A 56,193-nucleotide genomic window follows, 5' to 3' on the forward strand; every position below is an offset into this window, starting at 1 on the left:
CCTGCGCCTGCAGCTCCGCGCTGTAGCGCCGTCTCGATCTGGGTCCTGAAGCGAGTTTGTCGCTTGTCATCATGTCCACCTATCTTTAAGTGGACACGATCCTTCACGTCGCGACGCTCGGATTCAAGATGGGATTACCGGACGCATACCAAACTGTCGCCTCCGTGCGCAGCCGTGATGTGGTCACGCAAGAGGCGCTTGGCGCCGCGCGCGCACCGATTTTTGGGGAGGCCGCTTACTCAGGCAACCAATCGGTACGGCCCTCTCTGCGAAGCCGCCGGGATGTGCAACGCGATGCCATCGCAACCGCATCAGGCGATCCCTACTCGGAAGCAGCCTCATCGGGCGTTCTTGCGACTCCCGAAGGAGCCGCAAGTCGTGCAGACATGCGCTCAGAGGCGCGGCATGAACGGACTCGGCTGGAGTAAAAGTCGAAAGGACTTGCGAGCGCCGTGATGCAACACGGGGGCCAGCTTGTCACATCGCCTGTCCCCTCTTATCGCAGCTCGGTCGGGATTGCAGGTTCTGGCCCGCGAGCGAGCCGACGCTTCGTTGTCTCAGAGCAGCCGCGGCTAGTGAGGCGCCATCAGGAGTGTCAGACACAAGGTTTCGGCAATCGCGCGCGCGGCCTCTGCAGGCGCGAGAGCGGATGTATCAATGACTAGCTCCCCTCTCGGCATCGCCCGCTCGGACGCCTCAAATTGCGTGCGCAATTCACGCAGAAGGTCCACCGACTGAAGCTTTCCAAAAAGCGCCCGGCTCGGCGCTGTCAGACGTTCTTCTTGTACCGCCACAGGAACGGTCAGCTGAACAAAATGGGTGCTGCCGCCAGCGGCCCTCACGCTTTCAACGACTCGCCTGTCGAAGCCTTGGATGACTGTCGGCTCTGGTGCAAAGGTGAAGATGAGAGAACGCTTAGCCATTGCTGCCTCGCGTATCACGTCGAGCCACATACTCTCGCGCAGCCTCACGAACTGCTCAGTGCCGAAAGGGAATACCGCTGCCACAGCATCGACCACTAAGTGGTTGTGGAAGACGGCGTAGCCAGTCATGCGCCCGAGTTCGTTCGCGATGGTCAGCTTTCCAGAGGCCACCGGGCCATGAACAAAAACAAGTTTCATGCTGCGGATTATGGTTATGTTACCGAAAGCGCTCAGTTGAAGCTCGGTTCTCGCCCGACCGACGGCCGTGCTGGTGGATGGAGCCGGCAGTGTGTGTAGCACAACACTGGCAAGTGTCCGTGCATCAGCGCGATCGCGCGGGAAGTTGACGCAGCAGGCAATCGAGAGCCAAGTGATAACGGTCTTGAAGCGCTTCAGTATGGGTCAGCTCACCTCTGGCTGAACAAAGGGCGAGGCCGCTGCCATGTGCATGGTCGATCAGAATATCGCGCCACATGACTGGGTCGGGCGTGACTGCGGTGAGCAGGCTCGTTAAGCGGTTGGTGATTCGGCGGGTCGTTCCTGTAAGGGCTTCGGGCGTGGCAAAGAGCGCGAGCGTCAACTGGGGGTGGCGGCCTACGACTCCGTAGTAGCGACTAAGTAGGTCCCGGATCTCCGAAGTGGGATCTTCCGACTTGCTCACTCCTGCCAGAGCTTCCGCATAGACTCGATCCGACACTGCCCGAAGCAAGCCTGCGTAGTCCCCAACGTGGTGGTAGAGACTCATCGGGGTCACTCCCAGTCGAGTAGCCAACGCGCGCAGGGTCAGGGCCTGGCCAGCGCCTTCCTCGAGCAACGCCAAAGCGGCAGCCAGGATGGCCTCTTGAGTGACTCCTTGTCCCGAGGAGGGCCGCCCGCGCGGGCGAGTCATGCCGCCAGCCGATAGGTGGATTGGACCAAACCAGAAGGGAAATTGCGACAGGACACCAATTTCAGATTGATGTCTTGCGAGAGTGCGCCAAACAGAGGCCTGCCGGAACCGATCAAGACGGGAACAGTTGTGATCACCATGTCGGCAATCAGCCCATCGCGAAGGAAGGACTGCACCACTTGGCCTCCATCAACGTACACCCGGCGCACGTTTTGTTCGGAAAGGGCCTCCATTTCGTCCCTGGGCGCACGGTCGGAGAACCGAACTTTGCCTGTCAATGAGTGCGGAACGGGCTTGCCCGCCAGCTGCTTGGAAAGAACGACCACGGGTAGCACGTAGGGCCACGGGTCGGACGCGATTGCTTTTTCATAGCTTCCTCGACCCATAACGATGACGTCCTTGTCGGCGATGAACGCTGGATAGCCGTGGTCCTCCCGCGGGTCGTCGCGCTGCAACAGCCATGCAATGTCACCATCTGCTCTCGCGATGAAGCCGTCGAGACTGGTGGCGATGAAAACGTGTGCGGTGATGAGCGTCATGGATTCAAATATACATCGTATATATATGACGCTCAAGGCGTTCGGAAGCCATCTCACTGCCAGCCTGCCATGCGCCTGAGGCGCACCTCAACTGGCCCGGCAGCCGCTTCAGGTCGCGGGTGTGGCTTCGAGGGCCGTACGAACGGCCGCACCAAGGGGCCAGCGCATGAATTCGTGGATCATGCCGTCGGAACGTCTCCCCCGGCACTTTCACGCCGGCTTGGCCCAAGCGCACGCCATAGGCATCCCCTTCATCGCACAGCGCGCGGCGAGTTTGGCTTGGTCATCGGGGTTGGCCGACTTCAGCCTTCCGATACTAGTGGTCTCGCAGAAGAGCCATGGCTGTTGCGTCGTAATACACCCCGTCCACCATAAAGGCCCGGCGAAGCAATCCCTCGGCTAGGAAGCCATGCCGCCCGTAAAGAGCCTTAGCGCGTGGGTTGTCCTCACGTACAGCTAGCTCGATGCGTGTCAGACCGAACGCCCAGGCCACGTCTATCGCCGCGCATAAAAGAGCTGAGCCAACACCTTGGCCCCGTGCCCCTGCGACGACGCCTATCCCCAAGCTTCCAACGTGTGCGCGAGCCTGACCACGACCGCGCAAGATGTCGCACCAACCCACGACGACGCCGTCCAACATCGCGATTCGCATGCATTCTTGATTCGAGAGGACGGATGCGTAGAACGCGTACGCCTCTTCAAGACGTGGCGCCTCTGTGAACGCAAGAAACCTTTTCTCGCGTGCGACCGAATCCAGCGCTTCGCGAAGAGCTGAAAAATGGCACGCGTGCAAGGGTTCAATGGAAAGATTCATGGTCTAGCGAACACTGGTTGCGGGAAGCCAAGGCGATGGCGCCTTAGGTACACCATCAAGTTCGCCGCGCACAACTGGGCGGCGTGCTCGATGGTCCGCTTCTGGCGTGTGCTGAAGTCTGCCGGGAATCCATCACTCATGCGGCGCCGTGGAAGACCTTCCAAGCCTCTTCTTCAAGCTGGCCGCCGGTGGAGAGGACGTGCCGTCCTCGTCGTGAATTCTGAAGGTCTGCTGGTCTCGACCGATGCTTGCAGCGCCGTCCAACCCGAGTAGTAGGGTGTACATCGTGTCCCGCAGAGCTCCGTCGAGGACGACGCGAAGCTGGGTCATCTGTGCAGCGGTCAGGCCCATGGCCTCGACCCTCTTGGCCACTTCTGCATGTCCGTGGTCACCCATGAACGCCCCAAGCAGCTCTGCTCTGAGGTCACTCCAGTTCTTGACGAAGTTTGCTGCGTCCATGTTCGTACGGTCGTTCTGGTTTGAATTCTGACCCGGCCTTGTACGTCCGGTCTTGGCCAGCGAGCACCAATTCGCGGCCGTGCCTAAAAGCTGAGCTTCGGCGCGATCGCCCTTGGCCAACGACCGCTTCAGGCGAGTTTGGCGAACAGGCAGTCCCGGCCAAAAGCCGACCTCCGCGACATCCCCCAACCGCCCGGCAGCCGTTGAGCACAATGCAGGCATGGAAGCTATCAAGACTCTTGGACTGTTTCCCTGGCACCCAAGGTGATCGCAGCGGCGACTGCGATCAGCGCTGCGATGATCGCGCAGCTCGCTCCCCAGCCGACCCATCCGACCGCCGCGGCACCGAACATTGTCCCAAGAGTTCCGCCTATAAAATAAGCCATCATGTAAGCGCTGTTGAATCGAGCGGGTGCTGAAGGGTTGAGTGCAAGCACAGTGCTCTGATTCGCGACCTGAGCAGCGAATAGCCCTGCGTCGAAGATTGCAAGGCACACCAAAGTGGCGACCGTGTTATGCAGTACAAGCCCGCCAATCAGCACAGAGCAGCCTGCAAGTGCCAGACCGAAAAGAATGACTTTTCGAGCGCCGACCCGGTCGGTCCACACTCCAGCAACGCGCGTCGCGGCGATGCCAGACAGGCCAGCCAAGGCATACATTCCGATCCGCTCCGCGGAGTAGGAAAACGGCGGTTGGGAAAGTGCAACTGCCAGGCCAGCCCAGACTGCGCAGAAGCCGAAGAACCATAAGGCGCCACGCAATGCTGCCAACCGGAGAATGGCATGTTTCGCGAACAGACTCGGGATGGATAACAACCCAGCTAAATACCCGTGCGTAACGCGTCCTCGTACGGCTGGAAGTACTAAGCGGCAACAGACTGCAAAGACCCCGCAGGCTGCGGCGAAGACGAAAAGCATTTCTCGCCAGCCCATCTGATCGGCAAGCCAGCCACCAGCGATTCGACCCGACAAAATTCCGGCTGAGATTCCTGCGGTGACGATACCAAGATTGGTTGCGCGACGGTGCGGGAGAGTCAATCTGCTTGTCAGGGAACTCATTCCCGCGCCTACAACTGAACACGCACCGGTGACCCCCATTAACAAGGTCAGGATGGCCGCACTCGTGACGGTTGCGCTCAGCGCGAGGGCGAGCCCAAGCAACGCAAACTGGATTCCAAGAACCTTGCGAGGTGAAAAGCGGTCGACTAGAGGGACAAGCGCCAACAATCCCACCAAATAGCCGATCGGCCCACCGGCGAGTGCAACTCCTATAACTGCAACTTCTGTGTGCATCGAGCCTGCTACATCTGCGATTGACGGCTGCAGCACGTAAATGCTTGATGTTCCAAGCGCAGCAGCTAACGCCATGAACATCACCTCGAGCCCTCCGAGATTGCCCGCACGTTCTTGCTTACTCATCGGAGAACACTCCGATTCTCGGAGTTAACAAAAGTCTGCACACGCACCGCTGAGCGAATTTTTTCTACGCCCTCATGTCTGTCTAGGGCCTTGGAAATGATGTTCATGGTTGTTTTTTGAGGTTCGGTTAGTGAACCTCATGAAGCTTATCACGAACAGGTCTGCTTTTTGAACTTCAGTAGACTTGGGGTATGGCAACTACTTATGACGCACAGAACTGCACTCTGGCGCGTGCGCTGGAACTAATCGGCGAGCGCTGGACGCTTCTGATCCTCCGCGATGCGTTTTACGGAGTCCGGCGGTTCAACCATTTCCGCGACCACCTTGACATCCCCCGTGCAGTGCTTGTCGAGCGCTTAGAAACCTTAGTCGACAATCGCATCCTCTCGCGCAACCCGGATCCCGAACACGCCGCGCGACATCTATACGAGTTAACTTCATTAGGCCGCGATCTTTGGCCTGCTCTTTATGCCTTGCTGTCCTGGGGCGCTCGCCTTGCCGGGCCGAATCAGCTGCGTTTCGTTCATGTCGTCTGTGGCAATGAGATCGACGACCACGGCGACTGCCAAGCGTGTCATGTCAAGCCACCACCGGCCGCTGTCGCAACCGAACCTCGCCAAAGCAAGCCTGGAGGACGGACCGACGCAGTTGCCATTGCATTGCGAAAGCGCCATGTGCTCCTTGAACCACTGGTTACCGAGAACTGACATGGACGATGCGAGCGGCTTAGCGGCTGAACCTGACGGTCTGAACGACTGCTTTCAGAACTTGGCTACTTCCGCTTCGGTTAAGGGTTGTCCGACACCTGCCTTGCGGCGCGCACATGGTGCGACCCTACAGCCTGCGGGCAGGTGTTGGACTGGCCTCCAGGGAGGAAACCGCGGAACTCAACGAAGGCGCTCGCGAAGGCGTGGAGCTATGGCGATTTGGGCTTCGGTCCACGCGATGAACCTGGAGAGTGAGCTCAAGGACGGGCCGGTCGTGCTTGCAAGCGCGAACTGATTGCACCCAACGGCCCCGTTGTGCACAGGGCGCAGTGGCTGCCCCAAAGAACTTTTCAGGTCACAGGCAAGACTGCGCCCCATCGGCACTGGCAGATGAAACCCGAGAGCAGCGTGGACAGCTCGACTCAGTCCTGTCGTCATGGCGGTCGAGCCTGTAGCGGGATGGGATGGCCCCGCACGAAGATCGCCAGGACCACCATGGGATGGCCGCAGTGCGGGCAGGAGAAGGCCGCCGAGGCAGCGCTTGAGTCGCCTTCGACATCGGGAACCACCTCAGCCTCTTGATGCAGCAAGGCGCGAGCCAGCGCCAGACTGGCGGTACGTGCTCCATTGGCCAGCAGCCCATAGTGGCGGAGGCGATGGAATCCGCTGGGCAACACGTGCAGCAGGAAGCGGCGCATGAACTCGTCGGCCCCAAGCGTCACCGTCTTCAAGCGTGTAAGGCCCTTGGCCCGGTAGTCCTTCCAGCGGAACGTGACACCGCGCTCATCCAGGCAGATCAACCGGCTGTTGGAGATAGCCACCCTATGGGTGTAGCGCGACAGATAGGCCAGCACGGCCTCGGGGCCCGCGAACGGGCGCTTGGCGTAGACCACCCATTCGCATTGACGCAGCGGTGCAAGCCAGTCGGCGAACGCCCGCGTATCGGCGAGCGCGGCATAGTCGCCGAAGAACTCCAAGCGACCGGCCCGATGCACAGCCTAGAGCTCTTCAAGGAAGCGCCGCCGGAATAGGCGCGACAGCACGCGCACGGGCAGGAAGAAGCCTGGCCTGCAGGCAATCCAGCGCCCGCCATCGGGCGATATGCCGCCGCCCGCAACGATGCCGTGGACGTGCGGGTGATGCGTCAAGGCGGATCCCCACGTGTGCAGCACCAGCGTGGCCCCGATGTGGGCGCCAAGATGCTTCGGATCGGCTGCGATGGTCATCAGGGTCTCTGCGGCGATGTCGAATAGCAGCGCGTAGATCGCGGCCTTGTTGCAGTACGCGATGGCGCTGATTGGCGCCGGTAAGGTGAAGACGACGTGGTAGTAGTCCACCGGAAGCAGATCGGCCCTACGCGCCTCGAGCCAGCGTTGTGCAGCGCTGGCCTGGCACTTCGGACAGTGCCGACTGCGACAAGAGTTATAGGCAATCTGATCTTGCCCGCAACCTTCGCAACGCAACACGTGGCCTCCCAGCGCCGCGCTGCGGCACTGTTCAATGGCCGACATGACCTTGAGCTGGCCGAGGCTCAGGTGGCCGCGCTGCGCCTTGCGCCAGTCGGGACCGTGGGTGCGGAAGATGTCGGCGACTTCCAGGGCGCTGTGCGCCATGGACGCACGCTCAGGCGCAATGCGCCTCCAGCGGGCTGACCACCTCGCGCAGCATCCGGGTGCCTACGTGGGTATAGACGGATGTGGTGTCCAACTTCTTGTGACCCAGCATGACCTGGATCACACGGATGTCCACCTTCTGCTCCAGCAGGTGGGTGGCGAAGCTGTGGCGCAACGTGTGCATCGACACACGCTTGTTGATGCCGGCGGCGACTGTGGCGGCGGCAATGGCACGGTTGAGCTGACGCGCAGTCAGCGGATTCAGCGGATTCATGCCTGGGAACAACCAGCCGTGAGGCAACATCTTCCCCTGTGAGTGGGCCAGGCGCCACCAGGCGCGCAGCAGCTCCAGCAGGACGGGCGAGAGCATCGCATAGCGGTCCTTCTGGCCCTTGCCCTGCTCGACGCGCAGCGTCATGCGCTGGCTGTCGATGTCATCGACCTTCAATGCGACGATCTCGCCGACGCGCAGTCCGGTGCCATAGGCGATGGAAAGCGCAGTCTGGTACTTGAGGTTGGATGCGGCCGCGATGAGGCGCACCGCTTCGTCGTGGCTGAGTACCACCGGCAGCTTCTGCGGAACGCGCACATAGCTCATCTTGGCCATTGCGTCATCGCGCCCGAGCGTGACGTCGAAGAAGAACCGCAGGGCCGTGATGGTCGCGTTGATCGTGATGGCCGAGACGCCGCGATCAACCATGTGCAGCTGGAATCGCCGCAGGTCCTCGGCAGTTGCGGTGTCCGGTGAACGCTGAAGAAAGGCGGCCAGGTACCGCACGGCACGAATGTACCCAGTCTGGGTCTTGGGTCGGAGCTTGCGCAGACGCATGTCATCGAGCATGCGTTGGCGCAAGGGCGAGATGGCTTGGGTGGATGCGGTCATGATCGTGCTCCTGTCAGAGGACGAGGCGGAATTGCCTCGCTCTGCACATTGACAGGGACGCGACGACTGATTGACTCCGCGGTCTTGCGGGCGGGCTACCGCGGCAGCGGTTTAGTCCTTGGGCCCGGTACGGCCTGTCAACATCGTTTGCCGTCCGGCCGGTCCGCAGCGTAAGCCGTCTTTCGACCCCGAGTTGCCAGCGGCAGCTTTCTTCTAGGGACCGGCCCACTCGCGCGAATGACCGGGAAGCAGCTTTGCTGCTTTTGGCGTGCATACGCTCCTAAACATGTTGGGGGGCAAGATGCGCTCAAGTTCGGAGAGAATGCCTCTCGCAACAAGTAGATCAGCTCGTGATTGAACCCCAGCCTTTGGCCATAGCCGCCTTCAGCTTTGCGATGGCGTGGGCGTCAGATGGATTTCATTGCATCAAAAATGGAGGGGCGGTCTGTGCAACAGGAAAACATTTTTTATGAAGATCGGTTTCTTGAAAGCTGGGCTGGTTCCATCATCACCAACCCCAGCACGGCCATTGTTGAGCTCGTTGCCAACTGCTGGGACGCTTATGCGACGAAGGTCGACATAAGCTGGCCCGATCCGAAGCGGAACAAGCAGTTTTCCATTTCGGACAACGGCAAGGGCATGACCAAGGCCGAGTTCGACTACATCTGGCGTGCCATGTCCTATGACCGAATCGCCAAGACCGGACCCACGGCTGCACCGCCACCAGGAGTGGAGGGTCTTCCACGCTTCGTCTTCGGGAAGAACGGCAAGGGCCGTTTTGCCAGCTTCTGCCTCACCAAGAACTACGTCGTCACCTCGGTCAAAGACGGCCAGAAGATCGTCTACAAGGTCAGCCGCACGGCCAACAAGCCCCTCATAACTGAACTCGTGGAGATCGTTGAGAAAGGTGTTGAAGGGCATGGCACGACGATCACAGGCGAAGGCGAAATCCGTCAGACCAACCTCACGGTTGAACAGGCTAGAGAGCTCCTTGGTGGTCGGTTCCTTGCCAACCCCTCCTTCAAGGTCAGCCTGAACGGCACTCCCATTTCGTTTGCCGACATCAGCAAGTCGTCCCTCTCAATCGTGGACGTTGAAGTGCCCGGCTACGGAACGGCCAAGATCTATCACATTGACACCGGCAAGGCCGACAAAACTACCAAGCAGCACGGCATAGCTTGGTGGGTCACGAACCGTGCGGTGGGTGAGTGCAAGTGGCGAGGTGCCGACGTTGAGCGCATTCTTGACGGCAGAACCGAGAAGGCCAAGCGCTTCACCTTCATCGTCCAGGCTGACTTTCTAAACAAGGAAAACGCCGTCAAGGAAGACTGGTCGGGCTTCATCGAGAAGAACGTCGCATGGGACACCACCAGGCCAATCGTTCAGGACAAGATTCGAGAGATCATTGACAACACCAGTGCCGCAGAGCGTGAGGACAAGCGAAGTGCGGTCCTTCAGAAGGTGGGGCAGTCGGTCAACTCGTTGCCTCTGCTGAGCAAGGATCGAGTCACGGGCTTCGTCAATGAGGTCGTGGATACCTGCCCGAACTTCGGTGAGCAGGAGATCGTGCAACTGACCTCCATCTTGGCAAAGCTTGAGAGGAGCAAGTCCCAGTACGGCTTGCTCGAAATCCTACACAACCAAGAATCGCATGACTTGGACGCCCTGCATGAAGTGCTGAGCCAGTGGACCATTGGCATGGCGAAGGTCGTACTGGACGAGATTCAGGGCCGCTTGAAGGTCATCAACGAACTGCGAATCAAGGTTCAAATCGCGTGCATTGACGAGGTGAAGGAACTCCAGCCGCTTTTTGCCAAGGGCCTCTGGATGTTCGGCGATAAGTTTGAGTCCATTCACTTCACGTCCAACAAGGGCATGACGACGGTCATCCGCGAACTCTTTGACGGGAAGGCCGAGAAGGCTTCGCTCAACCGCCCTGACTTCGTCATTCGCGGCGACGGCAGCACCGGCTTCTACTCCTTGCCTTCGTACAACGAGGATCACCAAGAAGCTGGCGTGCAGCACCTCGTCATAGTTGATCTGAAGACCACCAAGCTTTCCCTCGGCTCCAAGGAGAAGGAACAGATTTGGAAATACGTGAAGGAGTTGAAGAAGCGGGGCCACATTCAGCCTGACACCCGCATTGACGGCTTCGTCCTTGGCGACCAGATTGAAAGCGGTGAAGGTGGCACTCGGACCGAAGACAACGACAAGGTCAAGATTCAGCCGCTGCTCTACGGCACGATTTTGAACAGGGCGGAACAGCGGCTTCTGAAGCTCTACGACAAGGTCAAAGACGCCCCGTTCCTGCTCACCCAGCAAGAAGAGTTGGCGAAGTTCATTGAGCCGATCCCTGTTGCTCAAGGCTCGCTTGAGAGCGTTGCGTAGTGTCGCCGGTCAACTGGATCGCCGCCTACAACTATCTGTTCGCGGCCCTGAACAGTGAGAACAAGGCGCTCTATGTAAGTGGGTCGACGTTCTGCCGCATGGTTCAGCAGGTAGATCCGGGCTCGCCCAGCTACCAGCAACTTCTGCCTTTGCGCACGAGCCAAGGCAAGTCCAACTCCCGGAAGGACTTCTACTGGGATCTCATACAAGCTCAGCCAGAGCCGCAGCGCTTTGCCTTGTACCGGGTGTTCGTGGATCACATTGAGCCCCATGACAGGGCCCAAGCGGACACGATCAGGGACATCGTTTTCGGCGGTGGCCGTGCCGTGCCCACCACGGTTGTGCCGGTCGACCTGTGGAACTCGGAAAAGCTCAACCACAGCTTGACCGACATCGACAATGCGACTGACGCCCACCACTACAACCGGGCGACGACCCTGAGCTACACGTGTCTTGAAGGGCTCTACAAGACCTACGTGCGCAAGCATGTGCCTGACCAGGTGGGCCTGACTGACCTCATGCCGCTGTGCAAGGTGGTCAAGGACGATATTAGTCGCAAGCTCCAGGCCCAAGGGCCGTTCCCGGTGGAGATCGTCAATGCCATGCCCACCTTGACCAACGCGATTGCGAACTCAAGGAACGGGTTCTCGGAGTCGCACTTCGGAGACGATTCGCAGCGTTGGCTCGCCCTCTTTGCTCGTGACCTGACCAACTCGGTGGGTCGGCTCATGCTCAACTTCATGTGAGGCGACATGAGCAAGAAACTGCTTCTCGTTGACCTTGAGAACAAGCACAAGGTAGATCTCTCTGTGCTGGACGAGAGCTACCGGGCCATCATCTTCGTCGGTGCCAACCAGAACCCGCCCAAGGCTTCCAAGAAGCCAGCCACGGCCCATAGGTTCAGTCGGGTGGACTTCCTGAAGATTTCAGGCACTGGCAAGAACGCCTTGGACTTCCACATTGCCTTTGAGCTTGGCAGGACGTTTGAGACGACCCCCGACACCCAGTGCTTCGTTTTGAGCGGCGACAAGGGCTTTGATCCCTTGCTGACCCACCTCCAGAACAACGGCATGCACTGCCGCAGAATAGAGAGCATTGCTCAGCTCGTGCCCGTCGCTGTGGTGCCTGCTTTGCAGGTTGATCTTGTTGCATGTCGGCACTGCAAGAAGGCCAGCACGATTGAACACCATGGCGGCCTGTGGTGTTCCAACTGCGGCCGGTTCGCCAGCCCACCAGATCTGAAGCTCCTGCCTTCAAATCAGCCGGGCTTCGTGGAGGCCGAACCTGCTTGGGAAGACGATGGCGGGATCGTTGCCGAGTGTGGTTGGTGCCACCAGAAGACGGACATGACGGGTGGAATCTATGACGACGGCGAGTGGATGTGTGGGAACTGCATAGCTCGCTACGCAACATGATTCACCTTGCCCAAACCACCGGCTGCCGCCAGCCCCAAGGGGCTTCATGTATTGAGAGCGGTCGTGGCCGTTCAGCTCCGCACCATGACAAGCAAGACGGCTAGTCGGCTAGTCGGCAGATTGCTGAAGCGTTCCTGGCTGGTGCGAAGGCAAGAAGTCTTGAGAACAGAAAGTCGTTCGGTCTGCTGTACGAACAGGGTTGCCACGGCGTGTGCATTGGCCTCATGCGTCAAGAGCTTGATATCTTGCTTCGCCTGTCCTTCCTCTGGCGTCCTGAGACAGCAGCGGACGTTGCGGTGTCCCTCATGGAGAAGACCGTCACGAAGGGGGCAAGGTGGTCATATCAGTAAAACGGCAAGAAGGTCATGCTGAGCGATAGGAGCATGGTGGCCTTCGCCCACTTCTTGGGTGGCTGGGAGCGGGTTGCCTACGAATTCGGTTGCAAGGCCATTCACTTGTCCGATCTTCATGCCTACCAGGCGGGCGACCCCATGAAAAACCTGAGCGAGCATGAGAGGCAGGAGATTTCTCAGTATCTGAGCAGCTACCACGGTTACGACGGCAAAGATCTGACCATGGACGACATGGTTTCTTACCTGCCCAACGTCATGGAAAAGATCAGCAGCAACGTGGAGTTTTATCTGGAGGAACTGGAAGAGCGCTATGTGCATGCCGGCTGAGTTTGTCGGCACATGGCCTCTTCGGTTCGAATCAACACTAGGGAGCGGGCTTCGTGAGAATCAGAAAAATATCGATCAGGAACTTTCGCGGAGTCAACGACCTTGACTGGAGCCTTCCGACAGCGGACATCTTTTGTCTCATTGGGAAGGGCGACTCGTCCAAATCCACGATCCTTGAGGCAATCAGGTATGCGTTCCATCCTCAGTGGAACCTGACCCTCAGCGACTCGGATTTCTACACGGGCAAGGTAGAAAACGCCATTGTCATTGAGGTGTCCATAGGCGATCTCGTTGAAGACTTCCTCTCCCTCAACATGTACGGCCAGTACCTGCGAGGTTGGGACGCCAAGACCGGCAAGCTCGTTGACGAGGCCGACGACGCTCTTGAATCCGTCCTGACAATCCGCCTCACTGTCGGCAAGGACTTGGAGCCCAAGTGGCTGGTGGTCTGTGATCGCAATCCTGACGGTGTGCCCTTCAAGCAAGCTGATCGCAACAAGGTCAGCGTGGGCCTGATCGGAGCCTACAGCGAGAGACAACTTTCATGGGCGACAGGCACGGCCTTAGCAAAGCTCACTGAAGCGCAGAGCCTGAACGAGTTGCTTGCCAATGCTTCAAGAACGGCCCGCACCTCGCTTGACGCCGACAGGCCCAACAGCCTGAAGAACTTTGACGCTGCCGCCGTGAAGTCTCAGGAGGTGGCCAAGATTTTAGGTGTGCCTGTCGTGGAAGCCTACAAGGCCCACTTGGACTTGAGTTCGGTGAACCTGAAGGTCGGCGGACTCGCTCTGCATGACGGCGACATTCCGCTTCGCCAGTTGGGATTGGGGTCACGGCGAATGCTGTTGTGCGGCATTCAAAAAATGGGTCTTGAAGAAGGCCATGTGACCCTCTTTGACGAGGTTGAGTTCGGGCTCGAGCCTCACCGCATTTCTCGGCTCTTGAAGCATGTGCGGGAGGACAAGCGGGGTCAGTATTTCTTGACCACCCATTCACCTGCCGTGCTTCGTGAGCTCACCGTCAATGAGCTCTACATTGTCCACAGCAAGGCAGGCACTGTGCGGGTCATCCCCGCCTTCTGCGAAGGCTTGGTGGCCCATGAGGCACAGGGGAAGATTCGATCCAGCGCTGAAGCCTTTCTGTCGAAGAAGGTCGTAGTCTGCGAAGGGGCCACTGAGGTGGGCTTCTTGAGAGGCTTTGACGACTACCAGGTCGGAAAAGGCAATGATCCGTTCTCATACCACGGGGTGTCCTTGTTGAACGCTGGTGGTGCGAGCAAGATTAAAGCATTGGCCGAGGCATTCAAGCTGCTTGGCTATGAGGTCTGCGTCCTTGCTGACGGAGACGCCGAGAAGCAGTTCTCGCCTGCCCATGAAGCGGAGTTGAGAGACAAGGGCATTCCGGTTCATGTGTGGACCGACAGGCTCTCATTGGAGGAACGGGCCTTTCAGGACTTGCCGTGGGCAAGCGTGATCGCCAGTGTGAAGCTTGCCCAAACCGTTCCCAGCTTGACCGTCTATGCCAACGTGCGTTCCAAGTATCAAAAGGAACTCAGTGAAGACGTTGGCACGTGGGCGGAAAGTGCCGATCTGAGACTTGCCATCGGGAAGGCGGCGAAGGGTTGCGACTGGTTCAAGGACATCACCCGAGGCGACTTGTGGGTTCAGGCTATCAGTCCTTCTTTCGGCGATCCCGATTTTTCAAAGAAGGACATTCCTGTGAAGCTCTCCAAGCTCTGGGAATGGGCTGAGCATGTCTGAGGAACTGGCAATCAAGCTCGGTGAATGCACAGGCAAGGGGTATGTCATCGCTCCTGCTGGCTACGGCAAGACGCACTTGATTGCCATGGCGGTGAAGGCGGGAACCCACCGGCAGTTGATCTTGACGCACACGTTCGCCGGGGTCAATTCCATCAAGACGAAGATGAGCACCCTCGGTGTTCCTGCGTCCCGGTACCAGATTGACACCATTGCCAGTTGGTCCCTTCGTCTTTGCCTTGCATACCCGAAGAACTCTGGGTGGAAGATTGAAAACCCAACGAGCAAGCAGTGGGCGACGCTCTATGAGGCATGTTCAACCCTGCTGAAAAAGGACTTCGTTCGCCGTATCGTCAAGGCCACTTACGCCGGCGTTTACGTGGACGAGTACCAAGACTGCTCGGATCTGCAGCATGGTCTTGTGTGTGCCTTGGCCGAAGTGCTGCCTAGCCGCATTCTGGGCGATCCCATGCAGGCCATTTTTGACTTTGACGACGGCAAGCCCGTGGATTGGGACGCTAGCATCTATCCGCATTTCGCCTGCTTGGGTCAGTTGGAGAAGCCATGGCGTTGGGACAATGCGGGACAGCCGTTGTTGGGTGCATGGCTCAAGGCCGCGAGAAAGAGCTTGGAGCAGGGTCAGAAGATCGACCTTATCAACGGCCTGCCTGCATGCGTAAAACGGGCCTACACCGATCCCCAGTACCTGCCCAACAAGCAGTACGCTCTTCTCTGTGAGCACTTAGGCAACACCGCCTCCGTCATTGCCTTGCATGGCGGGGATCAGGAGTCCAAGAACAAGACCCACCGCCTGGCTCGGACCATGGGAGGCCGTTTCTCTTCCATTGAGGAAGTGGAAGGCAAGGCGCTCTTCTCGTTCGTCAAGAAGCTCGATTCCGCCAAGAACACGAAGGCTAGGTTCCTGCACGTCTTGGATTTCGCCAAGGACTGCTTCACTGCCGTCGACAAGACGCTGACCGCTGGCACCAAGCTTGGAAACATTGCCAAGGAGACGAAGGCCACAAAATATCCCAACTTGCTGGCGGCCGCGAACCTGTACCTCACAACGCCGACAAGCAAGAACCTCAAAGCCTTTATCTTGCTGCTGAAGGATAACCCTGAGACTGCGGCCTACCGGCGTGATTTGCTCTACCGCTTCATGAGCGTCCTGAAGTTGCACATTGACGGGGCAGGGGCGACGTTCCTTGAAGCGGCGAACCTGTACCAAGAAGAAATGCGGCACACGGGCAGGCCGATCAGACATCAGAAGCTCATTGGGACGACATTGCTGGTCAAGGGGCTTGAGTACGACCATGCGGTGATTTTGGACGCCGACTCGCTCGGTACCAAAGACCTCTATGTTGCAATAACGAGGGGTGCAAAGTCGTTAACGATCATTTGCAGCGGCGGAACTTTGCCGAGCGTCTAGGGTTGCCGTTGCCAGGATGCCGCGGTTGCGCGGCACGAAACTATCCGGGTGCACCGGCTCCACTTCGCCGCAAGCGGTTGACGACGGCAATGCTAGCGTCGCAGATGCCCGGTCTCAGGACTACCGGTCGTTCGAACATCGGACGTCAAAGACTGTTCTCAGTCTGGAGCCGAACTAGCGGGACTTCGTCTGTGTCTGTAGTCGGGTGTGAAGCGGTCTTTGAGTTGACACAGATCGATCGGCTGCAATCAGTCTTACTCGGACATCCATTCAGGGGCGACTCGCAGTTCCTCAGGGCCAAATGCGCGGCATGAGCAACATCGGTTCCGTCTTGAAGTCTGAGATCTCTCGCGTTGCGCGCAAGCAGAAATGGACAGCCTCAACAAACAAGCTCGCAGTATCCCAGCGAGATCGCCGACTTGACGCGCCAAGTAGCCGGGCGGCACAAGCAGCTCAACCAGTTAGCCCTCAGGCGAAGACCGCTTCGATGATCACCGCCGTCGACGATGCCGAGACGCCTCGTCGCTTCAGCGCCACTCGTTTTGCTGCCCAAAGGGCCGAGCTTGGCTTGTCTGGGGCTTTCTACGGAACGCTTGTGGGCATGAGCGGCGCTACCATTTATCTTTGGGAAAGCCGCGCGCCAACGAACAGCAGCTTCAGCGCTTGGTCGCAGTTCGCGCTCGGCAAGCGCACAGCTCTCGAGAAAGTGAATAAGTAGTCAGTCGACGCTGGACGACATGGAGTTGGCGTGCGGCGTGAGCAGCTACATGCTTCCTACGACAGCGGCTGATTTTCACAATTGGAGCGGCCTGCGCTTGACCGCTCTGTTGAACGCGCCGCCACGTCCAAACTTCACAAGCTTCCGCAAGTTCTGCTCCGACTCTCAACCAATTCGGCAGGGAGAGCGCTTGCTTGACCGCTCTCCCAATCGCACCAGCGACATGATGGTGATCGTCGCCCCTTCTTGACCGCACTGACCGACCATGCTGCTGTCCGCACCCCGGGGATTTGAGGTTTCGGCAGTTGTAACCGACCAGCGATTGGATGGAATTTTCCGACGGATGTTGATTAACCGCGACAGACCTCAATACTCCCCAACAAAGGGGACATGCCGCGCTAGCCTCTCCGCCGCGGCCACGCTCTTCGCCAAATCGCGCGGCATGTCCACGTTCCATACACCGGACCTCCTCTGGCCCGAAAGGCGCCTGTTCGTCGAAGCCCAGGGCCTCCAGGGCTGAGTGGCTAGCTAGGTATTTCCCCTAGCAGGCACCGCAAGAGTCCCCTACCGCGGGAGGCCATGTGCGCACGTGTTCAGAACTGAGAGAGAAAAGTTCAGGACTGATTGAGAATCGACATCTGCTCTTCAACGCGCGCGCTCTTGAAACCGGGCAAAACACCCTTATGATTAGCACTCGTCGAAGTTGAGTGCTAACAGCACCGCACTTCGCGATGCGGAGCCGGCACCATGCCGGCTTCGGACCAAACCCCCGTTTCTTATCAGGAGATGCAATGAAACTTCGTCCTTTGCACGATCGCGTGATCGTCAAGCGCATTGAAAGCGAAACCAAGACCGCCTCGGGCATCGTGATCCCCGACAACGCCGCGGAAAAGCCCGATCAGGGTGAAGTCCTGGCGGTCGGTCCTGGCAAGAAGAACGACAAGGGCGACCTCGGGGCGATGAGCGTCAAGGTTGGCGACCGCGTCCTCTTCGGCAAGTACAGCGGCCAGACCGTCAAGGTCGATGGCGACGAACTGCTGGTCATGAAGGAAGACGACCTGTTCGCAGTCGTCGAGAAGTAATTTCTCACCCTTCATCCCTCTCATCCAACTGAATCTCGGAGAAAACTCATGGCAGCAAAAGACGTAGTCTTCGGCGGCGAAGCCCGCGCGCGCATGGTCGAAGGTGTGAACATCCTCGCCAACGCAGTCAAGGTCACCCTGGGTCCCAAGGGCCGCAACGTGGTCCTCGAGCGCTCCTTCGGCGCCCCCACCGTGACCAAGGACGGCGTGTCCGTCGCCAAGGAAATCGAACTCAAGGACAAGCTCCAGAACATGGGCGCCCAGCTCGTGAAGGAAGTGGCCTCCAAGACTTCGGACAACGCCGGTGACGGCACCACCACCGCGACCGTGCTGGCACAAGCCATCGTTCGCGAAGGTTTCAAGCTGGTGGCTGCCGGCATGAACCCGATGGACCTGAAGCGCGGCATCGACAAGGCAGTGACCGCCCTGGTCGCCGAGCTGAAGAAGGCTTCCAAGGCCACCACGACCTCGAAGGAAATCGCGCAAGTCGGCTCGATCTCGGCCAACAGCGACGAAACCATCGGCAAGCTCATCGCTGACGCAATGGACAAGGTTGGCAAGGAAGGCGTGATCACCGTTGAAGACGGCAAGTCGCTCGACAGCGAACTCGACGTCGTCGAAGGCATGCAGTTCGACCGCGGTTACCTGTCGCCCTACTTCATCAACAACCCCGAAAAGCAAAGCGCGATTCTGGAAAACCCGTTCGTGCTGCTGTTCGACAAGAAGATCAGCAACATCCGCGACCTGCTGCCCACGTTGGAGCAAGTGGCAAAGGCCGGCCGTCCGCTGCTGATCATTGCCGAAGAAGTCGAAGGCGAAGCCCTGGCGACGCTGGTCGTGAACACGATCCGCGGCATCCTGAAGGTCGTGGCCGTCAAGGCACCTGGCTTCGGCGACCGCCGCAAGGCCATGCTCGAAGACATCGCCATCCTGACGGGCGGCAAGGTCATCGCTGAAGAAGTCGGCCTGACCCTCGAGAAGGTGACGCTGGCTGACCTCGGCCAAGCCAAGCGCATCGAAGTGGGCAAGGAAAACACCATCATCATCGACGGTTCGGGCGCCGCTGCCGACATCGAAGCCCGCGTGAAGCAAGTCCGCGTGCAGATCGAAGAAGCGACCAGCGACTACGACCGCGAAAAGCTGCAAGAGCGCGTGGCCAAGCTGGCCGGCGGCGTGGCAGTGATCAAGGTTGGCGCTGCCACCGAAGTCGAAATGAAGGAAAAGAAGGCTCGCGTCGAAGACGCCCTGCACGCCACCCGCGCTGCAGTGGAAGAAGGCGTGGTTGCCGGTGGTGGCGTGGCCCTGCTGCGCGCCAAGCAAGCCGTGGGCGACAAGCTCAAGGGCGACAACGCTGATCAGGACGCCGGTATCAAGCTGGTGCTCAAGGCCATCGAAGCGCCTCTGCGCGAGATCGTCAACAACGCCGGCGGCGAAGCCAGCGTGGTCGTGAACGCTGTGTTGGCCGGCAAGGGCAACTACGGCTTCAACGCCGCCAACGACACCTACGGCGACATGCTCCAACTGGGCATCCTGGACCCGACCAAGGTGACCCGCACCGCACTGCAAAACGCCGCTTCGGTTTCCTCGCTGCTGCTGACGACCGAAGCCATGGTCGCCGACGCACCGAAGGAAGAAGCCGGCGCTGGCGGCGGCATGCCAGACATGGGCGGCATGGGTGGCATGGGCGGCATGGGGATGTAATCCCGGCCCGGCTTCCAGCCAGTCCAAAAAGCCCCGAGGCGTGAGCCCCGGGGCTTTTTTTCGTCTGAAATGCGGCTCTCAGGTGCTCAGCAGAAAAGAAAACACGGCCCCTTTGTCGACACGCGGCAGCAAGCGGATGTCACTGCCATGCAGCTGGAGGATGCGCTTCACGATCACCAGCCCCAGCCCACCGCTTCGGCCTCCCGCCGACGAGAACATCGGCCGCGTGAAGATGGCGGTGCGAAGCTCGCTCGGAATACCCGGCCCGGTGTCGCTGATCTCGACCTGCACGCCGGCCTTGTCCTGGCGCAACTGCACCATGATCTCGCCGCCAGCGGGTGTGTGGCGGATGGCGTTGTCCAGCAGGTTGGTCAGCACGCGTTCGATCATGCCGAGGTCTGCCGACACGCCGGGCAGGTCCGGTGCAATGTCGGCCACCAGCCGTTGATGCCGCGCCTCGGCGGCCAGCTCGAACTTCTGGAACACGTCCTGCACAAGGTCAGCGAGCGCGAATTGCTCCTTCTCGAGTTTGACCACGCCATATTCCAGTCGCGCCAGTTCGAAGAGCTCCTGCGAAAGCCGGGTGACCTTGCGACTCTGTGCCAGCGCGATTTCGAGGTAACGGCGCCTTTCCGCCGTGTCGAGCGTGTCGGCCTTGATCAACAGCGTCTCGAGGTAGCCGTGCAGTGACGTCAGCGGCGTGCGCAGGTCGTGCGAGATGTTGGCGAACAGCTCGCGCCGCTGCTGGTCCTGCTGCGTGAGTTCGCGCCATTGCTCGGCGATTCGCCGCGTCATCTGCGCGAAGGCCTGGGCAAGCGTGGCGATCTCGTCTCCTCCGCGGCCGACGCGCTCGAACGCCGGTTCCACATCCTGGAGCGCCGCCACGCCATCGTTCTCGAACTTGCGCACCGCACCGGTCAACTCGCGCAAGGGCCGGGTGATGAGCCGAAAAGCCACCAATCCTGCAATCAGGCCCAGCAGGGCGACCAGCGCCACGGACCACAGTGTCGTGCGCAATACATTGCTCGCCACAGCGTCCGCCAGCAGCGCGTCACGCTCTTCGCCCGACAGGACCACGTAGACATAGCCGACCTCCTGCCCGCCCACCCGCAACGGCGCGGCGCTGAATACCTTGCGCGTGCCATTGCCGCGCGGATCGTCACCCAGGACCGGCAATGGCGCGCCGTCGAGCAACCGCCGTATCGGCGCCATATCGACGCGGTCGCGCTTCAGATGTCCGGGCGGGGCCGCCTGCCCTTGGATGCGGCCATCGAGCCCCAGCAGGTAAAGCTCGACGCTGGGATTCACGGCCATCAGCTTGTCGAAAAGGTCGCTCACCGCCGCAGGGTTGGGCCCGTCGCGCTCCATCAACGTCGAGTTCTCGGCAATGTGCGCAGCCAGGCCGAGCGAAAGCCGCTGCGTCACCTCCTGCTCGTAGCGGCTGCTCGCATGCATCTGCAGCCAGATCGAGGCACTGCAGCACGCCAGCAGCAGCACGGCAAAGACCACCGAGATGCGGCGCGACAAGCTTGCATGCAGGCTCATGGTCCGGCCTCCTGCGGCGCCAGCTTGTAGCCGCGCCCCCAGACGGTGAGGATGCAGCGCGGCTGCGACGGGTCAGCCTCGATCTTCATGCGCAGGCGATTGATGTGCGTGTTGACTGTGTGCTCATACCCGTCGTGCTGGTAACCCCAGACATGGTTGAGCAGGTCGAGCCGCGAGAACACCTTGCCCGGATGGCGCGCAAAGAAGTGCAGCAGATCGAACTCCCGCGGCGTGAGTTCGACAGGCTTGCCATCGACCTGCACTTCCCGGGCGACCGGATCGATGCCGAGGTTGCCGATGTCCAGCCGTCCTGCCTCCATTCGCGCATTGCGCGCCAGGGCGTCGGTGCGCCGCAGCAAGGCCCTGACCCGCGCCACCAGTTCCAGCACCGAGAACGGCTTGGCCAGGTAGTCGTCAGCGCCGAGTTCGAGGCCCAGGATGCGATGCACCTCGCTGGACCGCGCACTCGTGATGATGATCGGGGTATAGCGCGTCATGGCCCGCGCCCTGCGGCAGATTTCCAGCCCGTCCACGCCCGGCAGCATCAGATCGAGGATCAACGCGTCCCAGCTTCCGCGCTCCAGTTCGCGCAAGCCGGCATCGCCATCGGCGGCATGCGTGATGGCGTAGCCCTCGTCCTGAAGATGCATGCCCATCAGTTCGGCGATGTGCGCATCGTCCTCGACGATCAGAACGCGTTTGGCTGAGTCCATGAAAACGGATTGTGCGGCGATATCGGCGGCGCATTTATCACGATTAATTGAACTCTCCGTGATGAATCGGCCATGGGGTCCGCCCAAGAATCTGCCCCATGCAAAGCGAGTCCACTCCATCCGCTTCATCTGGCAAGGCACCCATCCACCCGCTGTGGATGCGCATCACGCACTGGCTCAATGCCCTGGCCGTGCTGGTGCTGGTCACGAGCGGCTGGCGCATCTACGACGCATCACCACTTTTCGGATTCGAGTTTCCTCCTTCGATCACCCTGGGCGGTTGGCTCGGCGGCGCGCTGCAGTGGCACTTTGCCGCGATGTGGCTGCTGGCGATCAACGGCCTGACCTATCTGGTGCTCAACGTGGCGAGCGGCCGGCTCTGGCGCAAGTTCTTCCCGCTGTCGCCGGCCGGCGTCTGGCGAGATGCGCTTGCGGCCTTGCGCGGCAAGCTGTCGCACGCGGACCCGCGGCGCTACAACAACGTGCAGCGCCTGGCGTATCTGTTCGTGATGGTCGACATTGCCGTGCTGGTGGTTTCCGGCTTGGTGCTATGGAAGTCAGTGCAGTTTGCGGGTCTGCGTGAACTGCTCGGCGGCTACGAGTTCGCCCGCCGCATTCACTTCTGCGCGATGGCCGCGCTGGTTGCCTTCGTCGCCGTCCATCTCGTGATGGTCGCGCTGGTCCCGCGAACGCTGCTCACGATGCTGGGCAGCCACAGCAAGGAGGCCGCATGAACTTCTTCAAGCGCACCCCCCAGGCCACTCTGGCCGACATCGACACCGATGCGGCTCTGGCCGAGGCGCGCAAGCTCATCGGCCGGCGGATCGAGCAGCCTGCGCGTCGCGCATTCCTGCAGCGTTCGTTGACACTCGGCGGACTCTCGCTGCTGAGCGGCTGCAGCATCAGCGACAACTCGACGGTCGAGGCTGCGCTCACCCGCATTTCACGTTTCAACGACGCGGCGCAAGGTTGGCTGTTCGATCCGAACCGGCTGGCGCCGACGTATCCCGAATCGATGATCACGCGGCCGTTTCCCTTCAACGCCTACTACGGCGAAGACGAGGTGCGCGAAGTGGCGGAGGACGGCTATAGGCTCGAAGTCACCGGCCTTGTGGCTGACAAGCGAAGCTGGACCTTGCCCGAACTGCGCGAAATGCCCCAGCAGGACCAAGTCACGCGCCACATCTGCGTTGAAGGCTGGAGCGCGATCGGCAAATGGGGCGGCGTCCGTTTCGCGGATTTCCTGCATCGCATCGGTGCGGACACCAGCGCCCGATATGTCGGCTTCAAGTGCGCCGACGACTACTACACCAGCATCGACATGCCGACCGCATTGCATCCGCAGACCCTGCTGACGCTCACCTACGACGGCCAGCCGCTTCCACCGAAGTACGGTTTTCCGATGAAGCTGCGCATGCCCACCAAGCTTGGCTACAAGAACCCGAAGCACATCCGGGCGATTTTTGTGACCAACACCTATCCCGGAGGCTACTGGGAAGACCAGGGCTACAACTGGTTCGGCGGCAGCTGAGTCGGCTTCGACTCGGCGCTGCTGAAAGCGTGCAGCGCTGTTCTCCGGAACCGCGCGCACTGAGACTTTGAAAAACTTAACAAGCTCGAAATTCACTCATACAAGGACACTGAAATGAACAAGCTCACCGCAACGCTCCTCGCCGGCTTCCTGGCCATCGGCTCGGCTTCCGCATTCGCGGCCGACGACATGAACAAGGACGCCATGTCCAAGGATGGAATGAAGAAAGATTCAATGGCCAAGGACGGTATGAAGAAAGAATCCATGGCGAAGGACAGCATGTCAAAGGACGGCATGTCAAAGGACGGCATGAAGAAGGATTCGATGTCGAAGGACGGCATGGCCAAAGACGAAATGAAGAAGTAGCCTCGGTCTTCCGCCACCGAGGTTTCACCCAAGGAGCAGCACTGTCATGAAATCACCTTTTTCCATGGGCGCGGGATCGCGCATCTCGCTGACTCGGCGGCCCTTGTTGGCTGCACTGGCCCTCATCGCGGGGGCCGGGCTGTGGCATGTGGCACCCTCGCTCGCTGCGGAGGCCGCGGTCGTGATCCCGGCGCCGGCCGAAGACGCGTCCACCCCGCCAGGCACGACATCGGAAACCGCCGTGATCGCGGGCGGCTGCTTCTGGGGTGTGCAGGGCGTGTTCCAACACGTCAAAGGGGTGACGAGCGCCGTCTCCGGCTACGCGGGCGGCCAGCCATCGACGGCCAAATACGACGAGGTCGGCTCAGGCCGCACCGGCCATGCCGAATCGGTCCGGATCACCTTTGATCCTCGACAGATCAGCTACGGACGGCTGCTGCAGATTTACTTTTCCGTGGCGCACAACCCGACCGAGCTGAACCGCCAAGGCCCCGACACCGGCACCCAGTACCGCTCGACCATCTTTGCCGCCAATGCCGAGCAGGCGCGCGTCGCCAAGGCATACATCGCGCAGCTCGACAAGGCAAAGATCTACGGCAAGCCAATCGCCACGACTGTCGAAACGCTCAAGGGCTTCTATCCGGCCGAGGCGTACCACCAGGACTTCATGACGCGCAACCCCGACCATCCGTACATCGCCTTCAACGATCTGCCGAAGGTCGAGAACCTGAAACGGGTCTTTCCGGACAGCTATCGCGCCAAACCCATGCTGGTGGGTTCGGGCGCCTGAAAAGCGTTTGTCAGATGCTGGCCGGCAGGGGCTCGGGCGGTGGACCGTAGAGGTTGGATTCGGGCTGGCTCGGCTGAACCATGAAGTACAACAGCACGAGCGAGCCCACCACCGGAATCAGCCCGAGCAGCAAAAACCAGGCGGACCTGCCCACGTCATGCAGGCGACGCGCACCGGCCGCCAGCATCGGCAGGATGAAGGCAAGGACCACCAGCAAGTTGACGTATTCGTGGATGAAGCCGGTGACAAAGGCCAGGATGAAGTAGGCCAGGAAGAACCACCAATACTCGGGACGCGATGCGCGGCCGGAAAAATCGACGTACTTGCGAAAGCAGGTCTGTACGGCCTGTTGAAAGTTCATGAACGACTCCTCTTGTTGATTCCCACGGGAAAACCCCGCGGTCATCATATCGAGCAGTCCGCGTCAATGGCTCTGCCGCAGCCTTCCGAGCAGGCCGGCTGTGGACGCATCCAGCCCATCGACATTGCCTGATGCCAGGCGCGGCTCGATGTCCTTGGCCAGGACCTTGCCGAGCTCGACGCCCCATTGGTCGAAGCTGTTGATGCCCCAGACAGAACCGCTGGTGAACACGCGATGCTCGTAGAGCGCCAGGAAAGCACCGAGCGACTCGGGCGTCAGCTTGTCCAGCACGAAGAAGGTGCTGGGCCGATTGCCCGGGAAGTTCTTGTGCCCGCCCGCATCGCTCTGGCCGACCATGAGTGCCTGCGCCTGGGCCAGCGCATTGGCGAGCAGCTTCGGGTGATGTCCTTCGAGGTCATGCGCCGGGTCGCGCACTGCGAGAAAGTCCAGCGGGATCACGTCCGTGCCCTGGTGCAGCATCTGGAAATAAGCATGCTGCCCGTTGGTGCCCGGCTCGCCCCAGAGCACGGGCGACGTACCGAACGTTACGGGCTTGCCTTCCATGTCCACCTGCTTGCCGTTGCTCTCCATTTCGAGTTGCTGCAGATAGGCCGGGAGGCGCTTGAGCGAACTGTGATACGGCGCAATGCAACGGCTGGTGAAGCGATGAAAGTCGCGATACCAGACGTCGAGCAGGCCAAGCCGCGCCGGCAGGTTCTGGTCCAGCGGCGCGGTGCGGAAGTGCTCGTCCATCGCGTGTGCGCCAGCCAGCAGGCTGCGAAAGCCTTCGGCGCCGATGGCCAGTGCGATTGGAAGCCCGATCGATGACCAGAGCGAATAGCGTCCGCCGACCCAGTCCCAAAATCCGAAGGTCGTCTCGATGCCGAATTCGCGCGCCGCGGCGACATTGGTGGTCAGCGCGGCGAAATGGCGCGCGATGTCAACTCCGCCGGATTGCTCGAACCACCGCTTCGCCGACTTGGCGTTGGTCATGGTCTCGGCGGTGGTGAACGTTTTCGAGGCAATCAGGAACAGCGTGTGCTCGGGCGCAAGCCCCCGAAGCACGCCGGCGAGTTCATGGCCGTCGACATTCGAGACGAAATGAAAACGCTTGCCCGGCGCAACATCGGCCTCCAGCGCAAGAACGGCCATCTGCGGGCCCAGGTCCGAGCCGCCGATGCCGATGTTCACCACGTCAGTGATGGTGTTGTCGGCGCGGATCGATTCCGCGAAATCGAGCATGGCCGTCAACGTGGTCTGCACCTCATTGAAGGCGCCAGCCAGCTTGGCGGGAGGCGGCGATGACGCGGGCCTGCGCAGCAGCGTATGAAGCACCGCGCGGTCTTCGGTCGCGTTGATGTGGTCCCCCGCGAACATCGCGTCCCGATGCGCCTCCAGACCGGTTTGGCGCGCCAGGGCCATCAACAGTTGCTCGGCGCGTGCGTCGATCAGGTTCTTCGACAGATCGGCAAAGACGCCGGGCGCCGACTGGCTCAAGCTCTCGAAGCGCTTGGGATCAGCAGCAAACGCCCGACGCAGGTCGAAGCCCTTGCCGCTTGCTTCGTAGTGCGCATGGAGCTCAGTCCAGGCGGCCGTCCGATCGCCGCGGGTGCGCGTCATGTGGTCTCCATGAGTTTTTCGAGTTTGATCGCGTCCGCTGCAAAGGCGCGAATGCCTTCGGCGAGCTTTTCGGTAGCCATCGCGTCTTCGTTCAGTGCAAAGCGGAACGAGGGCTCGTCGAAGGTGACTTTTTCAGTGTCGCTGCGCTGTGCGGCTTCGGCGTCCAGAGCGTGCTTGAGCGGGGCCTCGCTGGCCGCCAACTCCCCCAGCAGTTCGGGGCTGATGGTGAGCAGGTCACAGCCCGCGAGAGCGGCGATCTGCCCCACGTTGCGGAAGCTGGCGCCCATCACTTCCGTCGCGATGCCCTGCTTCTTGTAGTAGTCGAAGATCTGCCGCACGGACTTCACCCCCGGGTCATTGGCACCCGCGTTGGCCGCCTCGTCCCATTTGGCGCCGGCCGATTTCTTGTACCAGTCGTAGATGCGGCCGACGAAAGGCGAGATCAATTGAACCTTGGCTGCCCCGCAAGCCACCGCCTGCGGGAATGAAAACAGAAGCGTCAGGTTGCAGCGGATGCCCTTCTGTTCGAGTTGGCGCGCGGCCTCGATGCCTTCCCATGTCGAGGCAACCTTGATGAGCACGCGCTTCTCCACGTCGACACCTTCGGCGCGATAGAGCGCGACGATGCGCTCGGCCCGCGCCATGGTGGCTTTCGTATCGAAGCTCAGCCGCGCATCGACTTCGGTCGAGACGCGGCCAGGAATGATCGAGAGGATCTCGGTTCCGAAGCGCACCAGCAGCCGATCGATGACTTCGTCGATGGGCTTGCCCCCGCGCTTCTTCACCACCTCGTCCAGCAGCGGACGATAGTCGGCCTTCTGCACCGCCTTGAGGATCAGCGACGGGTTGGTCGTCGCGTCTCGCGGCTTGAACTGGGCCAGTTGACGGAAATCACCGGTGTCGGCGACCACGGTGGTCCATTGACGGAGGGCATCGAGTTGGTTCATCGGATCATTATCCCGCTGCAAAACTACAGGCCGTGTCGTCCATGACTGACGTAGGGTGGTTCGATCGGTAACTATTCTTCGGCCTTGTCGACTCGCCCAAGGGAGAAAAGCCATGGCTATTCGCAACCGCCGCGCCCCACCGCCAGCCGCCTTCGACGACCGCGCCCACAGCGCCTCGATCGGCACGCTGGCAGCCGCTTTCTGCGTTGGCGGCGCGCTGACGCTGCTGGCGATGACGAACCCTCGCAGCGCGCGCGGCGAAGCCGTCGCCGGACCGCCGGATGGCGCACCGCTCATGCGTGCGCCGCTCCAGGTGGTGGCACCGGTCGACCTCAAGCGCTATGCGGGCCTCTGGCATGAACAGGCCCGCCTTCCGAACCGGTTCGAGAAGCAATGCACGGGGGCGGTCACCGCCGAATACAACCTGCGCGACGACGGCACCATGGAGGTGCGCAACCGCTGCATGCTGGCGGACGGCAAGTTCGAAGAATCGGTCGGTTTGGCCCGTGTGGTGCCGGTCGCCGGCCAACCGGGCGCGGGCCGGCTCGAAGTACGCTTCGCACCCGACTGGCTTGCCTGGCTGCCGATGGTTTGGGGCGACTACTGGATCCTGAAGCTCGATCGCGACTATCAGGTGGCTCTGGTCGGCACGCCCGACCGCAAGTACCTCTGGGTACTGTCGCGCGCGCCCACGCTGGATGAAGCGTCGCTTCGCGCCGAACTCGACTACGCCCGCACGCTCGGTTTCGACGTGGACAAGGTCGTCTTCACCGGCAAATAGGCTTCGACCTGCGCCGGCAGTTCGGTCGGCCGCTGGCAGTGGATCGCCTTCCAGCCGAGTTCGCGCGCGGCAAGGACATTCGGAAGCGAATCGTCGATGAAGAGGGTGTCTGCCGCCACCAGCCCGTAGCGCTCCGTGAGCAAGTCGTAGATCTCGCGCTGCGGCTTGATGAGCTTGACGTCGCCCGAAAAGATGCCGCCGTCGAACCAGCGGAAAAACGCGTGGCGGTATTCGAGCACGCGCGCATAAGGCTCGGGCATGTTCGACAGGTAGTAAAGGCGCAAGTCCTCGCCGGCATCGCGACGATCGCGCAGGCTCGCAAGAAGATTGACCGTGACCGCGACCGGCTCCAGCCTTTCGCCGATGGGCGCAAGGACGTTGCTGAGCCGGTCGGCAGGCAGCGACAGCCGCAACGCCATGCGGCCGATCGCATCGTCGAGCGTGTGCGTGCCGCGATCGAAACCCAGCCAGTCCTCGTGATGAAACATCTGGACCGCCAGGGCGTGCGCTGCATCGGCAGTGGGTGCATGAGGCGCGAGTTGCGTCTGCACCAGGGCGACGGGCTCCCAAGTCAAGAGAACCGCGCCAAGATCAAAAACGACATGGGTGGTCATAGGGCGGCAGGCACGATGGAAACTCCGTGGTTCGTCAGGGAAAGGGTCGTCTCCGCGCCGGCGGCCAGAGGGTGCGCCAGATCGGTGGAAATGACGAACACTGAGCCGAGCGCGGTATCGAAAGCATATTCGTAGAAATTGCCCAGGAACGCGGCCTTGCGAAGGGTCGCCGCAAGCCCGACCGCCGCGCCGATATACCAAGCCTCCGGCCGCACCGCGACTTTCACGATCCCGGGCGCGATGGCGGGGCGCGGGGTCAAGGTCAGCGGACCCATCTGCACGCGCCCGTCGGGTTGCGCGAGCGCCGGGAACACCATGGCCTCACCCATGAAGCCGGCAACGAATTCGCTCTCCGGCTGGCCATAGAGCTGCTCGGGCGTACCGCGCTGTGCGATGACGCCGTGGTCCATCACGATCACCTGGTCGCTGACGGCGAGCGCTTCGCTCTGGTCGTGCGTGACATAGGCGACGGTGAGCTTCAATCGCTGCTGCAGATTGCGGATCTCCTCGCGCATCTCGCGGCGCAGACGGGCGTCGAGATTGCTCAGGGGCTCGTCGAAGAGCAGCACGGCAGGCTCCAGCACCAGTGCTCGCGCGAGCGCCACGCGTTGTTGTTGACCGCCGGACAGCTCGCTGGGCAAGCGCTGGTCGAAACCCACCAGCCCCACGCCCTTGAGCATTTCGCGCGCGCGGCCGGCGGCCTCGTCCTTGCGCACGCCGCTCGTCCTCAATCCGTAGCTCACGTTCTCGATCACGTTCATGTGAGGAAAGAGCGCGTAGCTCTGGAACATCATGCTCACGTTCCGATCGGCCGGGCCGAGCGCGGTGACGTCGCGGCCGCCCATGAAGATCGAGCCGGAAGTCGGCGATTCGAGCCCCGCAATCATCCGCAGGATGGTCGTCTTGCCGCAGCCGGAGGGGCCGAGAATCGTCGTCAGCGTTCCCGCGGGCACATCGAAACTGATGCCTTTCACAGCGAGCGGCGCGCGCGAGTCGCCTCCGTAGCGCTTGGTGATGTCGCGAAGTTCGATGCCGTTGCTCATGAATGCTTTCTCAGGGTACTGCCGGGACGATGACCGGAGCGCCCACCCGCCTGCGCCCCAGCTTGCGCTCACCGACGATCCATTGCACCAGCGCGACGGCGATCGCCATCAGGATCATCAGTACCGTGCAGTAGGCAAGCGCGACACCGTAGTCGCCATTGCCGACGCGGCCAATGATGTAGGTCGTCGCCAGTTCGTTCTCGGCCGTGACGAGAAAGATCACCGCGCTGACGGTGGTCATCGCGCGCACGAAACTGTAGACCAGCGCGGCAACCAGCGCCGGCTTCAGCAAAGGCAGCACGACCTTGAAAAGCGTCTGCGACGTCGAGGCGCGCAGCATCAACGAAGCCTCGTCGAGCGAACGGTCGATCTGCCTGAACGCCGCCGTTCCGGCGCGCACGCCGACCGGCAGATTCCGGAACATGAAGCACAGCACGATGATGAGCCCGGTGCCCGTCAGCTCGAGCGGCGGCACGTTGAAGGCCAGGATATAGCTCACGCCCAGCACCGTGCCAGGGATGGCAAAGGCAAGCAGCGCTGCGAATTCGAAAGCGCCTTGCCCCTTGAACTCATTGCGCGCCAGCAGCCACGCGATCAGCAGGCCCAAGCCTGCCGTCAATGGCGCGGAGATGCCGGCCAGCTTGAGCGTCGTGATCAGCGAATTCCATGCGGTGCCTGCCCAGACGATGCCGAACTGTCCCCATTCGAGCGCGAAGGCAGTCCTGAAATGATTCAGCGTCAGCGTGTAGTCGCGCCCCCAGGTCTGCACGAAGCCGCCCGCGAAGGCGAAGAGATAGACCACGACCGTGAAAGCAATCCAAGGCAGCGCAACGCAATAGATGGTGCGCCTGACGCCGTCAGGCAAGGCCATGGCGATCCCGGAGTCGCCCTTTCCGCTCACCGTCGTGTAGTTGCGCTTGCCCAGCACGCCGCGTTGAACGGCAAAGACGGCCAGCGCGAACAACGTCAGCACCCAGGCGAGCGATGCGGCGCGGCCCTGGTCGTATTGCGCGCCCACGATGGCGAAGAAGATGTCGGTCGAGAGCACCGAGAACTGGCCGCCCACCACGATCGGGTTGCCGAAGTCGGCAATGCTTTCAATGAAGCCCACCAGAAACGCATTCGCGAGTCCCGGCTTGAGCAAAGGCAGCGTGACGGTGAAGAAGGCCCGGCGGCGGTCCGCCCGAAGCATCAGCGCCGCCTCTTCGAGGTTCGGCGAGACACCCTGGACAACGCCGCGCATGATCATGAAAGCGATCGGCGTGAAGGCGAAGAGCTGCGCCACGAGCACGCCCGGCATGCCGTAGAACCAGCGCGTCGGCTCGACGCCAAAGGTGCTTTCGAGCAACTGGTTCACGACGCCCGCGCGACCGAACAACAGGATCAGCCCCAGCCCGACGACGAAGGGCGGCGTGACGATGGGCAGCAGCGCCAGCAGCCGCAACGGTGCCTGCCAGCGCCGGCTGCCGCGCTCGGACATCAGCGCCATCAAGGTGCCGAGGAATGTCGTGCCCGCGGCCGTGAGCAGGGCCAGCGCGAGCGTGTTCCAGGCGACTCCGCAGCGAACGCCGCCGGCGAGGCAACCCAACCCCCAGACTCGTTCGGTGCCGATCCGCGCAGCGAACGCCGCGATCGACCAGCGGCCGTCTTCATCGAGAAAGGCCCCGGCCAGCGCCTTGGCCACCGGATAGGCAATGAACAGCGCCATCAGCACGCCGCAGGCGACCACCGCGCCGGAAACGAAAAGATCGCCCTTGAAGAACCCCAGCCGCGCGAGTCCGAACGCCGTCAGCAGGACGAGCGCGGATATCGCCACGAAACCGCCGGCGCCGATTCCGAACTGATGGACCGGCAGTTCACCGAACTGCGCCTCCAGGATCGGAAGCGTCCAGCCCTTGGCACCGATGAGGAAGCCGCTGAGCGCAAGCCCGATGGCGCCGACTGCGCCGCCCACCAGCAGCATGCGGCCCTGCGCCCGGCCGGCGCGCAGCAGCCCGCCCAAGGCGCACAACGCCAGGCCAATGAGCCCGATGTAGAGCCAGGTGCGGCCCTGCAAGGCCGCCTGCACCACGCCATCAGCGGCTTCGCCTTCATTCAGGACCTGCGGGATCACCTCGTACCAGGCGGTGTCCTGAATCGCATACCAGGGCAGCGCAACATAGCCGATCAAACCGGCCGCAATGCATGCCCAGATGGATCGGTTGGGGCTGCGGCGCACGTTGGAGGTCGCGTACACGCTAGCGCGGCAGCGAGTTGACGTCCTTTTCCCAACGCGCGATCAAGCGCCGGCGCTCGGCGCTGGCGCCGTACTTCGCATAGTCGTAGTTGATCATCTTGATCTTCTTGAAGTCCGGCACGTTCGGGTCCACCGGCGTTGCCTTGTTCGAGGGCAGTTGATACTGCTTGGCTGTCGCCCCGAAGGTCTGGGCCTGCGGCGTGAGCGCCCATTCGTAGAACCTCTTGGCCTGGTCAAGATTGCGGGCGCCTTTCACGATGCTCATCGAGCCGATCTCGGCGCCCGTGCCCTCCGACGGCGTTGTCGTCTCGACCGGGAAGCCCTGCATCTTTTCCTGCGGAGCGTCATGCACGAAGCTGATCGACACCGCCGTCTCGCCACGAGCGACCGCCTTGATCGGGCCGGTTCCCGAACGCGTGTATTGGCCGACGTTGCGATGCAGTCCCTTGAGATATTCGAAAGCCTTGTCCTCGCCCATCAACTGCACGAGCGTGGCGATCATCGTGTAGGCGGTGCCGCTCGATGCCGGATTGGCCACCTGGATGTCGCCCTTGTATTCGGGCTTCAGCAGATCGGCCCAACTGCGTGGCACGCCCAGCTTCTTTTTCTGGACGAGCTCGGTGTTGTAGCCAAAGCCCAGCGGGCCCGAATAGATGCCCACCGTTCGGTAGCCCGACTGCTGGGCCTGCTGCTGTGCCCATGGATAAAGTTGCGGGAGCGTGGGCGACTTGTATTCGAGCGTGAGGCCCAGTTCGGCCGCCTGCAGGTGCGGGTCGCCGGTGCCACCGAACCAGACGTCGGTCTTGGGGTTCTCCTTCTCGGCGATCAGCTGGGCAAGCGCTTCGCCGGAGCCCTTCAGCGACATGTTGAGCTTGACGCCCGTGGTGCGCGCATACACCGTGGCGATCATGTTGCACCACTCGGCCTGTACAGAACAAATCACATTGACCGTCTGGGCAGACGCAGCGCCCGACGCAGCGATCAAGACGGTCGCAATGGCCGCGCTCACGAGTTTCTTCTTCATCCGGACCTCGTTTAAAAATAGAAAAAGGCCCCAAGGGGCCGCCTGCAGCTTAGCGCGGGGTCAGCTGCGAGCGGATCGGTACAAGTACCATTCGCTGGGCAAGCTGCATGCTCGCGCTTTACTACCCATAGGGATGTATCCATGAGTTTCGATCTCGTTCTTTTTGGCGGCACCGGCGACCTCGCATGGCGAAAGCTGATGCCTGCCTTGTTCCAGGCTTTTCGGCACGGCAGCCTGCCCGAGGGCGGACGCATCATCGGCGTTGCGCGCGACGACCTGAGCGACGACGGCTACCGCGAACTGATCCAGTCGCGCTTCCAGGCCGTCGAAGGCGCCAAGCGGCCGACGCCGGAGGAGTTCAAGAAGTTCGCCTCGCTGCTGTATTTCCAGCGCATGGACCTTTCGAAGCCTGCCGACTACGACATGCTCGCCACGCTTCTGAAGACTCGCAATGCGGACACGGTGGTGATGTATCTCGCGACGGCGCCGGCGCTCTTCACGCAGGTGGTCGAGCAGATCGCCGCGGCCGGGCTGAACGGGCCGCACACGCGCCTCGTGCTCGAAAAACCGCTCGGGCATGACCTCGCATCCAATCGCGCAATCAACCAGGCGGTGCGCAACGTCCTGCAGGAACAGCAGGTGTTTCGCATCGACCACTACCTTGGCAAGCCGGCGGTGCAGAACCTCTTCGCGATGCGTTTCGGCAATGCGCTGTTCGAGCCCATCTGGCGGCGCGAGCACATCGCCAACATCCAGATCACGATCGCGGAAGACCTGGGCGTCGAAAAGCGCGGCGCCTTCTACGACCAGACCGGCGCACTGCGAGACATGGTTCAGAACCACGCGCTGCAACTGGTCTGCGCGATCGGCATGGAGCCGCCCATCAACGCACACGCCGACGCGATCCGTGACGAAAAGCTCAAGGTGCTGCGCTCGCTCAAGCCGTGGACTTCCGAAGACATCGGCCTGCATGCGATTCGCGGCCAGTACGTCGCGGGCACCGCGTATGGAGAGCGCGTGAAGGGCTACCGCGACGAGCCAGGCGTCGACCCCGAAAGCCGCACCGAGACCTTCGTGGCGCTGCGCACCGAAATCGAGAACTGGCGCTGGGCCGGCGTGCCGCTCTACATCCGGACCGGCAAGCGGCTGGCATCACGCGACGCGCGCATCGAAGTCAACTTCCGCCAGACGCCGCATGCGATCTTCCGTGCACCCGCCAATTCGGTGAACAAGCTCGTGATCAACCTGCAGCCCAAGGACGGCCTTGAACTGCACATGCTCGCGCAGGCACAGGACAGCCGCCAGCGCAACGGAAGCCGCCACGCCGCGCCCCAGCTCGCCCCGGTACAGCTCGATCTCGATTTCGACAAGCGATTCGGCTCCGAGCGCGTGGGTGCCTACGAACGCCTGCTGCTCGACGTGATCGCCGGCCGGCTGAACCTGTTCGTGCGCAGTGACGAGCAGGAAGAAGCCTGGCGCTGGGTCGAGCCGCTGATCGACAGCTGGTCGTCCGACGGAGTGCCCCGCCCCTACGCGGCGGGCACCTGGGGCCCCAGCGCGTCGAGCGCCATGATCGCCCGCGACGGCTACTCCTGGGGCGAGGAGCAATAGGCCGGTGCGGCATGAGCCAGGCCCGTTCGTGGAACACCGCGGAACCGGCTTCGCCGGGCCGCTGGGTTGCCCCCGGCAGGGGGTAGGCGGCTACACGAAGTGAGCAAGCCTGGGGGTGAGCCTATGTCCTGCCTTCTTCTACGGCGTGGCAGGCCACCTGCACGCCTCGAAGCGTCTGAAGCTTCGGCCGTTCGATCCTGCAGCGCTCGTTGGCCAGCGGGCAACGCGGATTGAAGGTGCAACCCGAGGGCGGATTGAGCGGGTTCGGCACCTCGCCCTGCACCGGCGTGCGTGAACGGCCCACGTGCTTCATCTGCGGGATGGCATCGAGCAGCATGCGCGTGTAAGGGTGCTGCGGTGAGGCAAAGAGCTTGTGCTTGTCGGCAACTTCGACCAGCCGCCCGAGGTACATCACGCCCACCTGGTCGGCCACGTGACGCACGACCGCCAGATTGTGCGAGATGAAGAGATAGGTCAGGCCCCGCTCGCGCTGCAAGTCCTTCATGATGTTGAGCACCTGCGCCTGCACGCTCACGTCGAGCGCCGAGGTCGGCTCGTCGCACACCAGAAACTCGGGCTGGGTCGCCAGCGCGCGCGCAATCGAGATGCGCTGGCGCTGCCCTCCGGAAAACTGGTGCGGGTACTTCACCATGTCCAGCGGGCTCAGGCCGACTGACTTGAGCAGTTCGCCCACGCGCGCCTTCAGTTCCGGCCCTTCCTTCAGGATGCCGTGCTCGCGCAGCGGTTCGCCGACGATGTCCTCCACGATCCAGCGCGGGTTGAGGCTCGCGTACGGATCCTGAAAGATCATCTGGATGCGCCGCCGAAGCGCCTGGCTTCCGCTGCTGCGGTAGACCGCGTGTACGTCCTGCCCGTCGAAACGCATGCCGCCCTGCGAAGGCTCGTAGAGGCCCACCAGGAGCCGCGCCACAGTGCTCTTGCCGCATCCGGATTCACCGACGAGCGCCAGCGTCTTGCCGCGTTCGATCGAGAAACTCACCCCATCGACCGCCCGCAGCAGCACGCGCGGCTTGCGCTCCATCACACGGTTGAGCCATGGCGGAGAGACATCGAAGCTCTTGGCGAGGTCGTTCGCCTGTACCAACGCACTCATGCGGTCTCTCCGTAGGCTGGCTGTGCGGTGTGCGCCGCGTGCAGCCAGCAGGCGGCGCGCGTGGCGCCCGCGTTCATCAGATCCGGCCTTTCGGCCAGGCAGCGGTCGAAAACGCGCGGACAGCGCGGGTTATAGGCGCAGCCCTTGGGAATCGCATTGAGCCGAGGCATGGCGCCGTCGATCTGGTTCAGGCGCTCGCGGTCCATCGTCATGTCGGGGATGGAGGCCATGAGGCCGCTCGTATAGGGATGCGCCGGCTGATGAATGACTTCCTGCACCGGGCCGACTTCGGCGATCCGGCCTGCGTACATCACGGCCACCCGATCGCAGGTCTCGGCGATCACGCCCATGTCGTGCGTGATCAGCATCACGGCCGCGCCGCGCTCCTTGCAGATGCCCTTGAGCAACTGGATGATCTGCGCCTGGATCGACACATCCAGTGCCGTGGTCGGTTCGTCTGCGACGATCAGCTTCGGCTCGGCCGCCAGCGCGAGCGCAATCACCACGCGCTGGCGCATGCCGCCGGAGAACTGATGGGGATAGTGATCGATGCGCTGCGCGGCGCCCGGGATGCCGGTGTCTTCCAACAGGCCGATCGCGCGGCGTCGCGCTTCGTGCTCGGTCACCGGCAGATGGGTGCGGATGGTCTCCGTCAGCTGCCGTCCGATGGTGTAGAGCGGATTCAGCGACGTCAGCGGATCCTGGAAGATCGCGCCGATCTTGCGGCCGCGAATGTGCCGCATCGCGTCGTGCCCGAGGTTGTCGATGCGCTGTCCTTCGAGCCGGATCTCGCCGCCGGCAATGCGACCCGGCGGTTCGAGCAAGCCGATGATCGCCGCGCCCGTGAGCGACTTGCCCGCGCCGGATTCGCCGACCACGCCGAGAATCTCGCCGGGCGCAATGTCGAATGAAATGTCGTCGATCGCCCGCAAGGTGCCGCGGCGATGCGGAAACTCGACGACCAGGTTGCTGACTTGCAGGAGAGTCATCGGAAGTACCGCGTCAACGGAGTTTGGGATTGAGTGCGTCGCGAAGCCAGTCCCCGAGCAGGTTCACGCTCAGCGCGATCAGCACCAGCATCAGCCCCGGAAAGACCGTGATCCACCATTCGCCGGAGAAGAGATAGTCGTTGCCGGTGCGAATCAGCGTGCCCAGCGACGGCGAGGTCGGCGGCACGCCCACGCCCAGAAACGACAGCGTTGCCTCGGTGATGATCGCCGTCGCAACCTGGATCGTCGCGAGCACCATCACCGGCCCTGTCACATTGGGCAGCACGTGCCGCAGCATGATGCGCAGCCGCGAGACACCCGTGACGCGCGCGGCCTGCACGTATTCCTTGTGGCGCTCGACCAACGTGGAGCCCCGCACCGTCCGCGCATATTGCACCCAGCCGGTCAGCGATATCGCGAGGATGAGCACGCCAAACGCGACGGGACCATGCGCTTCAGGAAAAAGCGCGCGACCAACGCCGGCGATCAGAAGCGCAACCAGGATCGCCGGAAACGACAGCATCACGTCGCAAAGCCGCATCAGGATGGCATCGAGCCAGCCGCCGAAGAAGCCGGCAATCAGCCCCAGCAAGACACCGACAACCATCGACAGCATCACGGAGACCAGGCCGACCACGAGCGAAATGCGCGCGCCGTACATCACCGCGGAGAGGATGTCGCGCCCTTGATCGTCGGTGCCGAGCAAATACTTTCGCGTGCCCTCCGCAGTCCATGCCGGCGGCAGGCGCGCGTCGCCGAGTTCGAGCACCGCGAGGTTGAAGGGATCGTGCGGGGACACCCAGTTGGCGAAGACCGCGCAGAAGAGGCATGCGAATGCGATCAGGGCCGCGAACATCGCAACGGGCGAGTTGCGAAAGCTATGGCCGACATCGCTGTCGAGCCAACTGGCGATTCTCTTGTTCATCGTGGAGAGTGAAAGCGTGAAAGCGGGGTCCGCCGCGGCGGACCCCAGGCGCTCGAATCGAGCCGGGCGTCAGGGTTGCTGCTGCGCCTTGATGCTCATCCACTTGAAGAACATGAAGTTGTCGGCGAGCTGCGTGAGCTCCACCTTCTTGCTCACACCCCACGCAAGCGATTGTTGATGCAGCGGCAGGTGCCCGACATCGTCCGCATGGATCTTGAACGCTGCCTTGATCAGCTCGTTGCGCTTGGTCTTGTCGGTCTCCGACTGGATCTGCTTGGTGATCTCGTCCAGCTTCGGATTGCAATAGGCACCGAGGTTGAACTGGCCCGCGCCCTTGTCATCCGGGCAGGCCATCAGCGAGCTGAGTGCGTTGTGCGAGTCATAGGTCGTCGGCGTCCAGCCCAGCATGTAGAAGCTGGTATCGCGGCGCAGCACCTTCGGGAAATAGCTGCCCTTGGTTTCGGCGATGAGGTTGATCTTGACGCCGATGCGGGCGAGCCCCGCGGCGACGCTCTGGCAGATCTGCGCGTCGTTCACGTAGCGGTCGTTCGGGCAGTTCATCGACACTTCGAAGCCATTGGGATAGCCCGCGTCCGCCAGCAGCTTCTTGGCGGCATCGACGTCGTAAGGCAGGCGCTTGTCCTGCTCGGCGGTCCAGCCGTTGACGCCCGGGCCAACCAGCAGCGCCGTCGGCCGCGATGCGCCGCGCATCACGGTGCGCTGAATGCCTGCGATGTCGATGGCCTGGTAGAAGGCCTGGCGCACGCGCTTGTCCTTGAACGGGTTCTTGCCCTTGACGCTCGAATAGAGGAGTTCGTCGCGCTTCTGGTCCATGCCGAGGAAGATGGTTCGCATCTCCGGGCCGGTGATGACACGCGCACTGGGGCTTGCGTTGATGCGGGCGATATCCTGCACCGGCACGGGCTCCATCACGTCGACTTCGCCGGAAATCAGCGCAGCGACGCGCGTGGCCGGATTGGCGATGGGCGTGAAGACGATCTCCTGCGCGTTGCCTTCGATCTTGCCCCAATAGGTGGGATTGCGGACGAACACGGTTCGCACGTCAGGCTGGCGCTCTCGCACGCGGTACGGGCCCGTGCCATTGGCCTTGAAGGAAGCGGTGTTCTCGATGCCCTTGCGCTTGTCGACCGGCTTCGCGGCGCCGTTCTCCTCGCACCACTTCTTGCTCATGATCATGGTGAGCGTGATCACGTCCGGCAGGATCGGCAGCGGCCCGTTCGTCTCCATCTCCACGGCGTAGTCGCCGACCTTGCGCACTTCCTTGATGTCGCTCAGCGTGGCCTTCATGTCCGAGCCCTCGCCCTTCGCGCGTGCAAAGGTGAACACGACATCGTCGGCAGTGAACGGCGTGCCGTCATGAAACTGCACGCCCTTGCGCAGTTCGAAGCGCCAGACGTTCGGCGCGGTCTGCTTCCAGCTCGTTGCGAGCAACGGTGCCAGGCTCAAGTCCTTGTTGCGGCCGACGAGCGGCTCGTAGGCATTGGCGGTGACGCTCAGTTGCAGCGATTCATTGAGCGAATGCGGGTCGAGCGAAAGTGCATCCCCCTGGTTTGCGACGCGGATGGTTTGAGCACCGGCCACAAGGCTCGTCGCCGTCAGCACGGACAGGATCGCTGCCGCGACCACGCTTTTCTTCAGACTCATGAGAAGCTCCTCGGGGTTGGAAAGGATCAAGAGGCCGTCTGGGCCAACTTGTTTCTGGATTTGCCGGCCGTCGCGGCCAGCGGCATGCCCTGCTCGATCAGTCCCGCATGCAATGCGGCGCCGAGCGGCAGGATCTCGTCATTGAAGTCATACCGGCTGTTGTGCAGGAAGGCGCCGCCCCTGGCGTCCTGCCCGATGCGCAGATAGGCACCCGCCTTTTTCTGCAGCATGAAGGAGAAATCCTCGGCGCCCATGCTCGGCTCCATGTTGCGCTCGACGTTGTGCGCGCCGACCAGCGATTGCGCGACGTCGCCGGCAAACTGAGCTTCCGGCGCGGTGTTGATGGTTGCGGGGTAGATGCGCTCGAACTTCACTTGCGCGGTCGCGCCGAAGCCAGCCGCGACGGCACTGCACAGTTCGGCAAGCCGCTGCTCCACCTGCTCCTGCACGCGCGAACTGAAGGTCCGCACCGTCCCCACGAGCGTTGCCTTTCCGGGCACCACGCTCATGGCACCGAGATCGCCGGCGCTCACCGCGCAGATGCTGATCACGGCGGCATCGATGGGCCGCACGTTGCGCGACACGATGCTCTGCACCGCCGTGATGATGTGCGCGGACACCACCACCGGATCGACGGTGAGATAGGCGTGCGCACCATGCCCGCCCTTGCCTGTGACCTCGATCGTGATGCGGTCCGCCGCGGCCATCATGGCGCCGCGATTGATGCCGACAGTGCCTGCGGGCATGCCGGGCCAGTTGTGCATTGCATACACCGACTGCACCGGAAAGCGATCGAAGAGGCCGTCCTCGATCATCACGCGCGCACCGGCAAAGCCTTCTTCGCCCGGTTGGAAGATCAGCACGGCGGTGCCGTCGAAATTGCGTGTTTCCGCGAGATAGCGTGCCGCACCTACGAGCATCGTCGTGTGCCCGTCATGGCCGCAGCCATGCATGAGCCCCTTCTTGGCCGAGCGCCATGCGAAATCGTTGTCTTCGCACATCGGCAATGCGTCCATGTCGGCGCGCAGTCCGATCATGCGGCCGCTGGCCGTCGAGTTGCCGCGGACCACACCCACCACGCCCGTCTTGCCGATGCCGGTATGGATCTCGTCGACGCCACAGGCGCGCAGGGCTTCGGCGACGCGGCCCGAGGTGTAGACCTCCTCGAAACCGAGTTCGGGATGCGCGTGCAGATCGCGGCGGAACGCGGTGATCTCGGGATAGAAGCGGGCAATGTGCGCGAACGCTCTTCCGGCCGCTCGCAGACGTGGCTCAGTCATCAATGTGCTCCAGCATTACCGACACGCAATCGCGGATCGACCACAAAGTAGAGCAGATCGACCACAAGATTGATGACGACAAAGATAAGCGCGATCAGGCAAAGATACGCGGCCATCACCGGGATGTCGGCAAAGGTGACCGCCTGAATGAAGAGCAGGCCCATGCCGGGCCACTGGAACACCGACTCGGTGATGATCGAAAAGGCGATGAGCCCGCCCAGCTGAAGTCCAGTGATCGTCATCACGGGCACCAGCGTGTTCTTGAGCGCGTGCCCGAAGTGGATCGACCGATCGGAAAGGCCCCGTGCGCGTGCGAACTTGATGTAGTCGGTGCGCAGTACCTCGAGCATCTCGGCGCGCACGAGACGCATGATCAGCGTGAGCTGGAAGATGGCGAGTGTTGCAGCGGGCAACACGATGTGAATCCAGCCGTCCCTGCTGAGAAGGCCGGTGCTCCACCAGCCGAGCCGCACAGTCTCGCCGCGCCCGAAGCTGGGGAACCATCCGAGCAGCACCGCAAAGACGAGGATCAGCAGGATGCCGATGAGAAAGGTCGGCAGCGAGACGCCCAAAAGAGAGAGCGTCATGAACATCTGGCTCATGAAGCTGCCGCGCCGCAGCGCGGCGTAGACACCCATCGGAATGCCGATGACGAGAGCGAGGACCGCAGCGACCATGGACAGCTCGAGCGTGGCCGGAAAGCGCTCTGCGATGAGCCGCGAGACCTTCGCGCCTTGGCGGAGACTCAGTCCGAATTCACCCTGTGCGGCGTTGACGAGGAAGTGCCAGAACTGCACAAAAAACGGTTGGTCGAGCCCCAGGGCGGCGCGCAGTTCGCGAATCTGCTGGGGCTTTGCGTCCTGCCCGAGCAAGAACACGACCGGGTCGCCCACGTACTGGAAAAGAAGGAAGGCGATGAAGGCAACCGCGACCATGACGATCACGGCCTGGATCAACCGGCGCAATATGAAAGCGATCATTCAACAGACGAAATGTTCATCCATGCTAGCAGAGCAAAGTGCATGCCCAAGCAGGAGTTCCCCGAGGTCCGCACCATGAAAAAAGCCACCCGACTTTCGTCGGGTGGCTTTCAAGACTTCCCATTGATGCTGGCTTACGCCAGCGTCAGATCAGAAAGCGTGACGGATACCGAAGTCGTAGCCGACCGAGTGTTGTGCAACGGGCGTGAACGCCACACCGCCAACAGCAACCGGGGTCGTGTAGAAGGCCGGGCCGCCAACGATCAGGGCAGCGCCGTCCTTGTTGTTCACGTAGCCCACCGTTGCGTACAGAGCCGTACGCTTCGACAGGTTGTGCACGTAGCCCAGGGCCCACTTGTCAGCCTTCGGATCTGCGAACAGGCCGGTCAGCTGGTTGATGTTGCTGGTGTTGTTGTACTTGACGGTCGAGTACGAAGCGCGGATCAGGCCAGGGCCGACCGGCACGGTCACACCGATCAGGCCGCCGTTGGCGCCCGGCTCGCGGAATGCGAACGGGTTGGTCAGGCCGGAGACAACGCCAGACGTGCTGTCGGTCTTGAGCTTGTTGTTCGAGTATTCGCCGAACAGCTTCACAACACCGAAGTCCCACGAAGCGCCGAGGTTCCAGATGTCGAGGTTGTTCGTCGTACCGGCGAAGTAGTTCGAAGCAATGGTGCTTTGACCGTAAGCCAGAGCGACATCCAACGGGCCGTTGGCGTAGCCGACGCGACCACCGATGTAACGGCCAGCGCGGCCATTGGTACCAGGAGCGGTCGGGTTAGCGATGAAGGCGGTGGCGCCAGGAGGCGTCAGGCTGCCCGGATCGTAGCTAACGTTCTCGTTCATGGCGTACATCACCTGACCGTAGAAACCACCCAGGTTCGGCGGCAGGAAGTAGCCGACCGAGTTGTTTGCACGCACGTAGTTCGTGTTGGCGATGAAGCCGCTGGGTGCGCCAGGACCGTAGCCGCTAGCCGTCGAGATCAGGTTGGTGCCAACGCCGTTGGTGCCGAACGGATCGAACACGGTGTCGTTCCAGAAGGTCGGCACGTAGTCGCGACCGAGGCGGACTTCACCGAAAGCACCCGACAGGCTCACCGTCGAACGACGGTTGAAGAACTGGCTGCTAGCGGTCGTGATGTTGCCAACACCAGCGGTGCCGTTGTCGTTGCCCAGAGCAGCTTCGAGCCAGAAGCTGGCTGCAAGACCGCCACCCAGATCTTCCGTACCGCGGAAGCCCAGACGGCTGGAGTTGTAGCCCGAATTGCTCAGGGCGGTTTGGCTCGTCTTGATGCTGGTACCGAAAGCCGTTTCCGACGTATTCGAGTAGCTGCTGACAGCAGCGTCAACCACGCCGAACAGCGTCACGGACGACTGGGCCGAGGCAACACCGGCGACAGCCAGAGCAGCCAAGGCAACTAGGGATTTTTTCATTGCAAGTTTCTCCAAGGTTAAACATAGGGCTCCGGTGCGAAGGGCTCACCGTGACTGGCACTTTTGTGCTCCCACCGGACCCCGGGCCAACCTCCTTTTGGGAAGTTGTCGCTATTGCACCAGAGCCGATCGGTCAGGGCAAAACAATTCGCCCGAAAAACCAGCCGTGTCTGGCGTTTCGTTGCACTGTTGCAACAAAGCCAGCGCGCCAACCATGCCTTCACGATGTGAAACTTAAGTCGCACGATTTGTTACGGGCCGCAGTGGGGTCGCAGTTGGGTTCCAATCGCCTCATGAACCGATCGCTCGACTCCTTGCTCGGGGTAGCAGACGCGGCGCTGCGTACCCTCTTTGCCAAACCGCACGCCACCCGGCCGACCCCGCCGCCCGACTCCCCTTCGGGTGCCCTGAACGACGCGGAACGCCGCGAAGCGGGCGCCCTGATGCGGGTCAATCACGTGGGGGAAGTCTGTGCACAGGCCCTTTACACAGCGCAGGCGGCCGTGACCCGCAATGCCGAATTGCGCGTGCACTTCAGCAACGCGGCGCGCGAAGAGACCGACCACCTCGCCTGGACGCAGCAACGGCTCGACGACCTGGGCGCACGGCCTTCGATGTTGAATCCGCTGTGGTACGCCGGCGCTTTCGGACTGGGCCTTGTTGCAGGACGTCTTGGCGACGCGCTGAGCTTGGGGTTCGTGGCGGAAACCGAGCGCCAAGTCGAAGCGCACCTCGACGGCCACCTGGACAGGCTACCGGCAGGCGACACCGAATCGAGGGCGGTCATCAACCAGATGAAGCTGGATGAAGCGCGACATGCATCGCAAGCCTGGAGTGCAGGCGCCAAAGAATTGCCGCCGTCGGCCAAGGCATTGATGCGAGCGACGGCGCGCGTGATGACGACCGTCGCGCACCGCATCTGAGCGGGCCGCTTGCCCCTAGAGTTCGATCAGCTCGAAGCTGGTCGTGATTTCGGCCGTTTTGCCGAGCATGACGCTCGCTGAGCAATAGGTCTCATGACTCAGCGCGATTGCCCTTTCGACGGCTGTGGCGGGGACGCCTTTGCCGGCCACCGTAAAGTGCATGTGAATTTTCGTGAATACTTTTGGATCTTTTTCGGCGCGCTCGCTCGTCAGCTTGACGCTGCAGCGCTCGACCTGGTGCCGGCCCCGCTTCAGGATCAACACCACGTCGTAGGCCGTGCAACCGCCGGTGCCGGCGAGCAGAGTCTCCATCGGTCGCGCGGCAAGGTTCTGCCCGCCGTTTTCAGGCTTTGCCGCATCGGGGGCGCCGTCCATCATGAGGACGTGGCCGGTTCCCGTTTCGGCGACGAAGCCCATCGCAGATCTCGCGCCGGTATTGCCGGTCCAACTCACTGTGCATTCCATCTTGCTGACTCCAGGTTCTGCCGGTTCAAGAGGTTCCACCATCGGCAGACAAAAGCTCTCGCCAGCGTGAATTTGTGTTCGAAAAGCGCCACGCCCTTGTTGCAATGCAACAAACAGTCGATATACTTTATTTCATCGCACACGACACCGTGTGCACCGGTTGTCTCCTCCACCCTCCCAATTGGTGGATTTAGCCCCGAGCCGCAAGGCCCGGGGCTTTTTTCTTGAGCCTATGATCGCGGCCCTATGTCCACGACCAAGCCCCCTGGCGTCAACCTCACCCCGGCCGACTACCTCAAGCGAATCCTGACTGCGCGTGTCTATGACGTCGCGGTCGAATCGGCCCTCGAACCGGCACGCGCGCTCAGCGCCCGGCTGGGCAACACCATTCTGCTCAAGCGCGAAGACCAGCAGCCCGTCTTCAGCTTCAAGCTGCGAGGCGCCTACAACAAGATGGCGCATCTGAGTCCCGAACAGCTCGCCAGCGGCGTGATCTGCGCGTCGGCCGGCAATCATGCGCAAGGCGTGGCGCTGGGCGCGCGCAAGCTCGGAGCGCGAGCGGTGGTCGTGATGCCGGTGACAACGCCCCAACTCAAGATCGACGCCGTGCGAGCCCTCGGCGGCGAGGTGCATCTGCACGGCGACAGCTATTCGGATGCCTACGTGTATGCGCTCGAGCAGCAAAAGGCGCACGGCCTGACCTTCGTACATCCTTTCGACGATCCCGACGTGATCGCCGGCCAGGGCACGATCGCGATGGAGATTCTTCGCCAGCACCAGGGGCCGCTGCATGCGGTGTTCGTCGCCATTGGCGGCGGCGGGCTCGTGGCAGGCGTCGCGAGCTACATCAAGGCTGTGCGGCCCGAGATCAAGGTGATCGGCGTGCAGATGAACGATTCGGACGCGATGATCCAGTCGGTCGCGGCGCATGAGCGCGTGACACTGCCCGACGTCGGCCTGTTCTCCGACGGCACGGCGGTCAAGCTGGTGGGCGAGGAAACGTTCCGTCTGGCGTCGAATCTGGTGGACGAGTTCATTTCCGTCGACACGGACGCGGTCTGCGCGGGAATCAAGGACGTCTTCATCGACACGCGCAGCATCGTCGAGCCCGCGGGCGCGCTCGCGGTGGCTGCGATCAAGCAGTACGTCGAGGAACGCGGCACGCGCGGCGAAACCTATGCCGCCATCCTTTGCGGCGCCAACATGAACTTTGACCGGCTGCGCTTCGTGGCCGAACGCGCCGAGGTCGGCGAAGAGCGCGAGGCGCTGTTGGCGGTGACGATCCCCGAAGAGCGAGGCAGCTTCCGGCGCTTTTGCGAATTGGTCGGGCAATTGCCGGGCGCATCGCGCAACGTGACGGAGTTCAACTACCGCATCAGCGAAGCCAAGGAAGCCCACGTCTTTGTGGGATTGACGACGACGACCCGAGGCGAATCCAGGACGATTGCGGATACCTTCGTGGAACATGGCTTCGGCGCGATCGACCTCACGCACGACGAACTGGCCAAGGAACACATCCGGCACATGGTGGGAGGCCGCTCGGGGCTCGCGCACGACGAACGCCTTCTGCGGTTTGTATTTCCGGAACGTCCGGGGGCGCTTTTGAAGTTCCTGAGCCTCTTGCGACCGAACTGGAACATCAGCCTCTTCCACTATCGGAACCAGGGCGCGGACTACGGGCGCATCCTCGTCGGGCTCCAGGTGCCTGCGGCCGATACTGCGGCCTTCGACGAATTTCTGCAGGCGCTGGGCTATCCCTTCGTCGAAGAAACGGACAACCCGGCGTATCGGCTGTTCTTGCAGTCTTGAGGGAGCGCGTTCAGCGGCGCGGTGCTGGCGGCCTTGTCAGGGGCGGCGCGGATGCACCCGGCACTCCGAGCGCTCCCGGGGCCCTTGGCGCTGCAACTGCTCCGCCCTCGAGAGGCGTCGGCGGCGACATGACGGCCAGCGGACGCGTCGGCAATTGCAGCGTCAATGCCGGCGACGTGTCGACGCTGGCGCCAAGCGATGCGGCACGGGTGCTGACTGATTGCAGTACGTAACCTTCCGCAACGGTCGCGCCGACTTTGAAGGGGCGCGGCGGCTTGCCGTCGACGGCAATGAGCGCGGCCCCTTGCTGGTCGGCATCGGCCACCACGCCCAGCAGCGCAAAGCGGCTCGCCGCCTCGGGTGTCGCGGCCGCGGACTGCGCCGACACGGCTCCGAGCATCTGCGCCACAGCCGCGGGATCCGGCTCCGCCTGCGCCTTGGCCACGGCGGGCGGTGCGATAGCGTCCGAGGGCGCGGCCAGCCGCAATCCCCAGAACACGATGCTCGCCGCCGCGAGCGCCCAGAAAGCCGTCGTCGTGACGGCGACGGGCCATCGGGCGGGTGCGTAAGGAACTGCCATGGAGGCGGATTATCATTCAGCGGATGCGGCAGTCGCCGCCACTCCCACGCGTCAATTCCTTCCATGCCCCTTTCTCACCGCTCTCTTTCGCGCTCGCTCCAGCGCGGCTTCACGCTCATCGAGCTGATGGTCGTGCTGGTCATCATCGGGGTGCTTGCCGCGTTGATCGTCCCGAACGTCATCGAACGTGCCGACGACGCCCGCGTCACCGCCGCCAAGACCGACATCAACAACCTGATGCAGGCGCTCAAGCTCTACCGGCTCGACAACCAGCGCTATCCCTCGGGCGATCAAGGCCTGCAGGCACTGGTCGCCCGCCCCACCACCGGCCCGGCCGTACCCAACTGGAAGCCCTACATCGACAAGCTGCCCAACGATCCCTGGGGGCATCCCTACCAGTATCTGAATCCGGGCATCAAGGGCGAAATCGACGTGCTTTCGCTCGGCGCTGATGGCCAGCCCGGCGGCGAGGGCAAGAATGCCGACATCGGCAGCTGGCAGTAGGCTCCGCCGCCGTCGGACCCACGAGATTCGCGGCGGGACGGGCGGCTTCACGCTGCTCGAGTTGCTGGTGGTGATCGCGATCATCGCGCTGGCTACGGCAGGCGTCGGGTTTGCCATACGCGACACCAGCCAGGCTTCTCTCGACCGTGAGGCCGAAAGGCTCGCCGCCTTGCTCGAATCCGCCCGTGCGCAGTCGCGAGCCAGCGGAGTCGTCGTGCGATGGCGCCCCACGCCGCAGGGCCCAGGCAACTTCAGCTTCGACGGGCTGCCTTCGGGCTCGCTGCCTACGAGATGGCTCTCCGAAGGCATCTCGGCACAACCCATGGCCCCGGGCGGCGTCGCCGTCGGCGCGCTGCAGTTGGGCCCGGACCCCATCATCGCGGCGCAACAGGTGCTGATGACGGCGCAGGGACCGCCCAGCCGCAGCCTCATCATCGGCACCGACGGGCTGCGGCCTTTCGCGGTGATTCCACAATGAAGCTGACGCGCCCTCACGCCAAGGCCCGGTTCCGCCAAGCCGGCTTCACGCTGATCGAGGTGCTCGTCGCCCTGGGCATCGTCGCCATCGCGCTGATGGCCGGCACCCAGGCGACGATGGCGCTGACCCGAAATGCGCAGCGCCAATCGGACGTGATGCTGGCCCAGATCTGCGCCGAAAACGAGCTGATCAAGGCGCGCCTGGCAAAGCAGATGCCGGCCATCGGGGATGCGGGGCTGACCTGTACGCAGGCCAATACGGCGTTTGGGGTGATCGTCTCGACAACCCCAACGTTGAATCCGAACTTTCGCCGCGTGGACGTGCAGGTGCGCGATGCCGACGGTGCGCCCGTGTTCGGGATCTCCACGGTCGTGGGACGCTACTGATGCGGACGTCGCGCGGCTTCACCCTCATTGAGCTCCTGGTGGCGATCGCCGTCATGGCGCTGCTTGCGCTGATGAGCTGGCGCGGCCTCGACGGCATGGCGCGCTCGCAGGCCGTGAATCGCGAACGCGGCGACGGCGTGCTCACGTTGCAAACCACGCTGTCGCAATGGGGCGCCGACCTCGACGCCACCGTGGCCCTGCAGCAAACCCCCGCCATGGACTGGGACGGACGTGTGTTGCGGCTCACCCGGCGCAGCACCGACAACGCCGTGCCCTCCGTCTTCGTCGTAGCCTGGACCCTGCGCACCGACTCCGCCAACGGCACCCATTGGAGCCGGTGGCAGTCACCTGGCTTCGCCACGCACGACGAATGGCAGCAGGCATGGGACCGCGCTTCTGCCTGGGCGCAAGGCGGCGGCAATCAGGCGGGCGACGCGCAGGTCGACCTGATGCCGCTGACGGATTGGCAAATCGCCTACTTCCGCAACGACGCCTGGGGACCGGCCGTCAGCTCTGAAACGCTCGGGACGAGCACACCTCTGCCAGACGGCGTTCGATTGGTGATTGGCCTTCCGCCGGGCGCAGCCCTGGCAGGGCAGATCGTCCGCGACTGGGTGCGCCCTTCCGTGACGGTACCGAAATCATGAACATGCGCGGACACAAACCGGCTCAGCGTGGTGCGGCATTGCTCACCGCCATGCTCACCGTCACGCTGGTGGCGACCTTTGCAGTGGCGGCGCTCTGGCAGCAATGGCGTGCCACCGAAGTCGAAAGCGCCGAGCGCGCGCGCATGCAAGCCGGGTGGGTGCTGATCGGAGCGCTCGACTGGTCGCGCCTGATCCTGCGCGAAGACTCACGCGCCAACACCGGCGCCGACTACCTGGCCGAGCCTTGGGCGATTCCACTGGCAGAAGCCAAGCTGGCGAGCTTCCTGGCCGCCGACAAGAACATCTCCAGCGACCAACTCGAAGGTCTGCCGGATGCGTTTCTCTCCGGACGCATCATCGACGCGCAATCCAAGCTCAACGTGAGAAACCTCATCCAGAACGGGAAGCCGGTCGAAGCCTATGTGCAGGCGTTCAATAAACTGTTCACTCTCCTGGGGCTGCCCGCCAGCGAGGTCGAGACGCTGAGGAGCAACCTGCAACGCGCCCTTCCCGCTGCGGCCACGGTGCCGACCAACAACTCGGGCACGGTGACGGACACCACGTCGAGCACGGGGTCGAGCGACACCGCCGCGGCCACGGCGGCGGCGACAGTCGCACCCACGGGCGTCGCCACCACCGGCCCCTTGATGCCACAGCACACCTCACAACTGGTCTGGCTAGGCCTTTCGCCCTCCACCGCCGCGGCGCTCGAGCCCTACGTCACCGTCTTGCCCACCAGCACGCCCATCAATCTGAACACCGCCAGCGCCGAGGTGATCTACGCCAGCATGCCCAAGCTCGACCTGGCGGGCGCCAAGAGGCTGGTCGAAGCCAGGGCGCGGAAGTACTTCAAGTCCACCGCCGACGCCAGCGCGCTCGTCCAGGAAAGCTCGACCCAATTCGTCGAAGGACAGCAAGGCGTATCGACCAACTACTTCGAAGTGCATGCGCGGTTGCGCTTGGACAACGCGTGGATCGAAGAGCAAACGCTGCTCAGGCGCGACAACCTCGACGTCCGGATCGTGTGGCGCGAACGTGGCGCAGGCGCCACGTTGCCGCCGCCCAAGTCCTGAAGGTTTTGCCTTTGCTTTCGTTTTGGGTCACAAATGAGCGCGACGCCCATAGCATCAGGGCAAGTCGCTATCAAATCAGTAGCAACCACTGTGGTCACGCTCCTACAATGACGGCCCTTTACCTCCTCGGACGCCTGTGCTGCTTGTAACCATTCCTGTCACGTCCGGATCGGCCACCACCGAATACGGCTGGGCGGACTGGTCCAGCGATGGCCGCAAGCTGCGGTCGCAGGGGACCGCCCCCGCAGCCCTGTTGCCGACGAGCGACGAAACGATCGTCGGCGTACCCGCCGCCGCCATTTCTTGGCATCAGGTGATACTGCCGCAGGGCAGCCTGAGCAGCAGTGCGCGCCTCCGCTCTGTACTCAATGGCCTGCTCGAGGATCGCCTCCTCGACGATCCCGAATCCATGCATTTCGCCATTGAGCCCGGTGCTCGCGCCGATGTCCCGGCATGGGTAGCGGCATGCAACCGGCTGTGGCTGCAGAGCGCGGTGCAGACGCTCGAAGCGGCCGGCCGGCGCGTGACGCGCATCGTCCCCGAATTCACGCCGCGGCCCCCTGGCGTCCCATCGACGCTCACGGCCATTGGCGAACCGGACGCGCCGCTTTGCGTCGTCTGCGGCACCGAGGGCGTGGCCATATTGCCGCTGGACAGCGCCGCGCTGTCGCTGGCCGGCCCGCTTCCCCCGGGCTCGACCGCGCTGGCCGAACCGGCGGTCGCCGAATTGGCCGAAAGCGTGCTCGGGCAGCGCGTTCCCATCGTCCTGCCGGCGGAGCGTTGGCTCCAGGCCACGCAATCGCCGTGGGACCTGGCGCAATTCGAACTCGCATCCACCGGGCGAGCCCGCGCGAGCAAGAAAGCCGTCGCTGTCGCGCGCGAGCTCTGGCGCGCACCCCGGTGGCGCGCCGCCCGCTGGGGCGTGTTGATCCTGCTGCTGACGCAACTGATCGGCCTCAATGCGTGGGCCTGGAAAGAGCGCAACGCCCTGGCCGCTAAGCGCAGTGCCGTCCGCAATGTGCTCACGCAAACTTTTCCGTCAGTGCAACTGGTGGTCGATGCACCCGTCCAGATGACGCGCGAAGTCGCGGCACTGCAGCAGTCCACCGGCGGCGTCACCGCCAGCGACCTCGAACCCATGCTCAGTGCCTTGGCAGCCAGCCTTCCCAAAGGCCGAACGCCGACCGCCATCGACTTCACCGCCGGGCAACTGCGCCTGCGCGGCCTCGGCCTGCAACCCTCGGAGACGGGCACCGTGACATCCGCACTTTCATCGCGCGGATACAGCGCACGCACCGAGGGAGACCTGCTCCTGGTCCAGGCGGAGGCCGCCCGATGAAGGGGTTCAAAGCCCTCGAGGCGCGCCGCCAAGCCTGGTGGTCTGAATTGGACGTTCGCGAACAACGCATGATCCTCGGGGCGGTGACGCTGGTGCTGGTCGCCCTCTTCTGGTGGGTGGCGCTGGCGCCTGCCTTGCGCACCCTCACTTCAGCGCCCGCCGAACACGCCCAGCTCGATGCTCAGCTGCAGCAGATGGTCAACCTCCAGGCGCAGGCAAAGGCCTTGCAGTCGCAGCCCCGCGCGACCCGCGACGACGCCATGCGCAGCCTGGAAACATCGGTCCGTCAGGACCTCGGCGGCGCCGCCCAGCTTCAATCCGCCGGTGCCGGAGAAGGCGCGACCATCGCGCTGCGCGGCGCGACCGCCGATGCTCTCGCGCAGTGGTTCACACAGGCCCGCAGCAATGCGCGCGCCGTACCTCGTGAAGTGCACCTGACGCGCAATACGCAGTCACCGCAGTCCACCCCATCGACCCAATCCACCCAGTCCGACAAAGCGCCCCCGTCGGGAACGGGGCCCTCCGGCGCGCGCTGGGACGGCACCCTGGTCATGAGCCTGCCGGCACGCTGAGTCCGCAATGGCCACTTCTCGCTCAACCCCCACTTCAGCCGCTGCCGGCTGGCGCTGGGCCCTGCTGGGTTCGCTGATCGGCATCGCACTGGCGGTGTCGTTCTTCGCGCCGGCACGCTGGCTCGCCGCCGGACTCTCGCAGTGGACCAACGGCCATCTGCAGCTCGTCAATGCGCGCGGCACGGTCTGGACCGGCACGGCTGGCCTCGTGTTCGCGAGCGGTGTCGGCGGTGCCGAGCCCGTCTCCCTGCCGGGCACGCTCGGCTGGACGGTTCGGCCGCGATGGGATGGCGTGACGGCTGCGCTCGACATTCCGTGCTGCGCCGTCAAGCCGCTGGAGTTCCGGGCCCGCCCGCGCGGGAACGGGCTCGAACTCGACTGGCGCGACGGCCAATCCCGCTGGCCGGCGGCGCTGCTCACCGGCTTCGGTGCGCCATGGAACACGCTCAAGCTCGAAGGCATGCTGGACGTTTCAATGCAGGCATTCAACCTGCGCTGGAGCGGCCCCCGGCTGGCAATCGCGGGCCGCGCCACGCTCGATGCGGTCGATATCTCATCGAGCCTGTCGACCTTGCGGCCGATGGGCAGCTATCGCATTGCTCTCGAAGGAGGGTCGTCGCCGACCATCCTGCTGACCACCCTTGACGGGAGCCTGCAACTCAACGGCAGCGGCCGATGGAGTGGGACCGCACTGCATTTCGACGGCGAAGCCAGCGCCGCTCCGGGGCGGGAAGACGCACTTTCGAACTTGTTGAACATCATTGGGCGGCGCGAAGGTGCACGCTCGCTCATCACATTGGGTTGACCATGAAGCCAAGAACTTCCTACGGCACCCGCATCGGCACTCTCGCGCTCGCAGCGCAGATGCTGGTCGCGGCCTGCATGCCCCCCTTCGCGTTTGCGCAGGAAGTCGCTGCACCCCGCCGCGGCGAGCCGATCACGCTGAATTTCACCAACGCCGAGATCGAATCGGTCGCGCGAACCATGGCGGTCGTGACCGGTCGTGACGTGGTGGTCGATCCGCGCGTCAAGGGCACGATCACGCTGCAGACGGATCGGGCCATCTCCCCCGAGGCGGCCTTCAACCAGTTTGCCGCGGCACTGCGCCTCCAGGGCTTTGCGATCGTGCAGTCCGAAGGCCTCTCCAAGGTGGTGCCGGAAGCCGACGCCAAGCTGCAGAGCAGCGCGGTGACCACATCGACGCCCACGCCATCGAGCGTGAGCGGCAACCAGATCATCACGCAGGTGTTCAAGCTCAACTACGAGTCGGCCAACAACCTGCTGCCCGTGCTGCGCCCGTTGATCGCGCCCAACAACACGATCAACGTCAACCCTGGCAACAACTCGCTGGTCATCACCGACTATGCGGAAAACATGCGCCGCCTCGCACGCATCGTCGCGGCGCTCGACGTGCCGAACGCCTCCGACATCGACGTCATCCAGCTCAAGCACTCCGTGGCGACCGACATGGTGCCCCTGGTCACGCGACTTCTCGAAGGCGGCAGCAGCACGGGCGGCCCTGTGCAAGGGGCCGCGCCCGGTACGGCGGACGCATCGTTCCGCACGACACTGCTCGCGGACCCGCGCGGCAACTCGATCATCGTGCGCGCCGCCAATCCGGCACGCGCCCAACTGGTCCGCACGCTGATCGACAAGCTCGATCGCGCACCCCTCGACACCGGAAACGGGGCCGCGGGCAACGTGTACGTGGTCTATCTGAAGAACGCCGATGCGGTCAAGCTGGCGACCACATTGCGCGCCGCGATGTCCGCCGAGGCGCGCGGCGGTTCCGGCGCCACGGGCGCGGGCGGCGCGGGGACCAATCTGCAGCAAACCGGCGCAACGGCGCTTTCCGCAGCGGCACAGACGGGCGCCAACCAGAGCGGCGGCATGGGCCAGAACCCCGCGGCGACGGCGCCGCTGAACAATGCCAACCAGCCGTCGACGGGAGGCCAGATCCAGGCCGACCCCTCCACCAACTCGCTGATCATCACCGCGCCCGAGCCGCAATACCGGCAGATGCGAGCCGTGATCGACCGCCTCGATGGCAGGCGCGCGCAGGTCCTGGTCGAAAGCCTGATCGTCGAAGTCAATGCCCAGAAAGCGGCCGACTTCGGCGTCCAGTGGCAGACGGGCATCGGCAGCAATGGCGACCGCAACGTCGGCTTCATCGGCACCAATTCGAGCATCGCCGGGCAGAACATCGTCGACCTGGCCGTGGGCATTGCCACCAAGAATCCGGCGACGCGCCCCTCGACGGGCATCAACATCGGCGTCGGCAGGCAATACGGAGGCCAATACATCCTGAGCTTCCTTGCGCGCCTCTTCGAGAGCAACGGCGAAGGCAACGTGCTCTCCACACCCAATCTCCTGACGCTCGACAACGAGGAAGCGAAGATCATCATCGGCCAGAACGTGCCCTTCCTCACGGGGCAGTTCACCAACACCGGCGCCGCCAACGGCTCGGTCAACCCCTTCCAGACGATCGAGCGCAAGGACGTCGGCCTGACACTGCGCGTGCGCCCGACGATCAACGAGGCCAACACGGTCAAGCTGCAGATCTTCCAGGAGGTCTCGACGGTCGACCAGGCGACCGTCAACAACGTGAACGGGCCAACCACCAACAAGCGCAGCATCGAATCGAGCGTGCTCGTCGAAGACGGCAGCATCGTCGTGCTCGGCGGGCTGCTGCAGGACGAATACTCCAAGAGCAACGAGAAGATACCGCTGGCGGGCGACATCCCCATCCTCGGCAATCTTTTCAAGAACGAAACCCGGACCCGCACGAAGACCAACCTGATGGTGTTTCTGCGGCCCGTGGTGATCCGCGACAACAGCACGAGCGAACAGCTCACGCTCGATCGCTACGACTCGATCCGCGGCCTGCAACAGTCCTCGCAGCCCGAAAAGAACATCATGCTGCGCAACGTGGACGAGTCCGCCATCCTGCCGCCGCTGCCGGCGCTGCCCAATTCGGACCGCCGGATCGAAGGCACGCACCTCGTGCCGCCACCCCTGACGCCGACCGATCCGCTGCCGGCGAATCGCGCAACCCTGAAGGGTGCGTTGCCACCGACGGCAGACCCTGCAACGCAGCGCGAATTGCCCTAGAGTTCTGGCCGTGCGCTATCCCCTCCCCTACGCTTTCGCCCGCGGCCAGCAGTTGCTGCTTGAAGAATCAGACGACGGCTTCACGCTGTGGATGCCGAAGGTGCCGCCGCGCAGCGCGCTGGGCGAAGTCCTTCGCAAATACCAGGTCAAGACCTTCGAGCCGCTCCCACCCGAGCAGCTTGCGCAGCGCATCAGCGCGGCCTACGCGCAGGGCGAATCGAATGCGGCGGCGGTCGTCAGCGAAGTGCAGAGCGACGCCGATCTCTCGCGCATGATGCAGGAGCTCCCGGCGGTCGAGGACTTGCTCGAATCGGCCGGCGACGCGCCGATCATCCGCATGCTCAACGCGCTGCTCACGCAGGCGGCGCGCGACGGCGCGAGCGACATCCATATCGAGCCCTATGAGCGGACATCGTCGGTGCGTTTCCGTATCGACGGCACGCTGCGCGAAGTGGTCCAGCCCAATCGAGCCTTGCACGCGGCGCTGATCTCACGGCTGAAGATCATGGCCGACCTCGATATCTCCGAAAAGCGCCTGCCGCAGGACGGCCGGATCAGCTTGCGCATCGGTACGCGGGCGGTCGACGTTCGCGTGTCGACGCTGCCTTCGGCGCACGGAGAGCGGGCGGTGCTGCGCTTGCTGGACAAGTCCGAAAGCAAGCTCACACTCGAATCGGTCGGCATGCTGGGCGACACGCTCGCGCGCTTTGAACATTTGATCGAGCAGCCACACGGCATCATTCTCGTGACGGGGCCGACCGGCTCGGGCAAGACGACGACGCTCTATGCGGCGCTCAGCCGGCTCGACGCCGGCAGCAGCAACATCATGACGGTCGAAGACCCGATCGAATACGAACTGTCGGGAGTCGGGCAGACGCAGGTCAACGCCAAGATCGAGCTCACCTTCGCGAAGGCGCTGCGCGCGATCCTGCGCCAGGACCCGGACGTCATCATGATCGGCGAAATCCGGGACTTCGAAACCGCCCAGATCGCCATCCAGGCTTCGCTCACGGGGCACCTGGTGCTCGCGACGCTGCACACCAACGATTCCGTCAGCGCCGTCACACGCCTGACCGACATGGGCGTCGAGCCCTTCCTGCTCAGTTCGTCGCTGCTTGGCGTGCTGGCACAGCGGCTGGTGCGCAAGTTGTGCCCGGTGTGCTCGGTGCCCGGCCACAACGGCGAAGCGACACCGGTGGGGTGCGATGCCTGCGGCCAGACGGGCTACCAGGGCCGTACAGGCATCTTCGAACTGCTCGTGGCCGACGACACCGTGCAATCGCTGATCCACAACCGCGCCCCCGAAAGCCAGATCTTCGTCG

At 62.8% G+C, this 56,193-nt stretch carries 53 protein-coding genes and 1 pseudogene (1 of these 54 only partly in view); 28 read left to right on the top strand and 26 right to left on the bottom strand.

What is annotated here, in order from left to right; translation table 11 throughout:
* Positions 1-572 precede the first annotated feature (572 nt).
* The 6 genes from AC1DSF_RS25750 to AC1DSF_RS25775 all read right to left on the bottom strand — a co-directional run bounded on the left by AC1DSF_RS25750 (position 573) and on the right by AC1DSF_RS25775 (position 5,042).
* Positions 573-1,121 carry a P-loop nucleotide/nucleoside kinase family protein gene (locus AC1DSF_RS25750; RefSeq protein ID WP_478125392.1) on the bottom strand — a complete coding sequence of 183 codons (549 nt, stop codon included), beginning with the start codon at positions 1,119-1,121 and terminating at the stop codon, positions 573-575.
* Between the two features lie 124 nt (positions 1,122-1,245).
* Positions 1,246-1,812, bottom strand: coding sequence for a TetR/AcrR family transcriptional regulator (locus AC1DSF_RS25755; protein ID WP_478145278.1), 567 nt, complete (start codon positions 1,810-1,812; stop codon positions 1,246-1,248).
* Positions 1,809-2,351, bottom strand: coding sequence for a dihydrofolate reductase family protein (locus AC1DSF_RS25760; protein WP_478125390.1), 543 nt, complete (start codon positions 2,349-2,351; stop codon positions 1,809-1,811). Before AC1DSF_RS25760 ends, AC1DSF_RS25755 begins: the two co-directional genes overlap by 4 nt.
* A gap of 316 nt (positions 2,352-2,667) precedes the next feature.
* A complete protein-coding gene (locus tag AC1DSF_RS25765) occupies positions 2,668-3,165 on the bottom strand; it encodes an N-acetyltransferase family protein (protein ID WP_478125389.1) in 498 nt (165 codons plus the stop codon).
* A gap of 132 nt (positions 3,166-3,297) precedes the next feature.
* Positions 3,298-3,624 (bottom strand): hypothetical protein, encoded by a 327-nt coding sequence (locus AC1DSF_RS25770; protein ID WP_478125388.1) that lies wholly within the window; start codon positions 3,622-3,624, stop codon positions 3,298-3,300.
* Between the two features lie 230 nt (positions 3,625-3,854).
* Positions 3,855-5,042 (bottom strand): MFS transporter, encoded by a 1,188-nt coding sequence (locus tag AC1DSF_RS25775; RefSeq protein WP_478125387.1) that lies wholly within the window; start codon positions 5,040-5,042, stop codon positions 3,855-3,857.
* A 191-nt stretch (positions 5,043-5,233) separates the two neighbouring features.
* On the opposite strand from AC1DSF_RS25775, the gene AC1DSF_RS25780 reads away from it, so the two are divergent.
* Positions 5,234-5,749 (top strand): winged helix-turn-helix transcriptional regulator, encoded by a 516-nt coding sequence (locus AC1DSF_RS25780; RefSeq protein ID WP_478125386.1) that lies wholly within the window; start codon positions 5,234-5,236, stop codon positions 5,747-5,749.
* Positions 5,750-6,183: 434 nt separating this feature from the next.
* On the opposite strand, the pseudogene AC1DSF_RS25785 reads toward AC1DSF_RS25780, so the two are convergent.
* Positions 6,184-7,362 (bottom strand): annotated as a pseudogene (locus tag AC1DSF_RS25785) (IS91 family transposase).
* Positions 7,363-7,372: 10 nt separating this feature from the next.
* The gene (locus AC1DSF_RS25790; protein ID WP_478125385.1) at positions 7,373-8,245 is read right to left on the bottom strand and encodes a tyrosine-type recombinase/integrase; all 873 of its coding nucleotides are present in this window, start codon (positions 8,243-8,245) and stop codon (positions 7,373-7,375) included.
* 411 nt (positions 8,246-8,656) lie between these two features.
* On the opposite strand from AC1DSF_RS25790, the gene AC1DSF_RS25795 reads away from it, so the two are divergent.
* The 9 genes from AC1DSF_RS25795 to groL all read left to right on the top strand — a co-directional run bounded on the left by AC1DSF_RS25795 (position 8,657) and on the right by groL (position 19,415).
* Positions 8,657-10,633, top strand: a complete 1,977-nt coding sequence (locus tag AC1DSF_RS25795) for an ATP-binding protein (protein WP_478183688.1) — start codon at positions 8,657-8,659, stop codon at positions 10,631-10,633.
* Positions 10,633-11,379, top strand: a complete 747-nt coding sequence (locus AC1DSF_RS25800) for a hypothetical protein (protein ID WP_478125383.1) — start codon at positions 10,633-10,635, stop codon at positions 11,377-11,379. The genes AC1DSF_RS25795 and AC1DSF_RS25800 overlap by 1 nt, the downstream gene beginning before the upstream one ends.
* Before the next feature lie 6 nt (positions 11,380-11,385).
* The gene (locus tag AC1DSF_RS25805) at positions 11,386-12,048 is read left to right on the top strand and encodes a PIN domain-containing protein (protein ID WP_478125382.1); all 663 of its coding nucleotides are present in this window, start codon (positions 11,386-11,388) and stop codon (positions 12,046-12,048) included.
* 383 nt (positions 12,049-12,431) lie between these two features.
* Positions 12,432-12,728 (top strand): hypothetical protein, encoded by a 297-nt coding sequence (locus AC1DSF_RS25810; protein WP_478125381.1) that lies wholly within the window; start codon positions 12,432-12,434, stop codon positions 12,726-12,728.
* Positions 12,729-12,781: 53 nt separating this feature from the next.
* Positions 12,782-14,488, top strand: coding sequence for an ATP-dependent nuclease (locus AC1DSF_RS25815; RefSeq protein ID WP_478125380.1), 1,707 nt, complete (start codon positions 12,782-12,784; stop codon positions 14,486-14,488).
* The gene (locus AC1DSF_RS25820; RefSeq protein ID WP_478125379.1) at positions 14,481-15,914 is read left to right on the top strand and encodes a UvrD-helicase domain-containing protein; all 1,434 of its coding nucleotides are present in this window, start codon (positions 14,481-14,483) and stop codon (positions 15,912-15,914) included. The genes AC1DSF_RS25815 and AC1DSF_RS25820 overlap by 8 nt, the downstream gene beginning before the upstream one ends.
* Before the next feature lie 487 nt (positions 15,915-16,401).
* On the top strand, positions 16,402-16,632 hold the full coding sequence (locus AC1DSF_RS25825) for a helix-turn-helix domain-containing protein (protein ID WP_478125378.1): 231 nt from the start codon (positions 16,402-16,404) through the stop codon (positions 16,630-16,632).
* Positions 16,633-17,423: 791 nt separating this feature from the next.
* Positions 17,424-17,714 (top strand): co-chaperone GroES, encoded by a 291-nt coding sequence (gene groES, locus AC1DSF_RS25830; RefSeq protein ID WP_340341724.1) that lies wholly within the window; start codon positions 17,424-17,426, stop codon positions 17,712-17,714.
* 48 nt (positions 17,715-17,762) lie between these two features.
* Positions 17,763-19,415, top strand: coding sequence for a chaperonin GroEL (gene groL / locus AC1DSF_RS25835; RefSeq protein WP_478183689.1), 1,653 nt, complete (start codon positions 17,763-17,765; stop codon positions 19,413-19,415).
* 78 nt (positions 19,416-19,493) lie between these two features.
* Here groL and AC1DSF_RS25840 read toward each other — a convergent pair whose 3' ends face one another.
* The gene (locus AC1DSF_RS25840; protein ID WP_478125376.1) at positions 19,494-20,960 is read right to left on the bottom strand and encodes a sensor histidine kinase; all 1,467 of its coding nucleotides are present in this window, start codon (positions 20,958-20,960) and stop codon (positions 19,494-19,496) included.
* Entirely contained in the window at positions 20,957-21,673 is a 717-nt protein-coding gene (locus tag AC1DSF_RS25845) for a response regulator transcription factor (protein WP_478125375.1), read from the bottom strand. The genes AC1DSF_RS25840 and AC1DSF_RS25845 overlap by 4 nt, the downstream gene beginning before the upstream one ends.
* A 98-nt stretch (positions 21,674-21,771) precedes the next feature.
* Between AC1DSF_RS25845 and AC1DSF_RS25850 the strand changes: the two genes are divergently transcribed.
* From AC1DSF_RS25850 to msrA, 4 genes are all read left to right on the top strand, one after another.
* Positions 21,772-22,407 carry a cytochrome b/b6 domain-containing protein gene (locus tag AC1DSF_RS25850; RefSeq protein ID WP_478125374.1) on the top strand — a complete coding sequence of 212 codons (636 nt, stop codon included), beginning with the start codon at positions 21,772-21,774 and terminating at the stop codon, positions 22,405-22,407.
* Positions 22,404-23,204 (top strand): molybdopterin-binding protein, encoded by an 801-nt coding sequence (locus tag AC1DSF_RS25855; protein WP_478125373.1) that lies wholly within the window; start codon positions 22,404-22,406, stop codon positions 23,202-23,204. Before AC1DSF_RS25850 ends, AC1DSF_RS25855 begins: the two co-directional genes overlap by 4 nt.
* A 114-nt stretch (positions 23,205-23,318) precedes the next feature.
* Positions 23,319-23,570: a pentapeptide MXKDX repeat protein gene (locus tag AC1DSF_RS25860; protein WP_478125372.1), complete on the top strand. Its 252-nt coding sequence runs from the start codon at positions 23,319-23,321 to the stop codon at positions 23,568-23,570.
* 46 nt (positions 23,571-23,616) lie between these two features.
* Positions 23,617-24,360 carry a peptide-methionine (S)-S-oxide reductase MsrA gene (gene msrA / locus AC1DSF_RS25865; RefSeq protein ID WP_478125371.1) on the top strand — a complete coding sequence of 248 codons (744 nt, stop codon included), beginning with the start codon at positions 23,617-23,619 and terminating at the stop codon, positions 24,358-24,360.
* 10 nt (positions 24,361-24,370) lie between these two features.
* Here msrA and AC1DSF_RS25870 read toward each other — a convergent pair whose 3' ends face one another.
* The 3 genes from AC1DSF_RS25870 to tal all read right to left on the bottom strand — a co-directional run bounded on the left by AC1DSF_RS25870 (position 24,371) and on the right by tal (position 27,288).
* Positions 24,371-24,721 (bottom strand): DUF805 domain-containing protein, encoded by a 351-nt coding sequence (locus tag AC1DSF_RS25870; protein WP_478125370.1) that lies wholly within the window; start codon positions 24,719-24,721, stop codon positions 24,371-24,373.
* A 63-nt stretch (positions 24,722-24,784) separates the two neighbouring features.
* Positions 24,785-26,341 (bottom strand): glucose-6-phosphate isomerase, encoded by a 1,557-nt coding sequence (gene pgi, locus AC1DSF_RS25875; protein ID WP_478125369.1) that lies wholly within the window; start codon positions 26,339-26,341, stop codon positions 24,785-24,787.
* On the bottom strand, positions 26,338-27,288 hold the full coding sequence (tal, locus tag AC1DSF_RS25880; protein ID WP_478125368.1) for a transaldolase: 951 nt from the start codon (positions 27,286-27,288) through the stop codon (positions 26,338-26,340). Before tal ends, pgi begins: the two co-directional genes overlap by 4 nt.
* Before the next feature lie 112 nt (positions 27,289-27,400).
* Here tal and AC1DSF_RS25885 point away from each other — a divergent pair, with 112 nt between their 5' ends.
* Positions 27,401-28,069, top strand: coding sequence for a lipocalin family protein (locus tag AC1DSF_RS25885; protein WP_478125367.1), 669 nt, complete (start codon positions 27,401-27,403; stop codon positions 28,067-28,069).
* Here AC1DSF_RS25885 and AC1DSF_RS25890 read toward each other — a convergent pair.
* The 4 genes from AC1DSF_RS25890 to AC1DSF_RS25905 are packed head-to-tail and all read right to left on the bottom strand — an operon-like array spanning position 28,015 to position 32,986.
* A complete protein-coding gene (locus AC1DSF_RS25890) occupies positions 28,015-28,644 on the bottom strand; it encodes an HAD-IA family hydrolase (RefSeq protein ID WP_478125366.1) in 630 nt (209 codons plus the stop codon). The two genes, AC1DSF_RS25885 and AC1DSF_RS25890, sit on opposite strands and share 55 nt — an antisense overlap.
* A gap of 35 nt (positions 28,645-28,679) precedes the next feature.
* On the bottom strand, positions 28,680-29,726 hold the full coding sequence (locus AC1DSF_RS25895; RefSeq protein WP_478125365.1) for an ABC transporter ATP-binding protein: 1,047 nt from the start codon (positions 29,724-29,726) through the stop codon (positions 28,680-28,682).
* Positions 29,727-29,736: 10 nt separating this feature from the next.
* Positions 29,737-31,962 (bottom strand): ABC transporter permease, encoded by a 2,226-nt coding sequence (locus AC1DSF_RS25900; protein WP_478125364.1) that lies wholly within the window; start codon positions 31,960-31,962, stop codon positions 29,737-29,739.
* Between the two features lies 1 nt (position 31,963).
* Positions 31,964-32,986: an ABC transporter substrate-binding protein gene (locus tag AC1DSF_RS25905; RefSeq protein WP_478125363.1), complete on the bottom strand. Its 1,023-nt coding sequence runs from the start codon at positions 32,984-32,986 to the stop codon at positions 31,964-31,966.
* Between the two features lie 141 nt (positions 32,987-33,127).
* Between AC1DSF_RS25905 and zwf the strand changes: the two genes are divergently transcribed.
* Positions 33,128-34,597 (top strand): glucose-6-phosphate dehydrogenase, encoded by a 1,470-nt coding sequence (zwf, locus tag AC1DSF_RS25910; RefSeq protein ID WP_478125362.1) that lies wholly within the window; start codon positions 33,128-33,130, stop codon positions 34,595-34,597.
* Between the two features lie 121 nt (positions 34,598-34,718).
* On the opposite strand, the gene AC1DSF_RS25915 is transcribed toward zwf, so the two are convergent.
* The 7 genes from AC1DSF_RS25915 to AC1DSF_RS25945 form a co-directional block, all read right to left on the bottom strand.
* On the bottom strand, positions 34,719-35,711 hold the full coding sequence (locus tag AC1DSF_RS25915) for an ABC transporter ATP-binding protein (RefSeq protein ID WP_478125361.1): 993 nt from the start codon (positions 35,709-35,711) through the stop codon (positions 34,719-34,721).
* Positions 35,708-36,700 carry an ABC transporter ATP-binding protein gene (locus AC1DSF_RS25920; protein ID WP_478125360.1) on the bottom strand — a complete coding sequence of 331 codons (993 nt, stop codon included), beginning with the start codon at positions 36,698-36,700 and terminating at the stop codon, positions 35,708-35,710. Before AC1DSF_RS25920 ends, AC1DSF_RS25915 begins: the two co-directional genes overlap by 4 nt.
* Positions 36,701-36,713: 13 nt before the next feature.
* Positions 36,714-37,625, bottom strand: coding sequence for an ABC transporter permease (locus tag AC1DSF_RS25925; protein ID WP_478125359.1), 912 nt, complete (start codon positions 37,623-37,625; stop codon positions 36,714-36,716).
* A gap of 69 nt (positions 37,626-37,694) precedes the next feature.
* Positions 37,695-39,290, bottom strand: a complete 1,596-nt coding sequence (locus AC1DSF_RS25930) for an ABC transporter substrate-binding protein (protein ID WP_478125358.1) — start codon at positions 39,288-39,290, stop codon at positions 37,695-37,697.
* A gap of 26 nt (positions 39,291-39,316) precedes the next feature.
* On the bottom strand, positions 39,317-40,570 hold the full coding sequence (locus AC1DSF_RS25935) for a M20 aminoacylase family protein (protein WP_478183690.1): 1,254 nt from the start codon (positions 40,568-40,570) through the stop codon (positions 39,317-39,319).
* The gene (locus AC1DSF_RS25940) at positions 40,570-41,550 is read right to left on the bottom strand and encodes an ABC transporter permease (protein WP_478125356.1); all 981 of its coding nucleotides are present in this window, start codon (positions 41,548-41,550) and stop codon (positions 40,570-40,572) included. The genes AC1DSF_RS25935 and AC1DSF_RS25940 overlap by 1 nt, the downstream gene beginning before the upstream one ends.
* 150 nt (positions 41,551-41,700) lie before the next feature.
* On the bottom strand, positions 41,701-42,984 hold the full coding sequence (locus tag AC1DSF_RS25945; protein WP_478125829.1) for a porin: 1,284 nt from the start codon (positions 42,982-42,984) through the stop codon (positions 41,701-41,703).
* A gap of 293 nt (positions 42,985-43,277) precedes the next feature.
* Between AC1DSF_RS25945 and coq7 the strand changes: the two genes are divergently transcribed.
* Positions 43,278-43,907, top strand: a complete 630-nt coding sequence (gene coq7, locus AC1DSF_RS25950; RefSeq protein ID WP_478125355.1) for a 2-polyprenyl-3-methyl-6-methoxy-1,4-benzoquinone monooxygenase — start codon at positions 43,278-43,280, stop codon at positions 43,905-43,907.
* A 15-nt stretch (positions 43,908-43,922) separates the two neighbouring features.
* Here coq7 and AC1DSF_RS25955 read toward each other — a convergent pair whose 3' ends face one another.
* Positions 43,923-44,372 carry an OsmC family protein gene (locus AC1DSF_RS25955; RefSeq protein WP_478125354.1) on the bottom strand — a complete coding sequence of 150 codons (450 nt, stop codon included), beginning with the start codon at positions 44,370-44,372 and terminating at the stop codon, positions 43,923-43,925.
* A 246-nt stretch (positions 44,373-44,618) separates the two neighbouring features.
* Between AC1DSF_RS25955 and ilvA the strand changes: the two genes are divergently transcribed.
* Positions 44,619-46,181: a threonine ammonia-lyase, biosynthetic gene (gene ilvA / locus AC1DSF_RS25960; RefSeq protein ID WP_478125353.1), complete on the top strand. Its 1,563-nt coding sequence runs from the start codon at positions 44,619-44,621 to the stop codon at positions 46,179-46,181.
* A 10-nt stretch (positions 46,182-46,191) separates the two neighbouring features.
* Here ilvA and AC1DSF_RS25965 read toward each other — a convergent pair whose 3' ends face one another.
* Positions 46,192-46,761 (bottom strand): type II secretion system protein N, encoded by a 570-nt coding sequence (locus AC1DSF_RS25965; RefSeq protein ID WP_478125352.1) that lies wholly within the window; start codon positions 46,759-46,761, stop codon positions 46,192-46,194.
* Positions 46,762-46,824: 63 nt separating this feature from the next.
* Between AC1DSF_RS25965 and gspG the strand changes: the two genes are divergently transcribed.
* The 10 genes from gspG to gspE all read left to right on the top strand — a co-directional run.
* Positions 46,825-47,265, top strand: a complete 441-nt coding sequence (gspG, locus tag AC1DSF_RS25970; RefSeq protein ID WP_478125351.1) for a type II secretion system major pseudopilin GspG — start codon at positions 46,825-46,827, stop codon at positions 47,263-47,265.
* The gene (locus AC1DSF_RS25975) at positions 47,240-47,743 is read left to right on the top strand and encodes a prepilin-type N-terminal cleavage/methylation domain-containing protein (protein ID WP_478125350.1); all 504 of its coding nucleotides are present in this window, start codon (positions 47,240-47,242) and stop codon (positions 47,741-47,743) included. The genes gspG and AC1DSF_RS25975 overlap by 26 nt, the downstream gene beginning before the upstream one ends.
* Positions 47,740-48,129: a type II secretion system minor pseudopilin GspI gene (gene gspI, locus AC1DSF_RS25980; protein WP_478125349.1), complete on the top strand. Its 390-nt coding sequence runs from the start codon at positions 47,740-47,742 to the stop codon at positions 48,127-48,129. The genes AC1DSF_RS25975 and gspI overlap by 4 nt, the downstream gene beginning before the upstream one ends.
* Complete coding sequence (locus tag AC1DSF_RS25985; RefSeq protein WP_478125348.1) at positions 48,129-48,776, top strand: PulJ/GspJ family protein; 648 nt, start codon at positions 48,129-48,131, stop codon at positions 48,774-48,776. The genes gspI and AC1DSF_RS25985 overlap by 1 nt, the downstream gene beginning before the upstream one ends.
* A gap of 2 nt (positions 48,777-48,778) precedes the next feature.
* Positions 48,779-49,849, top strand: a complete 1,071-nt coding sequence (gene gspK, locus AC1DSF_RS25990) for a type II secretion system minor pseudopilin GspK (RefSeq protein ID WP_478183691.1) — start codon at positions 48,779-48,781, stop codon at positions 49,847-49,849.
* Positions 49,850-49,985: 136 nt separating this feature from the next.
* Complete coding sequence (gene gspL / locus AC1DSF_RS25995; RefSeq protein ID WP_478125346.1) at positions 49,986-51,188, top strand: type II secretion system protein GspL; 1,203 nt, start codon at positions 49,986-49,988, stop codon at positions 51,186-51,188.
* On the top strand, positions 51,185-51,760 hold the full coding sequence (gene gspM / locus AC1DSF_RS26000; RefSeq protein ID WP_478125345.1) for a type II secretion system protein GspM: 576 nt from the start codon (positions 51,185-51,187) through the stop codon (positions 51,758-51,760). The genes gspL and gspM overlap by 4 nt, the downstream gene beginning before the upstream one ends.
* Positions 51,761-51,767: 7 nt before the next feature.
* On the top strand, positions 51,768-52,565 hold the full coding sequence (gene gspN / locus AC1DSF_RS26005) for a type II secretion system protein N (protein WP_478125344.1): 798 nt from the start codon (positions 51,768-51,770) through the stop codon (positions 52,563-52,565).
* Positions 52,566-52,567: 2 nt separating this feature from the next.
* Positions 52,568-54,871, top strand: a complete 2,304-nt coding sequence (gspD, locus tag AC1DSF_RS26010) for a type II secretion system secretin GspD (RefSeq protein WP_478125343.1) — start codon at positions 52,568-52,570, stop codon at positions 54,869-54,871.
* A gap of 10 nt (positions 54,872-54,881) precedes the next feature.
* Positions 54,882-56,193 carry the 5' portion of a type II secretion system ATPase GspE gene (gene gspE / locus AC1DSF_RS26015; RefSeq protein WP_478125342.1) on the top strand. 104 nt of this gene lie beyond the right edge of the window, so the window shows 1,312 of its 1,416 coding nt (coding positions 1-1,312); it begins with the start codon at positions 54,882-54,884; the stop codon falls past the right edge of the window.

The organism is Variovorax sp. 01N429 (assembly GCF_056399425.1).

What these genes read in the sequence shown, in the direction of transcription:
- AC1DSF_RS25750 (WP_478125392.1), bottom strand. Translation starts at nt 1,121, where the DNA reads ATGAAACTTGTTTTTGTTCATGGCCCGGTGGCCTCTGGAAAGCTGACC.
- AC1DSF_RS25755 (WP_478145278.1), bottom strand. Translation starts at nt 1,812, where the DNA reads ATGACTCGCCCGCGCGGGCGGCCCTCCTCGGGACAAGGAGTCACTCAA.
- AC1DSF_RS25760 (WP_478125390.1), bottom strand. Translation starts at nt 2,351, where the DNA reads ATGACGCTCATCACCGCACACGTTTTCATCGCCACCAGTCTCGACGGC.
- AC1DSF_RS25765 (WP_478125389.1), bottom strand. Translation starts at nt 3,165, where the DNA reads ATGAATCTTTCCATTGAACCCTTGCACGCGTGCCATTTTTCAGCTCTT.
- AC1DSF_RS25770 (WP_478125388.1), bottom strand. Translation starts at nt 3,624, where the DNA reads ATGGACGCAGCAAACTTCGTCAAGAACTGGAGTGACCTCAGAGCAGAG.
- AC1DSF_RS25775 (WP_478125387.1), bottom strand. Translation starts at nt 5,042, where the DNA reads ATGAGTAAGCAAGAACGTGCGGGCAATCTCGGAGGGCTCGAGGTGATG.
- AC1DSF_RS25780 (WP_478125386.1), top strand. Translation starts at nt 5,234, where the DNA reads ATGGCAACTACTTATGACGCACAGAACTGCACTCTGGCGCGTGCGCTG.
- AC1DSF_RS25790 (WP_478125385.1), bottom strand. Translation starts at nt 8,245, where the DNA reads ATGACCGCATCCACCCAAGCCATCTCGCCCTTGCGCCAACGCATGCTC.
- AC1DSF_RS25795 (WP_478183688.1), top strand. Translation starts at nt 8,657, where the DNA reads ATGGATTTCATTGCATCAAAAATGGAGGGGCGGTCTGTGCAACAGGAA.
- AC1DSF_RS25805 (WP_478125382.1), top strand. Translation starts at nt 11,386, where the DNA reads ATGAGCAAGAAACTGCTTCTCGTTGACCTTGAGAACAAGCACAAGGTA.
- AC1DSF_RS25810 (WP_478125381.1), top strand. Translation starts at nt 12,432, where the DNA reads ATGGTGGCCTTCGCCCACTTCTTGGGTGGCTGGGAGCGGGTTGCCTAC.
- AC1DSF_RS25820 (WP_478125379.1), top strand. Translation starts at nt 14,481, where the DNA reads ATGTCTGAGGAACTGGCAATCAAGCTCGGTGAATGCACAGGCAAGGGG.
- AC1DSF_RS25825 (WP_478125378.1), top strand. Translation starts at nt 16,402, where the DNA reads ATGATCACCGCCGTCGACGATGCCGAGACGCCTCGTCGCTTCAGCGCC.
- groES (WP_340341724.1), top strand. Translation starts at nt 17,424, where the DNA reads ATGAAACTTCGTCCTTTGCACGATCGCGTGATCGTCAAGCGCATTGAA.
- groL (WP_478183689.1), top strand. Translation starts at nt 17,763, where the DNA reads ATGGCAGCAAAAGACGTAGTCTTCGGCGGCGAAGCCCGCGCGCGCATG.
- AC1DSF_RS25840 (WP_478125376.1), bottom strand. Translation starts at nt 20,960, where the DNA reads ATGAGCCTGCATGCAAGCTTGTCGCGCCGCATCTCGGTGGTCTTTGCC.
- AC1DSF_RS25845 (WP_478125375.1), bottom strand. Translation starts at nt 21,673, where the DNA reads ATGGACTCAGCCAAACGCGTTCTGATCGTCGAGGACGATGCGCACATC.
- AC1DSF_RS25850 (WP_478125374.1), top strand. Translation starts at nt 21,772, where the DNA reads ATGCAAAGCGAGTCCACTCCATCCGCTTCATCTGGCAAGGCACCCATC.
- AC1DSF_RS25855 (WP_478125373.1), top strand. Translation starts at nt 22,404, where the DNA reads ATGAACTTCTTCAAGCGCACCCCCCAGGCCACTCTGGCCGACATCGAC.
- AC1DSF_RS25860 (WP_478125372.1), top strand. Translation starts at nt 23,319, where the DNA reads ATGAACAAGCTCACCGCAACGCTCCTCGCCGGCTTCCTGGCCATCGGC.
- msrA (WP_478125371.1), top strand. Translation starts at nt 23,617, where the DNA reads ATGAAATCACCTTTTTCCATGGGCGCGGGATCGCGCATCTCGCTGACT.
- AC1DSF_RS25870 (WP_478125370.1), bottom strand. Translation starts at nt 24,721, where the DNA reads ATGAACTTTCAACAGGCCGTACAGACCTGCTTTCGCAAGTACGTCGAT.
- pgi (WP_478125369.1), bottom strand. Translation starts at nt 26,341, where the DNA reads ATGACGCGCACCCGCGGCGATCGGACGGCCGCCTGGACTGAGCTCCAT.
- tal (WP_478125368.1), bottom strand. Translation starts at nt 27,288, where the DNA reads ATGAACCAACTCGATGCCCTCCGTCAATGGACCACCGTGGTCGCCGAC.
- AC1DSF_RS25885 (WP_478125367.1), top strand. Translation starts at nt 27,401, where the DNA reads ATGGCTATTCGCAACCGCCGCGCCCCACCGCCAGCCGCCTTCGACGAC.
- AC1DSF_RS25895 (WP_478125365.1), bottom strand. Translation starts at nt 29,726, where the DNA reads ATGAGCAACGGCATCGAACTTCGCGACATCACCAAGCGCTACGGAGGC.
- AC1DSF_RS25905 (WP_478125363.1), bottom strand. Translation starts at nt 32,986, where the DNA reads ATGAAGAAGAAACTCGTGAGCGCGGCCATTGCGACCGTCTTGATCGCT.
- zwf (WP_478125362.1), top strand. Translation starts at nt 33,128, where the DNA reads ATGAGTTTCGATCTCGTTCTTTTTGGCGGCACCGGCGACCTCGCATGG.
- AC1DSF_RS25915 (WP_478125361.1), bottom strand. Translation starts at nt 35,711, where the DNA reads ATGAGTGCGTTGGTACAGGCGAACGACCTCGCCAAGAGCTTCGATGTC.
- AC1DSF_RS25920 (WP_478125360.1), bottom strand. Translation starts at nt 36,700, where the DNA reads ATGACTCTCCTGCAAGTCAGCAACCTGGTCGTCGAGTTTCCGCATCGC.
- AC1DSF_RS25925 (WP_478125359.1), bottom strand. Translation starts at nt 37,625, where the DNA reads ATGAACAAGAGAATCGCCAGTTGGCTCGACAGCGATGTCGGCCATAGC.
- AC1DSF_RS25930 (WP_478125358.1), bottom strand. Translation starts at nt 39,290, where the DNA reads ATGAGTCTGAAGAAAAGCGTGGTCGCGGCAGCGATCCTGTCCGTGCTG.
- AC1DSF_RS25935 (WP_478183690.1), bottom strand. Translation starts at nt 40,570, where the DNA reads ATGACTGAGCCACGTCTGCGAGCGGCCGGAAGAGCGTTCGCGCACATT.
- AC1DSF_RS25940 (WP_478125356.1), bottom strand. Translation starts at nt 41,550, where the DNA reads ATGATCGCTTTCATATTGCGCCGGTTGATCCAGGCCGTGATCGTCATG.
- AC1DSF_RS25945 (WP_478125829.1), bottom strand. Translation starts at nt 42,984, where the DNA reads ATGAAAAAATCCCTAGTTGCCTTGGCTGCTCTGGCTGTCGCCGGTGTT.
- coq7 (WP_478125355.1), top strand. Translation starts at nt 43,278, where the DNA reads ATGAACCGATCGCTCGACTCCTTGCTCGGGGTAGCAGACGCGGCGCTG.
- AC1DSF_RS25955 (WP_478125354.1), bottom strand. Translation starts at nt 44,372, where the DNA reads ATGGAATGCACAGTGAGTTGGACCGGCAATACCGGCGCGAGATCTGCG.
- ilvA (WP_478125353.1), top strand. Translation starts at nt 44,619, where the DNA reads ATGTCCACGACCAAGCCCCCTGGCGTCAACCTCACCCCGGCCGACTAC.
- AC1DSF_RS25965 (WP_478125352.1), bottom strand. Translation starts at nt 46,761, where the DNA reads ATGGCAGTTCCTTACGCACCCGCCCGATGGCCCGTCGCCGTCACGACG.
- gspG (WP_478125351.1), top strand. Translation starts at nt 46,825, where the DNA reads ATGCCCCTTTCTCACCGCTCTCTTTCGCGCTCGCTCCAGCGCGGCTTC.
- AC1DSF_RS25975 (WP_478125350.1), top strand. Translation starts at nt 47,240, where the DNA reads ATGCCGACATCGGCAGCTGGCAGTAGGCTCCGCCGCCGTCGGACCCAC.
- gspI (WP_478125349.1), top strand. Translation starts at nt 47,740, where the DNA reads ATGAAGCTGACGCGCCCTCACGCCAAGGCCCGGTTCCGCCAAGCCGGC.
- AC1DSF_RS25985 (WP_478125348.1), top strand. Translation starts at nt 48,129, where the DNA reads ATGCGGACGTCGCGCGGCTTCACCCTCATTGAGCTCCTGGTGGCGATC.
- gspK (WP_478183691.1), top strand. Translation starts at nt 48,779, where the DNA reads ATGCGCGGACACAAACCGGCTCAGCGTGGTGCGGCATTGCTCACCGCC.
- gspM (WP_478125345.1), top strand. Translation starts at nt 51,185, where the DNA reads ATGAAGGGGTTCAAAGCCCTCGAGGCGCGCCGCCAAGCCTGGTGGTCT.
- gspN (WP_478125344.1), top strand. Translation starts at nt 51,768, where the DNA reads ATGGCCACTTCTCGCTCAACCCCCACTTCAGCCGCTGCCGGCTGGCGC.
- gspD (WP_478125343.1), top strand. Translation starts at nt 52,568, where the DNA reads ATGAAGCCAAGAACTTCCTACGGCACCCGCATCGGCACTCTCGCGCTC.